The sequence below is a fragment of the Acidovorax sp. genome (assembly GCF_046314175.1).
Classification (GTDB): domain Bacteria; phylum Pseudomonadota; class Gammaproteobacteria; order Burkholderiales; family Burkholderiaceae_C; genus Acidovorax.
Genome location: NZ_JBKBXG010000024.1, coordinates 1 through 56335, shown reverse-complemented (window position 1 = coordinate 56335; position 56335 = coordinate 1). Strand labels below are relative to the sequence as shown.

Sequence of the window (56335 nt, the reverse complement as noted above, 5' to 3'; positions counted from 1 at the left end):
GGTCATCCCAGGTCATTGCCAGACGAGTGGGCAGCTTGCCCGCGTCGATGTGGGCCTGCACCTCGGCTATGTCCAGCGGATGTCGCCCGTACTTCACGACAGCCTTGGATTCGCCCGCGCTTTTCAGCTCGCATTCGCGATCAACGGTGAAACCAACGGGCGGCTCCTGCTCCTTGAGCCAGTGGGCCATCGCGGCTTGTGGGCTGGTCTGCGTGTTGATGAGAGAAACAGACAAGCCTTGCAGGGCCTCGACCAACAAGCTCACAACCTCATCGGCCCGGCCCTGGCTGGACGTGTCCAGCACCAGCGTAAGCGAGCGTGGGTCAACCCACACCCAGGTGCTCGCCTGCTTGGCGAACGCCATAGGCAACAGGTCAAGCATGGCCTCATCCTTGAGTTCCTTGCTCTCTTTTTTGCCGGGCTTGCGGCCAGTTTCCTTCTCGATGCGGTCGGCCTTTTCCTTCACCCGGCGCGCCAGGACGCTGCCAGGAACCGACTTGGTTTCTGTCATGAGGCGCAGCACCCACTGGCCGCCAACCGATTCCGCGAGCGCGCCGTTTTCTTCGCCTCGCGGCGGAACCCACCCAGATGACTTCGCCTGCGTGGCACCGCACTCCAAGAAGGGTGTCTTTGCAAGGGCTTCTTCCACATGGGTAATGTCCATGGACCACCCGGAGGCAATGCGATAGACGATGAGGTTCTTAAACATGCTCTGGCTCCTTCTTTTTGGCCGCGTCGATTGCGGCGCGAGGATCTTGGAAAAGACCGGGCTGCACCTTGCCGTCATCGGGCCAGAAGACCCAGTAGCCGGTGGTGGATTCATCGCCCACGAGGTCATCTTTCTTGCCGCGCGCCACCATGGCGCGCTGGTCGATGAGCCAGTCCAGGCGCTCGCGCTCTTCTGCGATGTCTGATGCCTTGGGCTTCTTGGGTCCGGCTTTGCTGGGCGTGAGCTTCTTTCCGCCCTGTGCCTTGACCTCGGCCAGTTGCTCGGCCAGGACTGCACCGGCCTGCTCGCCGTGCTTGCGCGCTGCAGCGGTGGCCACGGTGGCGGAGACTTCGCCCGACTTCACCATGGCCTGCACGTCGCTGTTCGCATCGCCCAGCTCCAGAAGCTGGCGCACGCGCTCAGGGGTGCGATTGATGCGCTTGGCGATGTCATCCAGCCCCCAGCCGAAGGCGCGCAACCGCTTGAGGATCGTGGCGGTTTGCAACGGGCTCAGGGTGCGGCCTTCTGCGGACGTGATGATCCGCAGGTGGCGGTCAGCGTCATTGCCAACAAAGGGTATGGTCAGCACGTAGACACGGCCATCCTTTGGGTCATGCACCGGAACGCCACGAGCCACAGCCCTGGCATAGGCTTCGCGCCGTGCGTGCCCATCGACAACAAATTTGCCCCCTTCGGCGCGGTCGCGCACCTCAAGCGGTGGCAGCGTGCCCCCACCAGCGAGGTGGGCCACGATCCCCTCAACGCGCGAGTCAAATTCCTCTGCGCTTTCCGGCGCATTGAAGTCAGGTTCAAGGTGAAGCTCTTCGAGCAGAACCTTTACAAGGTCGGCGCGCTTGGCTGTACCGGCCTCCAGCAGTTGGCGGTTTGATGACATAGGGTCTTTCAGGCGGCGCACAGCCGCATTTGTTTTTCATGTGCATCGGTTTCCATGAGGAACTGACGCACCAGGGTTTCGTGCTCCCGAATGGCCGCGTCGTCGCGCTCTACGTGCACGATCAGCAGGCGCATGTCAGGCGGGAATCGCGGGTCGAAGGAAACGAACTTGGCGAACTGCGCGCCTGTCACCCACAAGTTGTGCGTGATCTGCGGCACGTAGATGGTCGGCACCGTGCGGTCTTCGAGGTACAGCAGGTGGGTTTTGCTGTCGGGGCACTTGAGTTCAAGCACCCCAAGGCGGCGCGCGCTGATTTCGTCGCCGTGGATAAAGGCATCTACGCTGCACCCTGCCGCCAGCCGATTGAGCTTGCAGAACCCAGCCTCGCGGACCACGTAGCCCGTGCGGGCCTCGAAAGCCAGGCGGGCGCGGGGTTCGGTGGCATTGCCCCAGGCCATCGACGGGGAGCGAAAAGAGTTGTCCTTGGACGGCACCCCCAGGCGCTCCAGAACGATGCGGCGCATGTAGCCTGCGCGCGTCTTGGAGTCGCCGCGATCCGACTTTGCCTTGGCATAGAGCGCGGAGACTTCGGAGCCGGTCACAAGCCCCATACGCTCCTTGAACCACTCGGGTGAGCCCTGGGCATGGTGGCTGATGGTGAAGCGTGTCATGGTGCGCCCCCAAGCTCCTGCAGGCGCGCATCAAGCGCCAACTTGACCGTATTCCACCCGCGCACGTCGCCCGCATCGCTGAACGCAGTTGCGGCCTGCTTTCGCACCTCGGCCAGCGCTTCCGGGGTCTTCGCATCCCTGGCGTAGATGCACCAGCCCTGAACAACGGAATCATCAGCGGGCTTGGGCATGTCGGCGCCGCCACGGCCATCGTCGTCTGGACTGTCTTTGGGGGCGAACCCGAAGGCCATAAGCAGCGAGTAGCGCTGCAGAAATGTGCGTACCGATTGCTCGGACTGCGCCACTGTCAGGCTTGGGTCACGCTCTGCTGGGGCGTCGAGTCGGGTTGTTTCGATGTGCCCGCCACGATGCGCCAGCTCGCAAGATATTTCGATGTTGCCGTCTACAGGGCTGCGGCTTGGAACCCAGCGGTGTGAAAACCCGTGCGCGGCAGCGGCCTTGATGATCTGCTCGCACACGTTGCCAATGGTTGCGTAGTCGTAGGACTCAAACCCGCCGTCGCCATCTGGTTTGAATGCGGTCTTGTCCTTGAGGATTTCTGGCGGGTTCACCTTGAACGCAGCCATGTCGGCCACAAACGCTTTGCGGGCCTCGTCTTTTTCCCACGCGCTCTGCTCGATCTGCAGTGCTTTGACTTCGCTGATGTTGAGCCCGGCTTGCATGGCCAAAATGGCCGAAGCCATTGGGCCTGCCTGTGTTGTCGTGTTTTCGTTCATTGTCTTAAGCGGTGGTTGTGGTGGTTGCTTGTGCGATAACGTCGTGGGCGTTTTTGATCAGCCCACGGGTGCTTTCGGACACTTCGCCCGCAAGTTCTTCGCAGCCCAGCAGGCCGGTGACGGCGTCGAACAGTTGCTCTGCCACCTTGCGCTTTGCGTCGAGGGCTGCAGCCTGGGCGGCCAGCTCATCGGCTTTGCGGCGGGCGGCGGCTTCCTGCTCTTCTTTGATGCGGCGCTCAGCGGCGGCCTGCTCGGACTGGATGCGCTCGCGCTCGGTTGCGCTGGCGTGCATGACGGTCAGTGCTTGTCGTGATGTGCTGCGCGCTGCTTGCGCCTCGGCTGTGCGGTCATCAAAGTAGTCCCCGACGATCAACATGCCGTCCAGCGCCTGGAGTGCCGTCGCAATGGCGGCAGCGCTGCTATCAGCATGCGTTTCGGGGGATGAGCGGATAGCGTCGATGCGGCGCTGAATGTCTTTGGCACGCTGCTGGCGTTCGCGCTCGATGCGCTCTGCCTGCTCGCGTTGCTCGGCAGCCTTGCGCGCAATCTCGTCGGCCTGGGCCTGGGTTTCGCGCTGCATCTTCTCCAGTGCGGCACGCTGCTCTGCCATGCGTGCGTCGTGTTCGCGCTGCTGCTGTTCCATCTGCTCACGCTGCGTGCGTGCGGCTTCTTCCTGACGCTGGCGTTCTGCATCCAGTGCGGCGCGCTGTGCCGCCAGCTCCTGCTGCTCTTTCTCGTGTGCCTGGGCGGCCTGGAGCATTCCGTCCAGACGCTCCAGCGTGGCGGCCTTGACAGAATCAACACGGCCTGCTGCGTCGCCATAGAGTTCCAGCGACACAGGCACAGCATCAAGCGCTTCGATGGCCAGTGCAATGTGCTCAGACGACTTGCCTGCAACATCTGCAGGCTTTGCAAGGATGTCCGCGATGGCCGTCTCTACGCGCGCCGCAGCTTCGGCTTCCTCGCGCTCTTTTTGCGCCTTGATCGCGGCCTTGCGGTCTTCTTCACCCTTGATCTGGTCATGGATTGGGGTTTCCAGCTCCAGCAGCGCGGCCACGATGCGCTCTCCTTCGCTGTCCACTTTTTCGGCCACCTTCTTGATGGCAGCCTTTTGCTCTTTGACGATGTGAGGCACCTTGAAACGGCGATCCCGGATGTCCATGCGTGCCTTGCGTGCGGCATCCATGCCTTCGGCGGTGGCCACGTCGTAGGTCTTGTTGCGGTACTTTCTGCGCAGCGCCGCAATGCCTGCGTCTACTACGCTCAGCTCGGCAAGAGCGGCTTTCTCAAGGGTGGCAAGGGCGGTCTTGGAGGTGATTACTTCGGCGGCGCCAGCTTGCGGCGCCGCTTCAATGATTTGTTGATTCATGGCGTGAAGAACGGTTGAATGAGCCCGGAGCAAAGGCCTGTAGCGGCGGCGGTTGCCAGGGCAATGAAGGTGAAGTTGATTGCGCGCAGTGCTGCGCGTTGGAGCCTGCGTGCGCGCCTCACGGCCGCTCCCGGTGGCAGATCAGAACGTCGCCCTCCCACTCGAAGGGCTGGCCCTTGCAGACATGGCGCGCGGCGAAGTCCCGCGAGTGCTGAGCCTGCTCAATCTCGGAGGGCTCTGCAGCGGCCTCGGATTCGTGCCCGGCGATTGCGCCCAGCCCAAGGGCGAGCACGGCGGCGATAAGCCAAACGGCGTCTTTCATGAGGGGTCTCCTTGCTCGATAGATTCGGGGTCCAGCGTGGCGCCAATGGCCGACGCCTCGGGGGGGGCGGTGCACCGCACACGCTGCTGGCATGAGCGCAACGCGCCCTGGGCGATTGCCACGCAGTTATCCAGGGCCTTGCCCATCACCTCGGGGTCCGAGTTGCTGCAGGCCTCGGTCAAGGCGATCTGTCGTAGGGCGTTGAGCAGCGTGTCGCGCTCGCTGCGCAGGGCGTTCAGCTCTCGGGTTTGGGCCTGGGCTGCGATGGATGCAGCTAGGGCCACCGGAGCATCGCGTTCTGCACGGGTCTGGCACTCGTCGGCAAGACCTATGCGCTGCAGGTGCTGCATCACCACGTCTTCACCGGCTTGTCGCTGGGCGGTGCGGATTCGGTTGAGAAGTTCGCTCATGCGCTGTATTCCTGTTCTGCTATTTCGCACTGCAGGCCGCAGGCTGGGGGGGATAAATCGCGGCGCTCCTTGCCTGGCGGTATGTCACGCAGGCTGTAGCGTTCGCCAGTTGAGCGGTTTCGGAACAGGTAGGCGCCTGGTCCGATTGCTTCTTGCACTTGGCATAGCCTTTCAAACTCTTCCGGGAAGTCCTGCTGGATTGCCCTGAAATAGCCCTCGCCACCTTTGATACATCCGATGCAGTTGGCATTGCTGTAGCCCAATCGGTACATCGCGGGAAGCTCAATCCCAGCACGCTCAAGCATGGCGAGGCAATCTTTTTTGCCCAGGCCGCGCTCAATCAAAGGCGCCAGCACTTGCTTATCTGGGTTGCGGTCTTTGAAGTCTTCGTAGCGGTCTTCTTCTTCCGCTGTGTAGCCGAACACCATCACGTCGCCGGGCTGGCGCCACTGGTCTAGCAGCTTGCGCTTGAGCTTCGCTGTGCAGGGCGCGCCGAACCGGGACTTCATGAAGCGCTCGCGGCGGAACACCTCAATGACTGACGCCCCGTAGCGCTCATCGCGCAGCACAGTGATCGGTCGGTCAAACCACTTTTCACAGTCAAGCAAGAAGCGCCGGTTGTCCGGGTGCTCTTCCTTCACAAACGCATTGATGATCTGGACATCGTGCGTTGCACCGAACTTGGACAGCGTGAGCTTTGTAGCGACGGCAGAAGCCGCGCCGCAGGAGAATTGGCAGACGACTCGGCTCACGACAGCATCCCCAGGCTATGCAGGTGTTGCTGCTGGTCCTGCAGCGCACGGTGGTAGTGGTTGTCACTGGCCTCGATTGCCGCCACCTCTGCCCACGCCTGTTTGCGCAGGCGCTGCAGTTCTTGCTCGGTGATGGGGGGCGGTGCGCCGGGGACGCGCAGCAGAGGCTGTATGGTCGCGTGGACGTTGTGCATGGTCTCTCCAGAAAATGATTGAAATCAGTCAGGAGCGCTTTACAGATAAGCGCTTGCAGCTATAAATTTCGTAGTGAATTGACGAAAAAAATCCCGCATGGCGCGGGCTGGGGAAAAAAGAACCGCTGCCCTTGCGGGGCGTGCCGGGGGAACTGAGAAGTGAGGGAGGGAGGAGACTCCCCGGCGCGGTTGAAAAAGGGTGGGGCGGCGCGCTTCTAGGAAAGCACTGGAAACGCCATCGCTGATGTGTATGGTGGAAATAACGAGGAATGCCCGAACCCCGACCAACGCATGGCAACCGCAGTTGCCGCCCCGAAAAGTGGGCAGGGGTACTCTCCCTGCGCGCCAGCTCACCGCCGACTCTTTCTGCGCCTCCCGCCACTTCGACAGGGCTCCATGGGGGATCGCAGACTAGGTTTGCCAGACAGAGGATTTCCCTGCTCTTCACGGCCTGAGCTACTTCGACGAGCCCGAAGGCCCGTTTCGCCGTCTTACCCGTCGGCTCATCAGGAAGTTGGGCGAAAAAGAAGATGGAGTCGGGCTACCTGCACCGCGACGTACTGAAGCCACTCGCTAACGCATTCAAGAACCAGCCGTTGGCCTGTCTGCGGGGGGGTGGGCAACTTTCAACGGGTCGGGTTCTAGCCGACCAGATTCAGTCATGCGACACCATCACATCAGCAGGGTTCGCCTTGAGGCTTCTGGCAAGCCAGGCCCAGTCCCCGTAGCGGCCCTGCTGATGTGATGGCCCTCTTGCAAGGGCATCCCGGCATCTGGTAGCCGTGTCGCTGCATCAACATGCAGCACCGTTTCCGTGGTGTCAGCCCCGTGAGGGGTTCCCATCCCGTTTACCGCGCTTCGGCGGACTGGGAACCGCCTCGGATATCGGCGGCGCATAGCTTCGGCCCATGCCCGAAGGTGCTCTTTTGCCGGACAAATGCCCCGCAGGTGGGGCAAGCAACATCGGCGTGCAACTTGTGAAGGAGCCATGAGGCTCCGCGACGATCCGCTTGAGCCCACCGCTCCAACTGCCTGGCATTCCTGCCCACCCTTGCCTCTGCATCGTTTGGCTTCGGCCCGTGTCGCTTGGCCTGGGGTGTTTCGCGTTTGTTGGTGCGATGAGTGAATTGAACCACAGTTCAAGTTGGGTTGTCAACCTGGGTTCAATTTTGGCGGTGCAGTGCTCGGCTACGCCCGAGCCGGGGTGAAAAAAAGCCGCCTCGGTGGGCGGCCTTTTTCGGCATAACTGTTTGAAAAATTTACGCCTACTGGCGATACGCGCACATCTCCCCATGGAAGGAGGGCTTCTCGTACAAGCAATAGCAAGCAGCACTGATTGATGCAGCCGCCGCTCCGAAGGGAGTATTTGCGGCCTTCTTTCTCACGCAGGAATCTCGACCATCGAATCCAAAAAAACCTCGTCCAGATCCCTGTTTTGACGCCAAAAAGCCCTCTGGATGGTCAGCCAAACACGCGCGTATCACGGCTTGGTGAACGGCAAAATTCTGAGTCCCAGGCATCTTTTCGAGAATGCAATCCGCATAGTCTGCAGAAAGCGCCGCTGATGCAGTCAGCATTCCAAATGCTGCGGCAATCGCGCGACCTTTGCTACCCATCATCCCTCTCACTAAATCCGCTCACTTTGTTTGTGCACTATCTCGCCAATAAGTACACAATGCTCGTCGCAAATTTTTCTTGGGTATTTGCGCTGATCTGGGTTGTCTGAAGAGAGCCACCACTGGCCGCCATCGCGCAGAAGGCGCTTTATGACCAGCTCGCCTTCGTAGTTGACGGCAAAGACCACCCCATCCTTTGGCTCGACGGAATCGGTATTGACTACCACAGTGTCGCTGTCAAAAAGGCCTGGCTCCATGCTCCCATTGGAGACACCAACAGCAAACAGTTTTTCGGGCCGCAGGCCACGCCGCTCGTACCACTGACGTTGAAACACGATGGGTGCACCTTCATCGTCACGGTACTGAATGCCAAAACCTGAGGCGCCTGCTGACAACTTGAATTTCACTCTGCGAACTGCTGGGTACTCTGGATTGTTTTCTAGGTCGATTGGGCCTTGACTGCTTGCCAACTGGGTTCCATGCGCCACCTTCTCCCCATTGCCGTTTGCAAGCCATTCCGGGTTGAGCCCGAACAGACTGGCGGCCTTGAGGTTGTTCTTGGTGCCAAACGCCCCGCCGTCGCGGACCTTGGCGACAGCCTGGTAGCTGACGCCCAAGGCATCCGCGAGTTGCTGAACCCCCCATCCTCGGGCGTCTAGTTCAGGCTTTATTCGATCCCAGCAGTTTGCAACCATGGTTGTGATGGTAGCGGCTTTGATTTGAACCTAAGTTGACAAATAGAGGTGAACCGTGGTTCAATTCCGCCTATGCTCAAAGCCAAGGCCATTGAATTGCTCGGGGGAACCACATCCGCCGCTTCCGAAGCAATAGGCATTTCGTACCAGGCGGTAGACAAATGGCCAGATGTTCTGCCAAAGCGGATCGCAGAGCGCGTTCTTGGTGTGTATGCACGCAAGCACCTCCCCCCTGATGTCCTGGCTGATTTTGACGCCACTGAATCTGACGCATCGACATCGAAGGGGGTTGCATGACCTCCATCGAAGTGATCGACCGCGAGGCCAAGGAGGCCGCTGAGAGCGGCCAAACCCCAGAGCAAGCGTGTCGCTGGCCGTTGGCGCTGCCCGAGGGCGAGCGTTGGCTTGAAACCTACAACTCCGCATTGCTGGAGCTGGAGTCCGCGTGAGCGAAGCCCCGCACCCGTTGACGCCTTCTGACTGCGAGCTGCAAGACTTCGCTTTCATGCCGCTGGACGTTGCACGCTTGCGTGACAGCGATCTTGCTTCGGACGAGTCGCCAGAAGCGTGCTGGGCTGCTGTGCTGCTTTGGGCCGCATCGTGGCACCAGATACCCGCAGCCTCCATGCCTGACAACGAGGCATGGATTGCGAAGCATGCCGGGTACGCCCAGCGCGGGAAGATTTCCGAGGACTGGGCGGCGGTGCGCGCAGGCGCTATGCGCAACTGGGTGCTGTGCAGCGATGGGCGCTGGTATCACCCCGTGGTGGCAGACAAGGCGCGTGATGCCTGGGCGGCGAAGCTGCAGCAGCGCTGGCGCACGGAAACGAGCCGGATCAAAAAACACAACGACCGCCACCCAGGTGCGAATGTTCCGCGCCCCACGTTTGAGCAATGGATCGCTGCTGGCCGTCCTGCTGGACAGCCTCTGTTTGTCCCGGAGGACATGCCGCCTTGTCCCAAGGGACAACCCCCGTCTGTCCCCGGTGAAACGCCCTCCAAGGGAGAGAGAGAGGGACAGGGACAGGGACAGGGAGATTCTTTATTAATAAATACAGACGGATCTGCGCCCGTACCTCCCGCGCCGCCCGTCGCACCCATTGCGCCCAGGCCACGCAAGGTGTTGTCGCCCGAAGAGCAGGCGAAGTCGGAGCTGTGGAAGGCCGCCGTGTCCGTGTTGGAGCACGGCGGGTGCCCCGCATCGCAATGCCGCACCTTCATGGGCAAGTTGGTGACCGACTACGGCTTTCCCATCGTCAAGGATGCGATTGCCGCCGCCGTCAGTACGCAGCCCGCCGATGCGCGGGAATACCTCAAAGCCACATGCCAGCGCCTCAAGGGAGAGCGCCTGAACCGCCAGGAGGCGCTGGAGCAGCGCGGCCAGAGCGTGGTGGATGACTGGGCAACAGGAGGCAAGCCATGAATGAATCCGAGCGCCGAGACTTCGGCCAGTTGGTCAAGGACGTGATGGCGTACTACCGCCAAGACACGTCTGCATTCCTGCTAACGGTCTGGTGGAACGCCTGCAAGCCGTTTGAGCTGGAGCAGATCCAGCAGGCCATGCAGCGCCACATGACGGATGCCGAGCACGGCCAGTTTGCACCCAAGGTAGCCGACATGGCGCGGATGCTGGTGGGCACAGCCACTGATCGCGCATTGGTGGCCTGGGGCAAGGTTCACGAGGCCATGAGCGCCGTGGGCGCCTATCAGGACGTGGTGTTTGACGACCCGGCCATCCATGCCGTCATTGAAGACCTTGGCGGGTGGGTCAAGGTGTGCCGGACCGACCTGAAAGAGGTCGGCTACCTCCAGCACAAATTCTGCGAATCACACCGCGCATACACGCGCCTGCCGTCCTTCGACTACCCGCGCAAGCTGGGTGGCGCGGCCGATGGCTCTGCGCAGTACGCGCGCTTTGGATTGCCACCACCCAAGCCGGTTGTGGTCGGCGACATCGAGAAGGCCCGCCAGGTCATGCGCCTGGGCAGCTCTGGCGGCAAGACCGCCATCACCACGGAAATCACGGCGCTGCTTGCATCGCGCAGCGCGCAGCAGCGCCTTACGAATGACGAGAAATCACATGGCAAAGCAGACACTTCCGTTGCCTGAGTTTTCACTTGAATGGCTTTACGCCAGAGTGAAGGAGGATGAGGGTGGCTGCCTTATCTGGACCGGCTACACGTCGGCCGCTGGGCAGCCACAGGCGCGCATCAACCATCAGTTTTTTTTGGTGCGTCGATCCGTTTGGGCACAAACCCATGAGAAGGAGCCAGACGCCAAGCTGTGGATTGGCGCCCGCTGCAAGAAGCACGGATGCGTGCACCCTGATTGCATGTTCGGGCGGTCGCGCTCGAAGGCTCTAAAAGGCAACACGCTGCCCATCACAGTGCGCGCGAAGATTTCTGCATCGCGCTGCAAAAACTCCAAGGTGACGCCCGAGAGCGTGAAGGCCATGCGTGTTGAGCCCGGCACGCTGCATGAGATTGCGGCACGGCACGGAGTTGATCCGTCGTATGTGTCTCAGCTCAGGCGCAACAAGCTTCGCTTGGACTACAGCAATCCATTCGCAGGACTGGGGGCGCGCTGATGTGCACTGCATGCGATGAGGCGCGGCCAGCGCCAGCATTTTTCAGGTTCTTTGCCGAGGGCTGCGCATTCTGTGCGGCCCGGCGCATTCAGTACATCCAGCGCACGTTGAAGCTGTCACCCACCGACACGCGCGACCGCTGCCGCAAGGCGCTCGCCCAGGCGCTGGAGCTTGGGCTTGATGAAAAAGAAATTCGAGCGACTGCCAAGGCATCGGCGTGGGCGCTTGCACCAACTCAGGAGGGCAAAAAGCCATGAAGTCTGCATTCGAGAAGATGCGCGCCAACCGCGCTCAAAGAAGAGCAACCAGGGATGCCACTGACAAATTGCTGTGTGCAGAGAACAACCTGGCTCTGATTTTTGGGGCGGAGCCCAAATGCATGGACGCCAGTAACTACAAAGCTGCGCATGAGGCATGGGAAACGCTCGCAGCGCGCCGCGAAGCGAGGGCAGATGTTCATCGTGGTGATTGGAAGTCGCACAGATGGGTGGCCCCATGAGCGGGATAGTCCTTGGCATAGACCCAGGCCAACAAACTGGTATGGCCATCTATCGGCATGGAGCGCTCAACGGACTGCTCACGCTGGACCCGTGGGACATCACGGCCTTCATTGAGCACCAGCGTGGCGCCTGGGGCGTCAATCGCGTGATCTTTGAGGACTCGCGGCTGCAGTCGCACATTTTCAGCGCTCACAAGCCTGGCAAGCGTGTTCTGAGCCACCCCGAACAGCTCAAGGTAGCTCGCAACGTCGGCCAAATCGACGGCTGGTGCCACCTCATTTTCAACGTCTGCGCAGAGCGCGGCATCAACTGCCACGGCATCAGCCCAGCGAACAAAGGGGAGAAGCTGGACCACAAGCAATTTCAGAGCGTGACCGGCTGGGCGGCGAAGTCAAACCAGCATGAGCGCGACGCCGCAATGGTGGCCTGGAAATACCGGAGAGCTGTATGAGTCACGACCACGATACCCAAGAGCATGGCGGCGTGACCGACCCCAACAAGGCGGTCGATTTCATGATCCTGAATTCCAAGAGCTTCGCCCAGGCCAAAGCCCAGCGCGTGTATCTGGAGGAATTCCGCAAGTCCAAGAAGGCCCTGCTCATGAACCAGTGCACTGAGAAGGCATGGGCGGCCAAGGAGGCCTATGCCTATTCGCACCCGGAGTACCTGGAGCTGCTGGAGGGCATACGCGAGGCGGTGCGCTTTGAGGAAGCGCTGCGCTGGCGCCTGACAGGCTCCCAGCTCCGCGTGGAAGTGTGGCGCAGCCAGAACGCCAACAACCGAACCCAGGACAGGACGATGCGATGACAAAAACCCGACGCAAACACAACTCGACCGTGCCCAACGGGCGCTTCTTGAAGTCGGCGGATGTTGAGCGCTTGCTGTATGGCGAAGCTGTGCCGGATGCGCAGCGCCGAATAAACGCCAGCGCGGCAGCCCAGGAGGCACGGGGCTATATCGAACTGGGCAAGGCGGCATTGGCGCAGCAGGCTCAACGGGCGGAGAGGTAATCATGAAGGAATTTTTTGCCGTTTTGGCCATCGTTTTGATCGTTGCTGGGGGCGTCGTCTCATGCAACGACCAACTGAGTAGGTCAAGTGAGTGCCGCGCCGCTGGTGGTGTTTATCTGTCGCGTGATGCCGTGTGCATCGACGTGAAAACAATAGACCTGAGCAAGCAATGAAGCGGGCAAAACCACTCAATAGGTCGGCCTTCAAGCGCCCTACGCCGGCCGCCTGGATCAAGCCAGAGCGCACATACACCATGCCAACGGTGACAGATCCAACGGCTTTCCGCGTGCCCGTAGCCGTCACCACGGCTGCAGATGCCATCGTGAAGTCCGACCCCGTGCGCTGCAAGCCCTACCTCCGCGCTGTGGCTGGCTTGCGTTGCATCCACTGCGGCGTGCTGGGCTACAGCCAATGTGCTCACGCCAACACCGGCAAGGGGGCCAGCATCAAGGTCAGCGACCTTGACAGCTTTCCTTTGTGCACCGTTCACCCCGGCCCGGATGGGACGCTGGTGCAGGGATGCCATGAGCGTTTCGACCAGGGCGCGCTTTTCAGCAAGGCAGTTCGCCGAGAACTGGAACCCGCATGGGCCGCAGACACTCAGCGCCGCATCCTGGCCATGGGGTTGTGGCCGAAGAACTTGCCGCGTCCAGTTTTTTTAGAAGAAGAGACGACCATGACCGAACCAGATGAAGCCAAGAACGACATTGAGCGAAAGATGCTCCAAGGCCTGGGCACCGAGTTGAACCATCAAAGTCATGAGGTTCTTAATTTCCACATGACTGGGCAAGTAGGGGAAGACCCAACTGGCACGATTTGGACGGTCCCTGTGGCCAAGGGTGTAGTGGATGTCATCATCAAGGAGATACGCGCATGAGCCATGGACCCAAGGAAATCACGAGCACCCAGCTTGTATTGGACGCAGCCCGTGATTTGCATGCCATGGGCGAAGAAATTACGCGCGAAGGGCTTGTAGCTGCCACCGGCCTGAAACAGCACATCGTTGATGAGCGGTTGCGCGTGCTGGTTGGGGACGAGCGTATGAAGCGCGTTGGACGGGGCGCGTTCGCCCTGGGCGAGCAGTACCACGAGAGCAGGGCGATGAGCAAAACCCTGCTGCCCAGCGGCGAAGTGAAATACGAAGTGGGGGATCAGTTGCTAGAACTTACGTCCTACGAGGACAGTGTGTTGATGCTGCTGGCATGCGGCCCCATCCACCAGATGACGCTGGCCGATGCCAACAAGCAAGCGATGGTTGCGCACAAGATTTTCAGCCTGGCAGAGCCGCGAGCGATGAGCAAGACGCTGCTCCCCAATGGGCTGATGAAGTACGAGATTGGCGATGTCACTCTGCTCCTGTCCCCTGCCGAGGACCGCATGCTCTGCATTCTCGTGGCGGGCTCATCAGTCCACATCGCAACCATCGAAGCTACCCGGCAAGTTGGCATGGTGCAGGCGCTTTTTGCGCAGCGCTTGGCGCACCTCGAAAAGATCACGCGCGACCGGAACCGTAGAGCCGATGGCAAGGCTCTTTGATTGTGAAAAAAGTATTACAAAAAACACTTGACTGGTTAGATTTGCGTAATACATAATTCAATCACACCAACGCAAAGGAGTGATTGAAATGACCACCGCGAAAATTCTCAACAAGTCACAAGCCGAAGCCGTCTATAGCGCCATGTGCACGCTTAACAACCTGGGGGGGCGCTTGGATGCCTTTCTTGAGGGCTGCTTTCATGTGCGTTCGATGACGGATGGGCGCGTGATCGTGCATCGCGTGACTGGGTTCGCGCATCCGCCCGCCGCAGAGCCAGAGATTTACGCCGATCAAGCCGCCTTCGCCACCGCCTACGGTCTGCAGCAAGGGTGATCGCCATGAACCGCACCCAATACCGCAAAGCCCGGCGCTCCATCCGCGACAACGGACGTTTCGCACTGCGCTGGCTGGATGCCCAAACCAGGGCAGCCATGGAGCACCTGCTGTTCAACATTCAAGACAGCACTGACCCGCTCGCAGAGCGCGCCGACATCGTGAGGTACTGCCGCGCAAACGGGATCGCCTGCAACGTGCGCCAGACCCAAGCCCGCTGAAAGGACGCGCAGCCATGACCAACTGGGACAAGGCTGCAGTGCTTGCACTGCTGGCCGCTGAAAACTTCTGCTGGATCGCCACGCGCGCCCCGGCTTCCATCGAACCCCTGGCACTCGCCTGAAAGCCTTCCATGGACCGCAGCTATTTTTCCCCTCTGGTGAACAAGCCCATCGTTATCACCGGCCCAGGCACCTACCGCACCCGTGCGGGTGAGGTTGTGGAGGTGCACACCTCCAGCATGGAGCACGCCTACGCCTGTAAAGGCACCTACGCCAGCGGCGCCATGGATTCCTGGCATCGCAGCGGGCGCATTTACGCCCATGTTGAAAGCGCCGACGACATCGTTGCCGCAATCCCCAAAACCTACCGGCTGTACGGCATGGACTTCGCCATCGTTGCTGAGTACCCAGACACCGAGCAGGGCATGACCCAGGCAAACGCATTCATGGAGGCCAACCGCAACACGGGCCTGCTGGCGGCGGAAGGGGGCCGGATCATCCTGGCCGCGCTGGCAGACAAGGGTGTGAAGCCATGAGAGCCGTCGTTTCCAGAATTGAGCCCGCAGACTGCGCAGCCAGGCGCGAGGACGGCATCATTGCCCAGGCCCTGGCCATCCTGCACAGGCGCATCAAGCAAGGCCCGCTCATGGACAGCCCGAAGGCCGTGCGCGACTTCCTGGCGTGCCATGCAGCCAAGTCGCCTGACGCCGAAGTGTTCACTGTCATGTTTCTCGATAGCCAGCACCAGCTGATCGAGTGCCGGGACATGTTCAACGGCACCCTGAGCCAATGCAGCGTGTACCCGCGTGAGCTGGCCAGGACAGCGCTTGAGCTGAACGCATCGGCGGTGATCCTGAGCCACAACCACCCCAGCGGCAGTGCGGCCCCCAGCCGAGCGGACCAAGACCTCACGCGGAGAATCAAGCAGGTGCTGGAGCTTGTTGACGTTCGCACACTGGACCACATCATCACGGCGGGCGGAGAGAGCCAGTCCATGTCCGAGATTGGTCTGATGTAGTGGATGTCCCAAGGGACAATACAAGCATGTCCCCAGGGACACACCAGCGATGTCCCAAGGGACAATGCGGGGACAAGTGAAAATGGCTGTTCAGGCCACGCATCATCATGAGCAAAGCACCAACACCAGAACCCGCCAAGCGCCCACCCAACGACCGTGGACAGGGCCGCAAGCCCATTCCGCCCGAGGAGCGGGCCGTGAACAAGAGCATCCGCTTAAAGCCTGCCCACTGGGGCATGTACGATGAGCTGGGCGGATTGGATTGGCTGCGGCCAGCACTGGAGGCTGCCCACAAGAGGATGAAAAGGAGCGACCCATGACCCTATCTGCATCGGCTTCCTACGCCTTCCTGGCCGCGCTGGCGGCAGTCTTCGTGGCAGTCATGGTCTACATAACCCGCACCCATCTTCGCAACATGCGTGCGCTTGATGAGCGCGTTGCGCGGCTGGCAGCCGAGCGCGCAGAGTCGGAGAAGACCCTGCGGACCACCGTAAAGCTCATCGAACAGCATGCGCGAGGCGAATTTCAGCCCGTCGATCCTGTGGTTGGAATCGGCCCTGGGTATTACGTCACAAAAAACGCCGACTCGACCCAGACAGTCACCATTGTCGATTAGGGCGGCCAGCTCGCAATGGGATAGCGATTCCCACTGCATAGAGGCCGCGCCCCTCTAGTGTTCGACAGCCATGCCGGGAGCAAGAAGACTCCCGGCCCATGGCAACCACACCCCCCTCGCGCAAGAGGGCCGCGCCTAAGAAGGCCCCCAGCACCAGCAAGAGCAAGACGCCTGCAGCGCCCAAGAAGCCTGCAGGCGCTGCTGTGCCCGCATCCAAGGCATCCCCCATCAAGGGGAAGACAACTGCGCAGGCGAAGCCAGCACGCCCAGCACCAAAGACAAAACAGCTTGTCCCCAGGGACGCAGCAGGGACAACGCTGGATGTCCCAGGCGACAACACAACCGCGATTGAGCTGAGTCCACGGGTACAGAGGTTCGTTGATGAGTACCTGATCGACCTCAACGGCACACAGGCCGCCATTCGGGCCGGATACAGCGCTACAACCGCCCAGGAGCAGTCGAGCCGCCTGTTATCAAATGTTATGGTTCAGCAGGCGGTTTCAGCCGCACGCAAGGCCCAGCAGGAGCGCACGCAGGTAGAAGCGGACAAGGTTGTTCTCGAAGCGTGGAACATCATGACCGCCGACCCGCGCGAGCTTGTGCAGGTGAAAGTCGGATGCTGCCGCCATTGCTGGGGCGAAGGCCACCGTTATCAGCGCACCCTGGCCGAATACAACCACGACCGCGAGAAGTTCCGCGAAGGTGGCAAGCCGCCAGAGGACTGGGAAGAGCAGGGCGGCATTGGCTACTCGCCACTGCGCGAGGCACACCCGGCGTGCCCTGAGTGCCATGGCGATGGATGTCCCCGTGTTGTCCTCGGGGACACGCGCACTCTGTCCCCAGGGACACGAGCACTCTACGCAGGCGCCAAGGAAACCAAGTACGGCATCGAAGTGCAGATGCACGACAAGGGCGCGGCCATGGAGAAGCTGTTCAAGCACCTTGGCCTGTACGAGCGCGACAACCAGCAGAAGACCGATCCATTGGCATCCCTGTTGCACGCGATTGCGTCGGGCAATAGCAACGGGTTCGTGCCGCAGGCGGTGGACCCAGAACGGCCATTAGCTCAGGCCAAGCCAAGCGCGTTCATGCCGCGCCCAGATGACGGCGAGCGGGATTGACCGTGGCAAAGACCGTCACCATCACTGCGGACTTGCCGCTTGCGCCCCTGCCGAGCAATGCGGCGGAGCTGGAGCGCTGCATGGCTGATCCTGAATGGCGCCTGTTCAGCGGGTGCCTGTACAAGATCATGGTCAAGGGCGACGGCGAGGACGATGACGCCGATGAGGCGATGGTTCTGCCTTTCCGGCCAAACCGAGCGCAGCGCCGGTTCATCCTGCGGCTGTGGAACCGCAACCTGATCCTCAAGGCCCGGCAGCTTGGGTTTACCACCCTGATTGCGCTGCTGTGGCTGGATCACGCCTTGTTCAATGGCAATCAGCGGTGCGGGATCATCGCCCAGGACCGTGAGGCGGCCGAGGCCATCTTCCGCGACAAAGTGAAGTTCGCCTATGACAACCTGCCCGAAGAAATCCGGGTCCGGTTCCCACTGGCGCGAGACAGCGCGACCGAGCTGCTTTTCGCGCACAACAACAGCAGCGTGCGCGTGGCCACGTCGATGCGTTCGGGGACCATCCACCGGCTGCACATCAGCGAATTCGGCAAGATTTGCGCGAAGTTCCCCATCAAGGCCGCCGAGGTCATCACCGGCTCCATTCCTGCCGTCCCGCTGAACGGCATCTTGGTTATCGAGAGCACGGCAGAGGGGCGCGAGGGCGACTTTTACGACATCACGCAGCGCGCAAAGATGCTGCACTTCGACCCAACGCGCAAGCTGACGGAGCGCGACTACCGCTTTCACTTCTACGCCTGGTGGCAGGAGCCCAAATACACCATGGACCCCACCACGGTGGTGGTCTCAGGCGAGCAGCACGAGTATTTCGAGGGCGTTGAGCAGGAGATGGACTGCAAGATCGACGCTGGGCAGCGCGCGTGGTACGTGGCGACCATGAACGCCGACTTCTCAGGCGCCGAGGAAAAGATGTGGCAAGAGTACCCATCGACGCCGGATGAGGCCTTTCAGGTGTCCACGAAGGGCAACTACTACGCCAAGGATCTGGTCAAGCTGCGCAAGCGCGGCGGCATCACCAGCGTGCCGGTGCTCGACCTTCCCGTGTACACGTTCTGGGACATCGGCAACAAAGACGGGTGCGCGGTGTGGTTCATGCAGGAGCTGCGCGGCGAGGCGCGGTTCATCAACTACTACGAAGAGCATCTTGAGGATCTGCGGCACTACGTGGCCCACCTCCAAGACCTTGGCTACCTGTACGGCGCCCACTTCCTGCCCCACGACGCTGACCACAAGCGCCTGGGCGACTTCAACAAGTCCACAAAGCAGCAGTTGCAAGACCTGATGCCGGGCCAGACGTTCTGGATCGTTCCGCGCATCACAGAGCTGATGGCAGGCATCAATGCGACCCGCAAGCACCTGAAAAGCGCGTACTTCGACACCGAGGGGACGAAGCAAGGCATTGCACGGCTCCAGGGCTACCAGAAGAAATTCAGCCAGTCCGAGAACCGCTACCTCGACCAGCCCAACAAGCACAACGGCTGCAGTGAGGGCGCAGACGCCCTGCGCCAGTGGGCTCAGGCAAAGGACTGCGGCCTGCTGGACGGCATGACACAGACATCTGCCTACAAAGAGGCCAGGGCGGGCGACTGGCGAACCAATTGATGAGGACCACACCATGAGCACAAGCAACCTACGCAGCGCTGGCGGCGGGATGACCATTGAGGAACAAATGGAGGCAGATGGGCCGCTGACCCTCATTGAGTACACGCAGTACCTTGACGAGATTGAGCAGCAGCCAGCCTACCGAAAGCAGGCCGACCGCGAAATGGACTATGCGGACGGCAACCAGCTCGACTCTGAACTGCTCAAGGCCCAACAAGATCAGGGCATCCCACCCGCGAAAGATGACCGCATTGGACCCGCCATGCTTGCGCTGCAGGGCTATGAGGCCACGGTGCGGACAGACTGGCGGGTGACTCCCAACGGCCAGCCAGACGGCCAGGATGTGGCCGACGCCCTCAACTACAAATTGAATGAAGCCGAGCGCCATTCAAAAGCCGACATCGCGTGCACCGGAGCATTCCGAACGCAGGCCGGTGTGGGCATTGGCTGGGTGGAAGTGGCGCGCGAGAGCGACCCCTTCAAGTACCCCTACCGCTGCACCACCATTCATCGCAACGAGATTGCCTGGGACTTTGCCGCAGGCGATGACCTTAGCGATGCCCGCTACCTGCGCCGCACGCGCTGGCTGCACCCGTCGCGGCTTGCCAAGACGTTCCCGAAGCACAAGAAGCTGATTGCCGAGTGCGGGCGCAATGGTTCGAGCTGGTGGGGCCAGGACGGGCATAGCCTGCTTGACGGTGGCGCATCGACTGGGCTGGAGACGGGTAGCTGGGATGCTGCGCGCGGCTGGACCGTGGCAGAGAACCGCTGGTACAACTCAGTCAGCAAGGAGCTGTGCCTGGTGGAGATGTGGTATCGCCGCTGGGTGAATGTGATCGTGCTCAAGACGCCAGACGGGCGCGTAGTCGAATACGACAAGAACAACCCAGCGCACAACTACGCCCTAGCCACTGGCGTAAGCAAGCCTACCCAGGCCACGGTGTCGCGCGTGCGCCGCAGCTACTGGATTGGGCCGCACTGCTTGCACGATGGCCCTTCGCCCTACGCCCACAACCATTTCCCGTATGTCCCGTTCTTCGGGTTCCGCGAGGACGGCACGCGCGTGCCATATGGCTACATCCGGGGAATGATGTTCCAGCAGGACCGCCTGAACAGCGGCATTGCTATGGCCACATGGGGCATGACGGCATACCGCATTGAGAACACAAAGGGCGCGGTGGACATGACCGATGAGCAGTTGCGCCGCCAAGCTGGCCGACGCAACGCGCACATCGTTCTCAACGCTGCCGCGATGTCTCAGCCTGGAGCCCGGTTTGAAATCAAGCGCGACGTGCAATTGACGGACCAGCAGATCCAGATGATGAACGATGCTCGCGCGTCCATCGAGAGCGTCAGCGCTGCACCTAGCGCCTTCACCGGGCGGCAGGGCACGGCCACCAGCGGCAAGCAGGAGCAGACGCAGGTGGAGCAGGCCAACCAGTCGCTGGGGCTGATGATGAGCAACTTCCGGGCGGCTCGCTCTATGGTGGGAGAGCTGCTGCTGTCGATGATCGTGGAGGATCTGGGCGACAAGCCGCACACCGTGGTGATTGAGGGCGATGCCGTGACAGAAGACCGCACGGTGGTCATCAACAAGCCCGAGGTGGACCCAGAGAACGGATACACCTACCTGTCCAACGATCTGCAGCGCACGCGCCTGATGGTGGCGCTGGAGGATGTCCCAAGCTCTGCCAGCTATCGCGGCCAGCAGCTCAACGCAATGTCGGAGGCGGTCAAGTCGCTCCCCGCTCAGTACCAGGCGGCTGCCATGCCGTTCCTGGCCAGCCTCATGGATGTCCCATTCAAGCGCAAGCTGGTGGAGGCCCTGCGCGCAGCAGGAGAGCAGGAGTCCCCCGAGCAGATCGAGCAACGCATCGCCCAGGCGGTGCAGGACGCGCTGGCCAAGTCTGGCGTGGAAGTGAAGATGCGCGAGATAGCCCTCAAGGAAAAGAAGGGCGAGGCGGAAATCGAAATGATGATGCGCCAGGCGGTACAGATTGGCGTTCAAACCGCTTTTTCCGCCATGTCCACGGGCGTGCAGGTGGCCCAGATGCCAATGATCGCGCCGGTTGCCGACAAGGTGATGCAGGCAAACGGGTGGCGGCCTGCGCCTGGTGGCGTGGACCCAAACATACCGGTCGCAAGCACCACAGCGGCCATGAACATCAAGTCGCCGTACATCCAAGGCCAAGGCCCAGAACTGGCCGCCGAGGAAGCCGCTGGGGCGACCACCCAGGTGCGAGAGAACACCAGCCCGCAGTTTCCCCCCATCCCGCCGAGCGGTGCCAGCCCAATGACGGGCATCGAGACATCTGACACCGCCGACAACCTCCAAGGAGCATGAACATGCACGCCGACACCCGAGAGTTCCGCCTGAGCATCGACATCACCGTGACAGGGCACACGGATAGCGACATGGTTGCGCCCCTGGTCAACGACGCCATGCAGGAGCTGGTGAATCGCCGTGACTTTCGCGCCGGAACCATTGGCGCGGGACGGGCCATAGATCACCGGCACGACTTCGAGGCAGTTCGGATCACCGTCGATGTCAACAGGTTGAGTGTCAAGCCTCTGTAGCGCGCAGTTCTAGTGTTTCGTATTTCGTCTGTCATTTCCCACACTGCCGACCAAGCCTGACGCGCGAGCGTTGGGTGAGGTTCGCGGCCTTCGGGTCGCGGCATCGCAACTGGACCTTGCGGCCACGGCGACATGTGGCGGGACAGCATGACAACAACTACCGAGTTACCCCAGACCACCGACACGGATAGCGCTCTTGCGCAGTATCACGCCGCTATGAAAGCGGATTCGGGCGACACCAGCACCACGCTGGAAAAGGACGGCGCGCCCACGACCGTCAGTGATGCAGACAAGAAGCCTGCCGAGGAAGTGAAAACTGCCCTACCAGAGGATCAGCAAAACGCATCCAACAGCGTTGTTCTCGCGAAGGACGGCAAGCACACGATTGATTTCAGTGTGCTGGCCGACACCCGCGAGAAAGCGCAGCAGTTCCAAGACCAGGCGCAGCAGCTCCAGGCCAAGTACGAAGCCGCACAGCAAGAGTTGGACGCCCTCAAGGCAGCCGCTCAAGCCCGTGCGGACAACGGCGAGGCACCGACCGCAGCAGACACCATGGTGGCAGCAGCACAAGCCGCCATTGATGCCGGGGTTGACATCAAGTTGTTCGGTGACTTTTCGGAAGAGGCCATGGCGGCCGGCATCGACAAGCATGTGAACAACAGGGTGGCCGCCGAAGTGAAAGTCGAGGTCGCTGCTGCTGTGAAGGCCGCTGTGAATGAAGCGCTCGCACCCATTCGGGCGAAAGAGCAGGCTGACAGCGCAGATGCTCATGTGAGCGCGGTTCTCGCAGCTCACCCGGATGCTGGCTCCATCGCGCAAAGCGTGGAGCTGGACAACTGGATCAAGGCCCAACCCTCCTACCTGCAACCAGCCATGCGCCAGGTGCAGGAAGGCGGGACCACCGAGCAGGTCATCGAGCTGATCAGCAACTTCAAGGCAGCCACTGGGGCTACTCAAAAAGCCGCCGCGCCAAGCCACAAGCAGGCAGCGCAGGCGGCGCAGGAAGCCATTTCACGGGTCACGGCGCCCGTTCCCGCAAGCCTCTCGGACATTCCGGGCGGGCGGCCAGGGGATGTGACGCTGAACGACCGTATGGCATCCATGAGCGAGATAGACATGTTCAACGCGGTCAATTCGGGAGCTATCTCCCAGGCCCAACTGGACGCCTATCTCAACCGCAAATCGTGACGCATTGAGGCAACCACATGTCCAAAACCCAAATGTCGGCTGATGACAGCCAAAAACTCGTACAGCAAGCGGTCGGGGTGTTTATCGGCACCCAGAAGCGCAAGGGCAATATCAATCACCTGACCGGCAAGATGCCGACGATTGACCAGGCTGCCAGCTCCATCAGCAACCAGTCCAGCAAGACCATGCCCTTCGTGCAAACGATGGACCTGGGCAAGGGCAAGGGCGATGAGGTGAAGTTCAACTTCATCAACCCCATGGGTGGTATCCCCATCATGGGTGGTGAAATGGCCGAAGGTCGCGGTGAAGGCGTCTCCCTGTCGGAAGATCGCCTGCGCGTGAACCAGGCCCGCTTCCCCATTGACCTGGGTGGCGTGATGGATGAAATCCGCAGCCCTGTGGACATCCACAAGCTGGGTAAGCCACTACTGCAGCGCGCCATGAACGAATATGAGGACCAACTGTCCATCGTTCATGTTGCTGGTGCTCGCGGATACCACAACAACCTCACTTGGCGCATTCCGCTGGCCAGCGATTCGCGCTTCAACAAGGTGGTGACCAACAAGGTGAAGGCGCCTACGAAGAACCGTCACTTCGTGGTGGACAACGGCACCGTGACCCGGCTTGTCGATAACGCTGGCGAGCTGGACATCAGCTCTGGCGACGTGGTGAACATGAGCGTGATCGACTCGATGTCATCTTTCTTGGACCAGCTTGTATCGCCACCTCCGCCCGTGGAGTTCGAAGGCGACGAGGCCTCGGAAGATAGCCCATTCCGCGTGCTGCTCGCAGGTAGTGCTGTGTACAACATCTTTTCGGCTGATCCCAACTTTCGCACCTACCAGGCCAACTGCTTGGCCCGCGCGCGCTATGCAAAGGATCACCCGGTGTTTCGGAACCCTGACAACGCACTGTGGCGCAACACGCTGATCGTGAAGATGCCGGACAACCCGATCCGTTTCTACGCCGGGGATGACATCAAATACTGCGCGGCATTCGATTCCGATACCGAAAGCTCGTGCAAGGTGCCTGCCTCGTTCCAGGACAAGTTCGCGGTGGAGCGCAGCATTTTGCTGGGCGGGCAGTCGCTCGCGAAGGCCTATGCGAAGAGCCGCCACTCTGGCTGGCCCTACTTCTGGAAGGAAGCTCCAAGCGACTTCGACGACAAGCTGGAAGTGATGATCGGCGGCATTCTGGGCGCTTCCAAGATCCGCTTCGCGGTGAACGTTGGCGATGGTCGCGTTGAGTACACCGACCACGGCGCCACGGTGATTGATTCTGTCGTTCCCATCATCGGCGCACGTCAGTAATTCACCCAAGACGGGCAGCGCCACTAGCTGCCCGTCATCCTGAATCGAACCCCTCAAGGAGCCTCATCATGGCCACTCTCACTATCGACGGCGCAGGCAACTCGCGCTATGGCAATCGCCCCTCTGGCAATGACGCGGTGTACCGCTTCGTTGTCGAGACGGGCACCACCGGAATTCTGCTGCGCTCGCGCGAAGCCTTTGTACCGCTCGCAGTCAACGACGTGCTGAAAATCGGGCGCCTGCAGGCTGGCATGGTGCCCGACACCATGAAGGCCATCGTCTCCAACCACTTCGGTGCTGGTGTGACCGCCTCTTTCGGCTTCGCATACGCAGACGGTGTGGACAGCGCGGAACTGCCCCAGTCGGCCACCTACTTCGGCACGGGCATCGTCATGAGTGCTGCCGCTGAAGTCCCGATTCCCATCAAAGCCAAGCTCGCGGCATTGCCCAAGGACGCCTGGCTCACCATGACCATCACTGGCGCTGCCGTGGCCGAAGCTGGCTATGCAGATGTGGTGATTCGCGGCGAGCAGACAGGCGTCTAAAGGCAATAGCGGGGCGCCCTGACAACGCGCCCCGCCCAACAGGATTCTCCATGACCACACCAATCAAGTACATCGGCCGCAAGCCGTCCTACACGGACTTCGTGAACGGCTCCAAGCTGACGTTTACGCCTGGCCAGACGCGGGACATCCCGGATGACAGCTTGGCGGCCAAGTTTCTGCGCCAGATCGACATCTTCAAGCGCGGGGAGCCCGAGCAGGCCGAGCCGAAGCCCACGAAGACCGCCGTGGAGCCGAAAGACGACACCCAGGCCCTGCTCAAGAAGGCGAAGAAGGAGAAGGATGACATCCTTGAAAAGGACATGCAGCGCAACGATTTGGTGAACCAGATCCGCAGCATGGACAAGTCGCAGTTGGACATCCTGGCCAATGATCGCTGGGGCCAGAAGCTGCACAACAGGCTCTCGCTCGAAAACGCACGGGCGAAGGTTCTGCAGCTCGTTGACCAGTACGGCGCAGCATGACCCTCGCTGACTTGATCCGCCGCTTCCGTGTTCTTGCAGACGACAAGGCCACTGGCCATCTGTTTTCTGACGAAGACATCACCGATTGGCTGAACGACGCCCATGCTCAGGCCTGCGTGCGTGGGCGCCTGTTGCTTGAGGATGCGGACGCGGAGATGTGCACCATCCCCGTTACAGCCGGGGTACACAGCTACCCGCTGCATCATTTGGTGTACGAGATTGAGCGGATCGAGTTCAAAGCCACTGGCGAGAGTCGCAGCCAACACATCAAGATCAAGTCTCGCGGATGGCTGGATGACAACCATCCCGGCTGGCGCGATGACGGTCGGTGTGTTCGATTCGCCATCCAGGGCGAGACAAGCATTCGCCTTGTTGGCACTCCAACTGTGAATGGGGTACTGACCATAGAGGCGTACAGACTGCCGCGCGAGGCGATGGTTGCCGAGGATGACACGCCAGAGATTCATCAGGCGAGCCACGAGCATTTGATCCAGTGGGCGCTTTTCCGTGCGTTCAGCATTCCCGATAGCGAAACGCTTGACCCAAACCGTTCCAGGGCGGCCGAGGCGGAATTCACGGCGCGTTTTGGAGCGCTACCCGACTCCGATATGCGGCGCCGCACACGCGAAGACGCCGAACATGTAGTCGAGGTGCATCCATGAGCCAGTTCTACCCAGCATTCACCTGGGCCGCAGTCGGCGGGCGCGAGTCCTTCCCGCACATCGACCTGATATGCGCGCTAATGGAACCAGCGTTCACGTTCAACCCCGAGCACAAAACACTCGCGGATGTGCGCGACCACATCATTGCTGCGGTACCCATGGAGCACACGCTGGAAGGCGACGTGCTCGACGCAAAAGATACCGAGTTCAAGGGCGAGCTTCGCGGCGTGGTTGGATCGTTGGTGGTATTCGCGGCCATTGGCGCCCCGGCGGCCTCTCCGCTGTTGCTCTTCATAGACACCATGGTGCCGCTGCCACTCGTCCTGGATGGCATTTGCAATACCACGATTGCCTGGGACAACGGCCCGCAAAAAGTTTGCATATTGAGCGACATCGAATGAGCGCCACCAAATTTCATATCGAGCTGGCTGCTGGCCAGTCCATCACGGTGGGTGACACCACCGTGACGCTGCAGCACAAGTCGGGGCAGCGCGCGAGGCTACTGGTGCAGGCCCCCGCTGATACCCCCGTCACCCATCCGGGGCGCAATCCCGTTTCCAACCCGAGCGCGCAAGAGTGCGCTCCCTCGCCAAACCCGGCGAAGGAGCACACACATGGCCAACACCACATTTCCTAAAGGTTCCCAGCGGATTCTGAGCGCTGGCATCAACTTTCTCACCGACACCATCAAGGCCACGCTGCTGCCCGACACGTACACCTTCAGCACGGCTCACGAATTCGTTTCGGATTTGGGCGCGCGCATCGGCACCGATCAAACCTTGGCCAGCAAGTCGGTGACTGGCGGCGTTCTTGATGCCGAGGATCTGGACTTTGGAATACTGCCTCCCGGAAATACCGCGAAAGTGATCGCCATCTACAAAGAAACTGGCAACACTTCTACGGCGCCCGTGCTGTTCTATATCGATGTTGCGACAGGCCTGCCGTTTGCGACCAACGGCGGTGCGCTGACCATTCCTTGGGACAGCGGCGTCAAGAAAATTGCCCGCCTCTACCTTCCGTTCTTCCCCAAGGGCGCAGAAAAGACGCTTTCGGCAAGCATCAATTTCTCGACAGATGTGCTGAAGGCGGTCGCCCTGCCTGCGGACTATGCCTATGACGCGGGCCACGAGTTTCTGGACGACGTTGGCACGCTCATCGGCACGCCGGTGACATTGACCAACAAGTCCGTCACGGGCGGTGTGTTCGACGCGGATGACATTGATCTTGGCGCGCTTGCCGGAGGCTCTACGCTGGGGTCGGTGGCAATTTTCAAGGAAACAGGCAATGCGGCCACTTCCCCGCTGCTGCTGCGAATCACGGACATCACCGGATTCCCTCTGCTCACCGGTGGCAGCAACGTGACGGTACGGTGGTCGAATGGCGCAGCGAGGATCATCAGCTTGATTCCTGCGTAAGGGGTGAGAAATGCCCTACCTCTTCTCCAACAACGCCGAGGCCACCCTTGCGAACTCGCTTCCGAGCAGTTCGAGCGACCCCGACTACAACACCATCGTTATTACGGATGCAGACGAGGGGAACACATTTCTTTCTCCATCCGAGGTTCCTGACGGTGGCCAGCTAGCCACGTTGACGCATCCGTCACTGCCTGGCATCTATGAGGTGGTGCGCATCAGGCAGCACGCCTATGGCGCCACTGATTTCACCGTGGAGCGTGGATACGAACTGGGCGCTTGGGCCGTTCAGGAATGGCCTATTGGCACCAAGATGCAGGCTCGCATCACAGCCAAGATGCTGCGAGCCTTCCCGCAGCAGGACATCGGCGGCATGGTGGTGTTCACCGGCAGCCTGAGTGGCTCCGACGATTTTGCATATGGAACTCGCCCAGTGCTGCGTGACCAGCGGGGGCGTATCACCAACGGATCGCCGCCCACTTCGCAAGACACTCTGTTTGCCCCAGAGGTGGTTGGCGGGTCTTTTGCGATGGATCTTGGTGTCGCCGCAACCTGGGGCTCCACAACGCCCTATTACGGGCTGGCGGTTGTGCAGCCTGCCACACCTGATGGCTTTCAATACTTTCTTGATCTGCGGCTTGGTGAAAGCCGTTCGCAGACTAACGTGACCCCAGCCTTTGATGGCACCACTTCCCCGACTGTGGCCCATGATGGGAATACGCCCGGCAACAAGGACGTGGGGTTCTGGGTGCCCACCGCGCTGCCTATCGACGTGTCTGCGAGCTTCGATGGCAACAGCAAGTTGGTGGTCACGGAGGTGGGTTTTATGGCTCGCGAAGTGACGGCTGGCGACACGCCCAGCGTTTCCATCGGCACTAGCGGCAACCCCACCAAGTTCGTCAACAACCAGGCTTTGTCGCAGATCACAGGTAGCAACCAGGTGCACCGGTTTCCCATCACTGCTGGTGGAGAAATGATCTCGTCTCTTCGCTACGTTGTGAATACTGCGGCGACTGGTGGCGTTTTCCGTGGCCGCTTCTATTGGCGTGGGTTCTTCCTCAACGACCTTGAGTAACGCATGAGCTACCCACTCATCAACGGCGCAACCATCAATGGCTTTGAGGCAGGCCAGACCGAGGGCATTGAACTCGTCACGGCTGGCCTTGCTACGGCTTCTCACGATGTCTATCCTGCAGGTGCGCTCCCATTGGAAATGGGGGACATTGATGCAAGGTTTTCGATTGGTCCTGATGGAATAGACCTCGTTCAGACCGAAACCCATACCGCGATCTACAGCGGCATAGTTCTTCCTGCTGGCATCGAGTTGGTGACAGCAGGTGTGGCTACGGTGCATGTGGTGGTGGTTGCAGTTGGCGCACGCCCCTTGGAGATTGGCGCGCCTAGGGCGCGGAATGGGGTGGATGTGGAGGCTCGTCCTGCCGGCCTGGATCTGGTCCGCTCTGGCCTGCACAGCGCGTTCTTGGCCCAGCCAGCGCCCGCCATGACGGTGGAGGCTGCTGGCACACGCCCGTTGCAAATGGGCGTGCCTGGCGCGCATCTGGGGTCTGTCACGGTTGATGCGCCAGGCTATCACGCACTGGAAATGGGTGATCCGGCCACGGGTGTCGCGGCGCAGGCCGTAGGGCATGCAGCGATGGAGTTCGGCCAGCCGTCTACTGGAATTGTTGTCATTGGACGTGGGGGAGTTGCGCTTGATATGGGCGCTCCAGCTCTGCGCTTTCGCATCTCCGTCACGGGCTTCGATTTTGGAATCAGCGGCAAGCATTCTGCGTTGGTCGCGCCCACAGAGGTATTCGCCTCTGGCGCCCATCCGATGGAGTTTGGCAACCCGCTTGCGCCGACTGTCGTTGTGTTTGGGCGGCAGTCATTCCCAATGCAACTGGGCCAGCCCTCGCTTGACCGAGGTGCTACATGCTGACCTTTGAAGCTTTCACTGGCATCAACAATGTAATTCCGGCTCATCGACTGCAGGGCTCGGATTTGATCCAAGCCGCCAATGTGGACATTGGGCTCACCGGTGAAATCACTCGGCGTGGCGGAACTACGGAGATATCCGACCTCTGTCACAAGAATCTGTGGCAGGCCAAAGGGTTCATGCTGGCGACTGTAGGCAGTGAACTGGTGGCCATCCATCCTGGTGGTGGGCGCGTCGTTCTGCACACCGCCCTTGGGCCTGAGCGCGTCTGGTACTGCAATCTTCCGGATGGGCGCACCACCTACACGAACGGTTTGATCCATGGCATCACGGACGGCCTGGTGAGCCGTGATCGCAGCATTGAACCGCCCAGTAGCCTGGGGGCGCCAGATTTCGCCGTGGGGCAGCTTTTCCCAGGCCGCTACCGCTATCACTTGACACACCGGCGCATGGTTGACGGCGCGGAGAGCCCAGCCATTTTTTCCCAGCCCATCGACATCAGCCTTGGCGGCCTTCGCTTGGATGGCCTGCCTGTGGAGCTGGGCTACGAGACTCTGGTGTACCTGAGCAGCAAAGATGGTGAGGGCGCATATCTGATTGGTGCCGCGACTACCAGCAGCTTTGAGTGGGGCGGCAAGAATTCGGACCTGGCGCTGCCGTGCCGCACGACAGGTTTACAGGTGTTCCCCGTTGGCACCTACACCGCCTTCTGGCGTAGCCGCGTGTTGACAGCCGTTGGCAATGTGCTGTGGGCCAGCCGCCCCAACACACCGCACCTGTCGCACTGGCGTGAATTCAAGCAATTCACCGCAGGAATCACCGCCATCCTGCCGGTTAGCGATGGCATTTATGTGGGCACACAAGAGGCACTGATCTTCTTGGGCGGAACCACCTGGGAGCAGTTGGCCTACATCGACACAAAACGTGGCCCGGTGGTGCCTGGCTCAGGCGTTTTGGTGCCGGGCAAGAGGTTGAAGCTTGGTGACGGGGTAGGTGCTGGCGAGGCCATGGCGTGCATTGCTGGTGGCGAGGTTGTGGCGGGATTCAATGGCGGCCAGACCAGCAGCCTGACGGCCGACCGCTACAAAACCACCGCCACCGAGGTGTGTGCGACGTTCAGAGAAATTGACGGAATCCCTCAGTACATAGCTGTCCCGCAATGAGAATCTGGAACCCTTTCGCATTCACGCCTACGGGGCAACCCGTGGCGGCTGTGTCTCCACCGGCGCTGCGCGTTCTCGGGGGGACCGCCACAGCGCAGCAGTTCTTGTACGCCCAAGCGGCCTTCTATAAATTCAGCTTGCACGCGCGGCTGTCCGTTGTTCCGAACCCTACGGAGCAGGGATTTCTTCCAGATGGCTCGCGGTACACCATCGCAGTCGTGGGGCCGCAGACCACCATGACTCTGTGGGTGTCTGAGGGTGAAGGCCTGCGTAACAGTGGCATTGCTTTCGTCCTCTCGCATCTGGATGGCCAACCGATTCCAGAACATTCTGATGAAGACGGCATTCCTTTCACATACCTGCTGACTCCGAGGGAAAAGAAGGGCACCCGCGTCTCAAGCGGTAGGTGGGCGATACGCAAGCCAAAATTCGTCGCGGGCGGCAAAGCCGTGAACACGGATAGTTCCGGGCTCGCCTACTACACGGGGGTGGACGGGGCGCTTGACAGAGATGTTCCTTTCTATCGAGGCCAAGGCTACAGCCTCAACGGACAGGCGTATCTGCACGAGGAATACACGGAAAACGCTCCGCTCTTCCAATACTCCAAGAAGGTTGGGCAGTCAGTATCCAACACGACGCCCGTGCCGTTCATCTACAAAGGATCGGGGACGGAAGGCCGTCTGGCGATGCAACTCAACGTAGTTGTGGAGTTCGATCCGGTACGTGTTCAGTACATCGAGCTGCTGGTAGGCAAGTTTGGTGAAGAAACCAACGCGCCGGTAGGTCCAGTCGTGTCGCGTGAGGATTTGCCCTCGGATCTCTTCCTCAATTATCAGAGCATTACTTTCAGCGCAGACGGTCGAACGTCCAGGGCATTTGGCACGAAGGGCGGTTCGGGCCATGCCTTCATCGAAATAGATATCACGCCAATTGGGACAACCACCCGCGTTGTCTCAACGTCGCCGCTTTCTGGCGACCTTTCTGGAGTCGCTTACTACACGTCGTTCAAGACGGTTGTTACGGGCGAACCCGTAGAGCCTGGGTACACGACTGAAAGCTGGCAAATTTTTGGGGTTGATTCGGATGGCCCGGTTGAATATGGCAGCACAAGGCCAGTGACCAATGAAAATGGGGGCGGCGAGAGCGGGACAACCATCCTCACGCAGAACACACCATCCGGACACGCTTTCGACCGGCGCGGACGCCCCATAGATACCCCATCATCCCGGCGTGTCAGTCGCTTTGATGGCTATCGGGACAAGTACGAGAAGAGCGTGGTCGTGACGCTGCCTTCCGAAACCACCCCGCTACACGCCACCTACCTGCGCATCGACAACTTGCGGAGAAAACAAGTGGTGACCACGTCCACTGGGGCGCTCGTGGTTCTCGATGAAGAAGACTATTTTGAGTTGTTTCAGGAGCAAATCTCCAGTGAATTCACGCTCAATGTGAATGGCGGTGGGCACTGGCACAGGACGCATGGCGCTGGCACGGGACACATCATCCTCTTTGAGGACGACGAACTAGATTTCAGCGCAGGGTACGAAGTGGTCAACACACTGAGAGTTTCCTGGACCTATGTTCTTGACCCATCAACCGCTGCGGGGTGGCGCCGCGATTACTCGGAGGAGCAGAGCGTCAGCACGAAGCGCCTTGTGGTGCGGTGCAAAGGTTCTGTCCTGTTGTCGGAGAGCATCCCGGCAGACGCTGAATACCTGCATGTCGTGTTTATTGCAACCGACCCAATGACGGGCGCCATGGTCGTCAATCTCCAGCAAGTCAACCAATTCAACCGGGCCACACTGAAGAGCTGGATTTTTGTGGTGGATGACACCGGCGCCAGGTTCCTGCACGAGGTCATGAAGAGCGTGGCCCCCGGCACTCACATCAAGGTGCGTCGAAACGACGATCTCATTTCTGTATGAACGCCATTGTCTGCAACACCATTTCCGGCGCGGTGTCCGAGTACACGCGCCACGCCTTTCAATCCATCACGCCGACGCACGGAGGCTCTGCGACCGGGCTTTATGCGCTGGGCGGTGAAAGTGATGACGGGTTGCCCATCGTAGCCGAAATCAATCTCCCCGCCACATTGCGCGATGACACCCTGAAGGCCGCGATGGAGGCGGTTTACCTGTCAATGCATGGCGAGGGCAGTGCGGAGATGACGGTATTCGGGAAGGTTGAGAGCTGGACGTACCCGTTTGATTTGCGCGAAAGCGGTCAAACGCGATGCAAGGCGGGGCGCGGCATCAAAGAGAACTATTTGGGCTTTGGAATCCGAACCCCTGACGGGCAGGCCTTCCATCTTGACCGCGTCGAGGTGCGGTTTAACAAATCGAAAAACCGGAGGATTTGACCATGGATTTGGACTTTGACGGGCCAGCGGCCATCGTAGAGGATAAGTACAACCGCAGCATTGACCTTGCAAACGCTGCCACAAGCGCGGTCGATGGCTTTCAGAAGGCTCTAAACGAAAGCGTTTATCAGCCGCCGACAGTCAGTGTGCGCTGGGAGTCGCTGGCTGCGCCAGATCTGCCCCCCATCCCCGACGTGCCAACATTGCCGGTTGCTCACCTGGTAATCCCCGCCAATATGCCGGGTGCGCTGGATGCCTCGCTTGGGAGTGTGCAAATTGACGACTTCGATGTAACGCCGCCTGTACTGAACTTTCCGCCCACACCGGAAATACACATCGGCGCAGTGCCTACGTTGCCACAGTTGCGCGACGTTGAGGTGCCAGATGCTCCAACCGTGGAACTGCCCATCCCCCCGGCGTTCTTGCCACTGCAGACTCACAGCTTTGGCGGCATCAACCTGCACGAAAACAGGCTTGCAAAGCTGGACGAGATCCCAGAATTTTCGATGTTGCAGCCTGCTCCGTTCGCATTCTCTCCGGGTGCCAAATACGTCTCGCTGCTTATGGACAACCTCAAGGCCACGCTGAATGCTCGCATTCAGGGCGGCACCGGGCTGAATCCTGCGGTTGAGGCGGCGATTTGGGGTCGCGCACAGGACCGAGAAAACACCCTGGCGTTGGCCCGCGAGCAAGAGATTCAGCGAAGCGCCGAGGCGCTTGGCTTTCCATTGCCAACCGGTGTGATGGTGGGCCAGTTGTCAGATGCGCGGCGCGAGCTGCACGACAAGCTATCAGGCCTGTCGCGTGACATCGCCATTGAGCAGGCAAAGCTGGAGCAGACCAATCTGCAGCAGGCATCGACCCTGGCGCTCCAGTTGGAATCGACCCTGCTAGACGATGCCTACAAGCTGGAAGTGTTGGCGTTGGACGTGGCCAAGGCCATCGCGGACAACGCTATCGACATACACAACTCGGGCATCGAGCACTTCAAGGCGCTGCTTGCAGGGTACGACGCTTTCGCCAAGGCCTATGACACGCTCATCAGGGCCGAGATGAACAAGGTCGAGGTTTTCAAGGCGCTGCTGCAGGCCGAGGAAACCAAAGCCAACATCAACCGCATCATGGTCGAGCGCTACAAGGCCGAAATCGAAGGCGCGATGGCTGTCGTAACGGTGTTCCGCGAACGTGTAGGTGCAGCCAAGACTTTGGTGGAACTGGAGGGCTTGCGGATGCAGGCCGGTGCCGAGCACATCAAGGCGTTCGTCGCAACAACCAATGCGGAAACGTCCAAGGTAGAACTCCATAGGGCGGTCGTCAGCGCCGAAGGTGTGAAAGCCGGTGTGTTTGAAACGATGGTGCGCGCTCAATCGGCCAGGTCAGGCGCTCAGGCAGATCGCGCGCGTGTGGAAATTGCCAAGCTCGGCGCTAAGGTGCAGGCCAAGGCCTTGGAGTGGGATGGCTGGAAGGCCCGCCTGTCCGCGTCGAGCGCAGAGGTTGAGGCCGTTGCCCGCACCTCATCCATGACGCTGGATGCCTATCGCATTGGTGCACATGCCGCTGAGTCTCAAGCGGGGGCCGTGTCGCGCATCTGGGAGTCGAACATCAAGCAGTACGAAGCGAGCCAGACCATCACTCTGCAAGCCGCGAAGATCAATTCTGATGCCGTGATGCACACAGCCGACGCTCGCATGGAAGCGGCCAAGGTGGGTTTGACCACCTCGTCGCAACGTCTGGCGAGCGCCTGGAGCATGGTGGGAGCAAGCGCAACTATCCAAGGCAATTTGACGGCCACGCAAACGCTTTGATGCCTGGTTAGCAGCGCGCCCTTGTAGTGTTTTGCGCATTGGCCAGCACCACAAAGAATCCCGGAAGTGATTCACAAGGGGTAGAGCCATGCGGGGCATGAAATCGTTGGTGGCGCCGACCAAGCGGCAGAACTTTGCTGACGGCGGTGTGGTCGGGGCCATCAAGGGCATGTTTGGCATCAAGCCAGAAGACCCTGAACGGGCGCGCCGACTGGCGGAGTACCAAGCCAATGCAGCGCGCGAGAAGGAAGCTGCCAAGGCCGCCACAGCGCCCGCCCAGGCTCCTGCACCTGCAATAACCGACTATGCAGCGGGTAGTGCACTCAAACGCAGAGAGGCTGCTGCTGGCCTGAAAGACGGCGGCCCCGTGCGCGGCCCAGGCACTGGGACCTCTGACGATGTGCCGGACAACGTGCCAGAGGGCACCTACATCATGCCCGCCGATTCGACCCGAGCTATCGGGGAAAAGACGCTCGGCGGCCTGGGCATGCGAGGCATTGATGTCAACCTGAGCAACGGCGAGTTCAAGCTGCCGCCCAAGCAGGTGCATGCCATCGGCGTGCAGGCGCTCAACCAGATGAAGGATGCCACGCACACGCCATCGACCACCGAGGCGGCCAAGGGCATGAAGCCCGAACTGTTCTTCGAGGGCGGCGGCGTGGTGAAAAGGAAGCCTGAGCCTGGCATCTTTCCAAACAATCACCAAGACGCTGGTGCCAACATCTACGCCAATGTCGGTCTTCCCAGCTCGCCTCCTTCTGCGCCAGCTCCCGCCGTCAAAGATCCACTGGATGGCGGCGCGGCGTTCGGCGTCTTTCCGCAGTTGGCAGGCGGCAAGCGGACTACCTACGCCATGGATGAAAAGTTGCGCACTGGCGTGGAGGCGACCGGCCCGAGCACCTTTGTGCAGGCTACACCCCTGGAAAAAACCATCATCGGCGGTGGGAACGGCCAGCGCATGAATGCGACACAAGATCCACGGAGCCTGACGGCAACAGGGATGAATTCCATTGCAGGCGTGTCGGCGCCATCAGCGCCCCTTGGCAACGAGCGTCCAGACACCCCGGCGCAAGCGCCAAGCGGTGCGCCAGTGCCAGGCAGTGCGCAAGCACCTGACAGCAACCCCACTACAGGGAACGTCACCCGCGTTGGCAATAGCTACTCTGGCGCGAACGTGGCCGGTGACATTACGGTCAATGGCCAAGCTCCCAGGGGCGGGTTCATGAACACCGGGGACTCTGGCTCTGGCGCCACACGTTCACCTGTTGGGATGAGTGCCGAACAGGCGCAGCGCGAGGGTTTGATTGGTGAGCGAGTCGGATACAACCCTGCGTATGACAGCCGATTGACCGAAGCCAAAGGTGCGCCCAATGCGCAGAATATGGCCGCAGCCGATGCACTGGCTGGCCGTTCGCAACAAGAGTCTATGAACCGCGTGACGGCGCGCGGCATGGGATCGTTAGCACAAAGCGTGTCAGCTCCCACGGTGCCACACAGTGGAAACAGCTGGCAGGCGCGCAATGATTTGCGCAACGCCGAAGTCAGCGCCAAGTCCATCACGCAGACCGACAGGTGGGGGAAAGGCGGCGACCGCACGGCAACGCAGACATACCTTGCAGCCCTGCAGGCCGACGCAGCAGCACGCGGCGCCCAGCCTGGCCTTGATGCTGCAGCCATGCGCGAGAGTGCAGGCATTCAGCGCGAGGGTATGCAGCAGGACGGGGCCACGACCCGCACCGTCATACAGGAGCAGGGCTCCAATTCCCGCGCTGCTGTCAGCAGCGCATTGCAGCGCGACGAGTTCGGGCTCAAGAAGGAGGCTGCAGGATTCCGAGCCAGGACAGCAAAGCGCATCGAGGACTTGCAGAACAGCTACCAGGGAGCCAAGACTCAGGATGAGCGCAATGCTATCGCCAAGCAGATTCGAGAGCTGCAGGGTACCAGCACGCAGCAGGACGTGTGGGCGCATTCGCCGGGCGGCCAGGTGATTGACCCGAAAACCCAGCAACTGATTACACAGCCAGGCGTTATCTACAACCGCGCTACGGGCGAAACGCGCGCCGATAGCGCGTCCACCCGACTGCCGCCGCTTGCTGAGAACCCGGCTGTGCAGCAAATCATGACCAACACCGCTCTGTCGCGCGAAGAGCGCGCCAAGCAAATCCGCGCCCTCGGATACCAATAAGGAACAGCATGAGCGAAGTAGACAAGTTCCTCGACAGCTACGACAAGAAGGCCAATCAGGCCGCAGCCCCGGCGAGCGCAGTAGATGACCTGATGAAAACCGCCCCAGCCCAGGATAAAGGCATGGGCGGCTTGCTTCGTGATGCCGGGCTCTCCCTTGCAAAGGGTGTGGTGGCTGTGCCAGAGGCAGTCGTGGGCCTGGCCGACATCGCCACGGGCGGGCGCGTGGGCAAGGCGCTTGAAAACGAGGGTGGCGCCGTGGGCTTCCGGCCCAAGCAGGCCAAGGAGTTTCTTGGCGACTTGCACACCGAGAAGTACAAGGACCAGCAGCAGCAATTCCAAGAGGCTGACGGCATCCTTGAGAAGACGGGCGTGGCGCTGTCAAACCCCTCCATGATTGCCAATGCGGTGGTGGAGTCCGTGCCCGTGATGGGCATGGGTGGTGCCATGGGCCGTGCCGGGCTTGCCGCAGGCCGTGGCATGGGCGCCTTTGCCAACCCAACAACCGCTGCACAGGCAGCACGCCAGGCCGCCGTTGCTGGTGCTGCGGGCGAAGGTGTGAGCATGGCCGGATCGCAGGCCGAAGCCATCCGCCAGGAAACTGCTGATGGCCTGCTGACGCCGACGCAATCCGGTGCGGCTGCGCTGACCGGCTTGGTGGGCGGTGCTGTGGGCGCAGGCAGTGCGCGCCTGGCCCGCTACCTGGGCATTGGCGATGCAGACACCATGCTGGCGCAGGGCACAAGTGGTATGGCCAAGCAGTTTGCCGACGATGCGGCAACCGCTGCTGCCAACGCTGGCGCCAAGCCAACGATCAAGAGCATCCCGCGCAAGATGATCGAGGGGGCCATCACCGAAGGCTTCCTTGAAGAATTGCCCCAGTCCATGGCAGAAACCGTGCTGCAGAACCTTGCCCTGGGCAAGCCCTGGCACGAGAAACTGGACGAGGCCGCTGTCATGGGCGTGCTCACCGGTGGCGCGATGGGCGCAGGTGCTGCAGGGTTTCATGGCTTGAAGGAGCCTACCGCTGCACCCGGCGCTGGTGTGGCCGCCGTGGCTGGTGCGCCAGCAGAACCAGCGCCCGACAACAGCATGACCGCAGTGCGCGAGCAATGGCTTGCGCGTGCCCAGCAGTTGCGTGAGGCCGAGACGGGCGAGGCGCTGCCACCTCAGACCCCCGCGCCTGATGGCGCAGCCCTGCTGGCCGCCCAGCGCGCGCAACAGGAACAGGCCCGGCTGGCAGAGCAGGCGCAGAACCGCGCCATAGAAACCGCCGACGACGAGATTCACCAGTCCACGGGCTTTGCAGACCGCGCGCCCGTGCAGCGCCCCTCAGAAGCGATGGGCCTGGACCCCAATGCAGGCAGTATGTCTGCCGCAGCCGCGCTGGCTGTGGACAGTGGCGCCACCGACCAGTTGGCACAGATGGCCCAAGCCCAGGCGCAGGCCGAGCTGGACGCCAAGGGCGGGAAGAAATCCGCCGACAAGGGTGCACTCGAATCCGCCGCAACCCTGGCCGCACCCACCGTGGATGCCGATGGCGTGATTGCCGATGCTGGCCCCGCCGTGTACCCCACTTATGAGGACGCCCAGGCCTACGCGATGAACCAGCGCCGCAACGGCGCCACCGTCACCGGCCTGCCCGTACCAGCCGAGGGTGGTGGGTTCACCTTGGCCATGAAGGGGACGCCGCAATACCAACTTGGCGAAGCGCTGCGCGCCGAGCGCATGCAGGCAGAACGCCAGGCCAAAGCGAGCACAAATCAACAGGAAAAAGCACCGCTGGCGCAGGACACGCAAGCGCTACCAGCTACAAATATCGTAGCGCCATCCGCCAATCTCAAGAGCATCACGGCCAAGCAGATCCCCGCCATGACGGACGTGGAGCTGCAGCAGGCCATCGAGCACTACGGCCCTGAGCACAAGCGCACGGCCAAGTTGCAAAAGGAAGTGCAGCGCCGCGCTGCCGAAACACCAACCCCCACGACAGGAGCATTCGATGGCCCTCAAGCCGATCAAACCCAGCAAGCAAGCGCGCAACCAACGCAAGCAGCAGCAGCGCCAGATGCCGCAGCAGGGCTGACCGATGGCACCACCACGCCTCAGAACCTTGGAGCGCAAGCAGCGCCAGCGGGCGGCACGCAAGGCAATGCGCAAACGCCAGATCAGATAAGGCGAGCCCGCTTGGAGCGTGAGATTTCCACGGGCAAGACAAACAATGGTGGCGTCATCGCAAGCCTCCGACCATCAGCCATCGAGAAGCGCAAGCAGGAGCTTGACGCCATGGGAGAGCGCGGACGAATTTTGGACGCGCAAGGCAAGGCGCCGCGCGCAACGGCCGAGCAACTGACCGGCGCCCAGGAGCGCTGGCAGCGCATGACCACGGCCGAACGCCAGGCCGTTGCCGCCCGCACCGATGTCAAGCCGATTCTGCGCAAGAACCTGCACGGCGCGAAATGGGAGAACCTGAATGTGGACGTGCAGCGCAAGCTGCAGGCGGCGATGGAGCCGATAGAGGCCCAGCCCAGCGACCTGAAGGCGTTCAAGCCAGAAACTGGCACCTTGGGCGTGCCCCGCAGCGAAATGCCGCAGGTTCCAAGCCAGTCCCATGGCGGTTTGGTCAAGCACCTGAACTCCCAAGGCATTTCGCACGAAACCACCACCGTGGATGCCGGATCGCTCAAGCCCACCCAGGCCGAGTATTCGCCCGCCAAGGTGGAGGCCGCCAAGGGCGCCGAAGGCGGGCGGGCGGTGATCGTGTCGAAGGATGGCCACATCATTGACGGCCACCACCAGGCCATGGCGGCGGCCGAAGAGGGCAAGACCGTCAAGGCCATCGTGTTGGATGCGCCTGTGGAGCGGGCGCTGGAGGCGGTGAAAAATTCACCCAGTGCACAGGCACAGCCGACTGAGCCTGCAGCGCAGGCAAAGCCTGCGCAGGCTGTAAATCCCCGAGTCCCGCCAGAAAACCGCGCCTTGGAGATTCGTTCGGCCTCGGAGAAAGAGCCGTGGCAGATGACCGCTCTTGAATTCAGCCAGCAGGAGAAGGGTAATCCGCACTGGAACCAGAGCTATGAGGGAAAGGATGACGGAGCCTACCTTGCTGATACTGCCGCGACGCATCGCAGGCTTGTTCAGGAGGCAATTGCAGCCGCACCGCAGAAGGTGGCTGATGACTTCATCCCTGCCCCAGATGGAGGCCTGGACTACGGCGAGATCACGCCCGAGATGGGCAAGGCCATGCGGCGCCAGGCGGGGAAGATTCGACTGCAGCAGGGTGACGCATCGTTCGGCCTTCAGCATATTGAATTGCGCCATGGTGACGAAATCCGCAAGGCAGGTTTTGAGTCGATTGAGGCGTTTGTTTCCGGTGCGGTCGCGGATATTGAGTCAATCTGGAAGCCAGAGGCTACATCCCAACTTGTCGTTATTCAAGCGACAGAGCGCGGCAAGGTCGTTTTCATCCAGTTGCAGGCTGGGAAAGATGATGACGGGGATTTCTACACGGTAAAGACCGCGTTCCCATCAAGCAGGATGTACGCTGAGAAGCGCAAAGAATGGAAGCAACTCTGGAGCAGGGTTCCCGTTCCTGCTGCTGATACCGGCAAATCAGCCCCGTCTGCTGAACCTGGAAATGAAGCCGGTTCCAAGAGCACGATGGAGTCGGGCCAGAGTGACGCTGTAAGTGTACCCCCTACACCGGAAACACCGCAACCCATCACCAGAGCAGACGTTGCCGCAGCCCAGCAGCAGGCCGCAGCCATCATCACAGAGCGCATCGACGCCATGACGGCGGGCGAGGTGAACACGATTGCGAGGCGGTTCTTGCCCACCATGGGCGTGAGGCCCACCGTCAGCAAGGAGCGCAACAAGGCTGCAGTGGTCGATTTCACGAAGGTCAACCCGCTGGCCGCTGCCGACGAGTTCGGTGCAACGCTGCCAACGGATGTGCGGCGCGTGCTGCAGGCGGACATGGAAGGCCGGGTGGTGGAGGCGGTTCAGGCGCAGGAAGAGGGCGCCGTACCAGCCCAAGCACCACAGGAGTCTGGCCGCAACGCATTCACCTTGGAGCGACTGAACCGCGAAACAGGGGAAATGGAGCCGGTGACGTTTGTTCGCGGCGAGTACGTGCGTTACACGGTTGGCGGAAAAGACCAGTTCGGTGACATTGACGGTATCAGCCAGGCGCGCAGGGAGTTCAGCGTGGATGGCTTGTGGTATCCGTTCGGGTTCGCCTACAAGGCCGAACGCCCAGCCGCGCCCAAGGCCGATACGGTGCCGCTGTCCAGCGTCATCGACAAGGTAAACGCCAAAAACGGCCAAGGCCTGACCGATGCCGACCGCGTGCCCGGCGCAACTGACATTGGCTGGGACTCCATGAGTCAGGAGCAGCGCACCCAGATTCTGACAGCGCCAAGCGGATGGAGTACGGCGAAAGGTGGGCTCAATGTAATCGGCAAGAACATAGCGAAACGGGCTTGGGCCGACATTGCGCCCGCAACACGCGCAACCATTGAGCGGTTGGCACAGAAGTTGGAAACGACAGATGCTGCGCCTGCAAGCAAGACCCCCATGGTTGACCGCCACAACGCCACCATGGCCGCCGTGCGTGATGGCAAGGCCACGGCCGAAGAGTTCCGGACCAGCTTTGACCAGGTGGTGGGCGGCAAGGTGGCCATCGTGGCAGAGCTGGACACCATGACCAAGGCGCAGTTGCTGCGCGAGGGCGGAGCCTTCGTGCAGATGCGCTACGCCAACGAGAAAAAGGCCGATGTGGTGGACGCGGTGTACCGCGAGATGGTGGGCGAGTACGCGCTGGGCGAGACGGTGACCTACAGCATGGGCAAGGGGGCCTACGAGGCCGCAGTGCGCAAGATGGTCGAGGCGACGGATGCTGACAAGCTAGCCCGCTACGTGACCGAGCGCACAGCCGCCATCGAAGAAAACCAAGCGCGACGCGCAGCCAAGGCCGCCGCCATTGAAAACCCCCAGACGCTGGCCGACTTCCGCGAAGCGCTGAACGCCAAGATTCGCGATGGCATGACCCGCAAAGAGGCGTTTCTGGCGCTGACGCCCGAGCAGCGCACTCAGTACGACACCCTGGAAGCGGAGTCCACCCGCGAAGCGCGCGAGACACGCAAGCGCACCCAGAAAACTCTGGTGCGTGCTGCAGGCCAGACTACAGCAGGCGAGATTGTGGCCACCAAGCACACGCGGGACGGCTACGACCTGTTTGTGGTGAAGCTGGCCGACCGCCTGGGCGCCGACGACTACAAGACCGTGCTGGCCAGCGCCAAGAAGATGGGCGGCTGGTACAGCGCTTTCCGTGGCAATGGCGCGATCCCGGGTTTCCAGTTCAAGGACAAGACCAATGCCGAGGCGTTTCTGGCCCTGGCCGGTGGTGACACGACGGCGGCCCAGGAGCAGGTGGCCCAGCGCCGTGATGCCTTTGAGGACGACCGCAGCCAGACAGCTGTGGAGCGCCTGCGAACCATGGCTGACAAGTTGGAGGCGGGCGCGGCTGAGGCGGAAGGCCAGCAGCGCAAGACCAACACCGAGCGGCGAGCCCGGTTTGCCAGTGCTGCCCTTCAGGCCGCAGCGAACAGCAGAGCCAAGGCGCAGACCATGCGCAACATCGCGCAGTCCATTGAGGACGGTGAGGCCAAGTTTCTGGACGCCGTGCGCACCAAGTCCCAGGTGGACATGCTGACCGGCGTGGTGAACACCGCCAAGATGGCAGAGCTGCGCGCCAAGCACCCACGGTACGCAGACCAGGAAAGGCACAAGGGAGAGCCGCCAACGGCTGAGACGGCAGATTTTGCGGACTTCCCCAGCTACAGCGCGTTTCGGTCAGACCTAGCCACACTGGGCCGCCAGATGTTGGAGGTGGAAGGCACGAAGAAGCTGGGCCAGCAGCTGATGAAGATTGCCGACGATGTGACGGATGCCTACCTAGCCTTCGCCAAAGAACACCTCACGGACGTGCAGATGTACGTCATCAAGGGCGGTGAAGTTTCGACGTTCGGCACAGAGCGTGCTGCCGAGTTGGCAATTGTCAAAAGTGGATTTCGTGGCAAAGCGATTCCGCTGCAGATCAAGCGCGGGCAATACACCGTGATTTTGAGCCCATCGGAGGCCATGAATCGCGGCATCTGGAAGGGTGATGGTGACAAGCGGATTACGCTGACGGCTGACTCTGGACGCGAGCTTGTAGAGGCCATCGGCCGCCGTGGAAATAAGCAGAACCAGCTTTCGGTGCCGTGGCAGTTCCAGACCGCTTATGACCGCCTCAAGGCCTTGGCCAGCATCGGCATCGAAACACCCAGCGAGTTCCGCGCAGCGCTGCGCGAGTTCATCAGCCTGAAAGCGCAGGCCGTTGCCAACCGCACGCGCGAACTTGAGCTGCAGATGGTGGGCCGCAAGGCTGATGGGCTGGACTTTTTCCCCACGTCAGCCGAGGTGGCAGACCAGATGATCGAGGCAGCCGACCTGACGCCGGACATGGCGGTGCTGGAGCCCAGCGCAGGCATGGGGCACCTGGCCGACCGCATCCGCGAGGCGGGCGCAGAGCCGGACGTTATCGAGATTTCAAGCGACCGCCGTGAGCTGTTGGAGGAAAAGGGCTACACCACCCAGGCGGTCAATGACTTCCTCGATTTGAAGCCGCGCGAGTTCTTCACCTTTGGCGACACCTTCCGCGCACCTGACGGCGCCGAGGGCATCATGCGCGGCGCCAGCGCCAATCGTGTGCGCCTGGTGAATGATGCTGGCGATATGGTGGGTGCGGGCTACTACGACCGGGCCGACCTGACGGGCTTGGCCCACAACGGCACGGCGAGCGGGTATGACCGCATCATCATGAATCCGCCGTTCAGCAATCGGCGTGACGCCGAGCATGTGCGCCATGCGTTCGATTTGCTCAAGCCAGGTGGTCGGATCGTTGCCATCATGGGTGAGGGCGTTTTCTTTGGCCAGGACAAGAAAGCTCAGGATTTCCGCGAGTGGCTGGAGGCCGTAGGAGGGACCAGCGAAAAGCTGCCAGAAGGCAGTTTTATGGACCCGAGCTTGCCCGTGAATACCGGCGTCAATGCGCGCATGGTAGTGATCGACAAGCCTGTTGGCGATGCAGTGTTTTCAACTGTCACCCAAAAACCGGCCAAGGGTCTTACGGTGCAACGCACGCAAGACATTGCGGATCGCGTCACAAACCATCTGGGGATAGGTCCGGTAGCCGGGCTGCAGGTATTCGGGAAGCCTGGTGAGGCTGGTTTTGTGGTTCCTGCTTCCGTGGTTCCACAGGGTGCTACTCGCAACGGGAAGGTCTACCTTTTTGCGGCGAACATCAGCGATGAGGTCGAGGCATTCAAGGTTGTTGTCCATGAGCTTTTTCATTTAGGCCTCAGCAAGTCGGTTCCCCAAGGAGCATACATCCAGACCATGCTGGGCTACCTGACTGATCCCCAGGTGCGCCAGTATGCGAACCGCTGGAAGGAGACGGCAGATGGCGTTTCGCGCAAAGCCAGCATGCCCGTGAACAACTGGCACGCCCTGGCCGTGGAGGAAGCGCTAGCGGATCTGGCCGAGGAAATGCACGCGGATCGCCAGGGTGGCGGGACAAGGTTGCAGGGATGGGCGGCACGGATGGCAAGCCGCATGGCCACCCTTGCCGAGCGCATGGGCATGGCTGGCGTTGCTGGGCGCATACGATCTTTTACCCGCACAGAGGCCGAACAGTTCGTGCAGGAGATGTTGTCGCGGTCCAGTGCAGAAGTTGAACCGCTGCTGCGGGATGCCCGGTTTAGCGCAGCCACCATCGACCCGGCCGATGCGAGCGACGATGGCGCGCAGTTCGCTCGCGCAAAAATGCCCGCCGATGGCGGGGCTGGCACCACCGTAGACCGTGCTGTGATGAGTATGGTGCGCGAAGGCGAGGAAGCGCCGGACATCCTGCGCATGATCGCCAACACATCGGCATCCCGATTCAACCGGCAGATTGCACGCCTGCTCATCAAGACGGGTGCAAGCCCGGACGTATCCATGGGCGGTGACATGGGCAGTGGTGCCGGGTTCAAGTTTCTGGCCAAGTACAGCCGCGCGGGCCACAAGCTGGAAATGTCTGAGGGTGCGCTCTACAAGGCAGAGCAAATCTTCATGCACGAGATGATCCACGCGGCCACGCTGTTGAGCTTGGACAAGCCGGGCCTGCACTCCCTGCAGATGCGCCGCCTGTACGAGCATGTGAAGGCGCAGGGCGGGGCAGCTGGGCAGTACGGCATGAAGAACGTGGGCGAGTTCGTGGCCGAGGTGTTCACGAACCCCGAGTTCCAAAAGGCGCTCAAGGGTATGCGCGCGCCAGCCGGTAGCGCCTGGCAAAACGCCTGGGATGCCTTGGTGCGAATCATCCGCTCCATCGTGGGCCTGCCGGATAACTCCCAGGATGCACTTTCGGCTGCGCTGGATATTGGCGTGAACGTGATGCGCGAGAACATGCGCCTGCGCACCCGTGCGGAGATTGCGCGTGGTGGGGATGCCTATGCGGGCGCGGATCAGACGCAGACTGAGGTGCTGCGTGAGCTGGCCCGTGCTGCGCGTGCGGCGGGCAACGCGAACAGCACGGTGATGCTTGGCAAGCTGTCGCCCAAGGAGGCGGCTTTGCTGCAGCGCGAGGGTGTTGCTGTAGACGGCAATTTTTCGCACGCGGCGGATATGTTCGCGGTGCGCCATGCGCTCAACCGTCACAGCGATGCCAAAGTGGAGCGCAGCCGTGGGCAAATTGCCATTACAGATGATGACGTGGCGCGTATTGCAGATGCCGTCGCCGCGCCCACGGCCTATGTGCTGGGCGGCAAGACGCCGCGCAATCAGGATGTTGTGGGGATCATCAAGCGCCTGGAGGATGGGACGCTGCTGTATCTGGAAGAAGTACGCGATGGGCGCAAGACGCTGGCAATGACCAGCATGAGGAAGTACCCCGGTACGACGGATTTCGACACCATTGCGAATAGTGTCCTGCCGTCCAACGCCCGAAGCGATACCGGGGATGTACGTATTGTGTACCCAGACGACAACGACGGTCAAGAAGATGCCTATTTCGGGGCCGCCGACCTGGGCGAGCGCATGGGGGCGGCCATCAAGTCCGTCACCACCACAAACCTCAAGCAGCGCGCCGGGTTCAAGGCTGCCGATTACCTGGGCCTGGGCCTGCAGGCGCTTGGCCGCCGCCAGATCGTGGACATCTACGGCGACACACTGCCGCTGGCAGAGTACAACAAGCTGGTAGCGCAGATGGAGGCCGACAAGAACGATGGCGGGGCCGAAGCGGACAAGCTGGTGACGCGCTGGGCCAAGTTGGATGACGAAGCGAAGCTGGCCGACCTGATGCACGATGCCACGCTGGCGCAGATTGACCCTGCCAAGCCTTATGTGGAGGGTGATGACAAGGCCCGGCACATGATGCTGCAAGGCCGGTTCAATGCCCTGAGCGCAGAGGCTAAGCAGGTGTACACCGACACCCGCGATGCCTACCAGACGCACCACGCCAATGTGCGCAGCGCCATCAAGGAGCGCATCGAGCGCAGCGAGATGAAGGATGAGCGCAAGGCGGCGCTGCTCAAGCAGATGGATGGCGAGTTTTTCAAGGCGGTGAAGGGGGTGTACTTCCCGCTGGCCCGCTTCGGCCAGTACGCCGTGACGGTGAAGGGGCCGGATGGCAAGGTGCAGAGCGTGAGCCGCGCAGAAAGCAAGGCTGAGGCTGAGGCGCTGCGCAATGGCCTGTTGTCGGCCTTCCCGGCGGGCAAGGGCTTTACCGTGGGCCGGGTGATGTTGAGCAAGGACTTCGTTGCAGACCGCGATGCGGTGGGCCGGGGGTTCATGACCGAGCTGTACCAGGTGCTGGACAAGCAGGATATGGACGCCGTGCAGCGCGCAGAGCTGGAGGATACGTTGGGGCAGTTGTACCTGTCGAGCCTGCCCGACCTGAGCTGGGCCAAGCATGGCATTCACCGCAAGGGCACGCCGGGGTTCAGCCAGGACGCGCGCCGGGCGTTTGCGCAAAACATGTTCCACGGCTCGCGGTATCTGGCCAAGCTGCGCTACTCGGACTTGATGCAGGATGAGTTGGCGGCCATGCAAAAGCATGTGGACGACTGGCGCGATGTGGAGGACTTCGACCAGCCCCGAGCGCAGCGGGTGGTGGATGAAATGAACAAGCGCCATGAGTCGCTGATGAACCCCAAGGCCAATGCGCTGTCCACTGCGCTGACGAGTTTTGGTTTTGTCTTCCACCTGGGTTTGTCGCCTGCGTCGGCCATGGTGAACTTGAGCCAGACGGCGCTGGTGGCCTACCCGATCATGGGCGCGAAGTGGGGTTTTGGGAAAGCCAGCGCGGCGCTGCTCAAGGCCAGCAAGGAGGCAGCGCAGGGCAAGAACGACATCACGGGCTCGCTCAACGCAGACGAGCGGGCTGCCTACGATGAGGCGGTGCGCGCCGGTACGATTGATGTGACCATGGCGCATGACTTGGCGGGCATTGCACAGGGCGAGGATGCCGGGGTGATGTGGAAGCTGCGTCCGGTGATGAAGTGGGCGAGTTTTCTGTTCCACCACGCCGAGCGTTTCAACCGGCAGGTGACGTTTGTGGCGGCCTACCGACTGGCGCGTGAGGCTGGCGCGAACAGCAAGGTGGCTTTTGAGCAGGCGACCAAGGCGACCTATGACGGCCACTTTGACTATGGCGCAGCGAACCGACCCCGTGTGATGCAGGGCAACGCGGCCAAGGTGCTGTTGCTGTTCAAGCAGTATGGTCAGAACATGGTCTATACCCTGGCGCGCAATGCCCAGCAGTCGCTGAAAGGCGAGACTCCAGAAGTCCGTGCACAGGCGCGCAAGGCGCTGGGCGGGTTGCTGGCGATGCACGCTGCAGCAGCCGGTGTGCTGGGCCTGCCCATGGTGACTACGTTGCTGGCGGCGGCTTCGATGCTGGGCGGTGACGATGATGAGCCATGGGATGCCCAGGTGGCGCTGCAGAACATGCTGGCAGATATTTTTGGGCAGAAGACGGCGGAGGTGTTGGCGCACGGCTTGTCGCGCCTGACGCCTGGTGATATTTCCGGGCGCGTGGGTTTGGACCGGCTTATCTTCCCCGATGTGCAGGAGGGTTTGGAGGGGCAGCGCCTGGCGGAATCCGCTATGGCGGCGGCGCTGGGGCCGGTGGCTGGCATTGGTGTGAACCTGCTCAAAGGCGCCCAGATGATGGGCGAAGGTCGGTATGCCTTGGGCCTGGAGGCCATGCTGCCTTCTGCCCTGCGCGCGCCGGTCAAGGCGATCCGCTACGCCAGCGATGGCGTGCAGGACAAGTCGGGAATCAGCATCCTGGACGAGGTGAGCCCTGCAGCGATTGCTGCGCAGGCGCTGGGGTTTTCTCCATCAGAGGCGCGCAATGCCCAGGAAGGCAAGAGCGCTGTGATGGCACTCGACAGGGCTTTGAATGAGCGCCGCCAGGAGTTGTTGTCCAGGATTGCCAGAGCGACGATGGAACAAGACGATGACGGCAAAGCCGAGGCGCGCGAGGAAATCAAGCGATTCAACGAAAAGAACCCAGGCCGCCGTATCAATCCGAATCACATCATGGCCAGCGTGCGCAACCGGAACCAGCGCATCGAGCAGGCGCAGGATGGGGTGTACCTTCCAAGGAATCGGCGCGATGCGATGGAGGCCGGAAGGTTTGCGCTCGCAGATGCGGGAAATGGCGCGTGATGGAGGGTAGCGCGCTTCTCTAGTGTTCGCGCAGGAGTCCGATCCCCTGAATCATCCGGGGTCAAGGCGCTTCGAGCCCAGATAAAAAAGAGGTGGCAACGCGCCTTTGTAGTGTTGGACGGCTTCGGTTGCGGTGGGAAAAATCGCGGCAATCGAATTCCCACCCCAACACTCAAGAAGGCAACACCCATGACTGTCCAATGGCACACAACTGTACGAAACGCCATCGTCGCGGCATGGGAGGCGTCGATTGGTGTCTCTCCAACGGTTCAAATGCGAACGGGGGTAAAGGATGCCAACATTGAAGCACCCGAAGTTGGTACGCTGGTGGCCTCTTTCCCATTGGCTGCTGACTGGGCATCGGCGCCAGTGGATGGTACTGTCTCCTTGACAGGTCTTCCCGCAGTGGCGGCGGCTGTCGCTGACGGAACTATCGGCCACTACCGGGTCATGAATGCGACGGGCACCATTTGCCTTGAGCAAGGCACCGTGACGGCTACTGGCGGTGGCGGCGACCTCACGGTGGACAACCCCGCCGTGGTCAGCGGCCAATCCATTCAGATCACGAGCTGGACAAAAACAGCGCCGGGGCAGTAATGTCGAGTAACGTCACGTTGCCCGGCACAGGCGTTGTCGTCAAAACCGAGGAAGTCGGCGGCGCTCAGTACCAGGTGGTCAAGATCGCCCACGGCGAAGGCCTTGGCACGGCCATTGCCACGCCGAACCAGCCGTTCCCGGTGGGTGGACTTCGCCGCGACGAGGAAACGGCACTATACGGAAACGGAGAGCAGGCGCCTTTCCTGTTTAATTCTGGCGGGCGACTCAAGGTGTCGGCAATGCCTGCCGACATTCCGGAGGTGGTTGGCGTCTTCACCGCGTTGGGCCAGTCATTGCCCATCGACACCTCGCGCGCAAGCAACATCGTCATTACGTCAGTTGTGACGACGACGGCCACGGGGCACAACGCTACGTTTGAGTTCTCCAACGACAGCACTGACGGCGTTGACGGCGCCTGGAAAGTGATGCAGGTCGCCCGCACCAACGCCAACATCATCGAGACGGCCACTGGTGTGCTGACCAGCACCCCAGCATATGGATGGAAGGCGGCCGTCAACGGTTGCAAATGGTTCCGCGTGCGAACTACTGCACAGTCTGCAGGCTCTGTCACTTACACCTTGACGCCGGGCGCCTATGCCACCGAGCCGATTCCTGCGGCGCAGATCAGCGGCACACAGCCGGTGTCTGGCACCGTCACCACCACATTGGGTAGCCCGACCAACGCCAACATCCTGAACAGTGCAGCCAACACTAACGGGACGGTGGTGAAGGCCAGCGCAGGCAACCTGTACGGCATTGTCATCAGCAACAGCGGCGCCGCAGCCGTCTACGTGAAGCTGCACAACAGCGCCACAGTGACCGCAGGGACGACTGCTGTGGCCATTTGGCTCAAGGTAGCCGCAGGCGAGACGGCCAAGTTCGATTTCGGGCCGCTGGGCGCCAGGTTCAGTGCGGGCATTTGCCTATCCATCACTGGTGCGGTGGCCGACAACGATACGACTGCTGTTGCCGCAGGCCAGGTCAAAGTCATCACCAGTTTCATTTAAGGACAGCCATGGCCTCCCCAGTCGATACCTCAGTCAAAGTTTTCTACAGCACCATGACTGGTGCGCCCCAAGGTTTCCGTGGTGTCATCGGTTCCGCTTTGCCGATCATCAAGGCCTGTCTGGTTGACGGGTTTGACGAGGTGACGCTGGATTCGTTGGTTGTGTCTGGTGGCGTGGCAACCGCCACATTCCCAACGTCACACAGCGCTGTGCCTCACAGCGTTGTCTTGATCGTTGGAGCTACCGGCTCTGGCCTGACCGTGCTGAATGGTGAGCAGAAGGTTGTCACGCGCGTGGGCAACACCGCGACTTTCGACACTGATGCGCCGGATGGAGCTGCGGGCGGAACCATCACCATGAAGATGGCTCCCGCTGGGTGGTCCGAAGCCTTCACTGGTACGAACCTGCTGGCGCTGCGCCCGAACGATCCTGACGGCAACCGCCACTTCCTGCGCCTGCAGGACACGGCCACCACCACACTGCGCGCGTTGGGCTACGAGAACATGACGGCCATAGGCACCGGCACCGGGCAGTTCCCAACAACTGGGCAGCTCAGCGGCGGTGTGTACTGGCCAAAGTCTGACGTGGCCAACACCACGGATAACCCGTGGATGATCGTTGCTGACGGCAAGCGCTTCTACATGGGTGTTGCGACCGGATACGCATCTTCCACCTCTTACGTGGCGATGCACTTGGTTTGCTTTGGCGACTTCCATTCGTACCGCAAGGTGGCCGACCCTTACTCCACTGTACTGACAGTTGGCGGAACCACTTCTCTGTCTTGGGATGGGAATCTGTCGGCTGGTTCTGTCGCCAACGTGGGCTATGCGCCGCGCCCATATTCTGGTGTCGGCACATCCACCTCCTTGATCAGCTTAAATAGCGTGGGCCTGAATGCTCAGTCTGGAAACTCGACGCACTTCGGTGCGTACCCCGGAATGGCAGAGGGCATGTACCTGTCCAAGCTGTTGGTGTCTGCCGACATTTCAACGCTCGGTCCACGTGGCGAGTTCGCCGGTCTGTGGCAAGTCCCTCAGTACATTGCGCCAGGCACGTTCGCAGTCGGTGACACCATCCCAGGCGGCGGCGAAACAGCGGGTCGAACCCTCATGGTGATGCCGTGCGGAACGTCTTCTTCCACTGCCGCAGCGCCTGTTCTGTTTGATGTTACTGGACCATGGTAGATGACCTTCCACGCAATCACTGTCAGGTCGCTACCCATCAACCAGGCGCTGCAGGCGCGGCAGGTGGTGCAACATCTCGACCTGGCCATACAGTTCTCGCGGATCGTCAAGTCTGCCAATGCACTGCCTAGACCTTCCGTGACGCGCAACCCTATGCGTGCGTTACGTGTGCGCGGTACTGTGCTGATAGACCCGGACATCCCTGCTGCGCGCATGGTGTACCTGTACGACGAGAGCGACTACATGCTGACCGCGCGCGCCAGGTCGCACCCCATCACGGGTGCTTTTGAGTTCTTGGAGCTATTTGGCGGACGTACTTATCTCGCAGTGGCCAAGGACAACACGGGTGAATATCGCGCCGAAGCTCACGACGGTCTTGTGCCGGAGCCGATGGCGTGAGCCTCTTCCTGTTTTTCCCGCACGGGGTGCCAAACCCAGCGCCGACGCCTGAGCCTTTGGTAGTCGTCTTGCGCCGTGCGCCAGCCACCGGCTCGCCAACGGTGATCGTGTTCGGCGGTAGCGACGGGGCCAGCGCCAGGGCAGTTCAGGATATGCCGGCCTTTGGGCAGGCGGCGTCGGCTTCGGGCTTGGCGTCAGTGAGCGCTGCGCAGTCGTTGCCCCCATTTGCGCAAACCGCGATCACCCGCGCACTATCGTCGGTGGCGGGTGCCCAATCCCTCCCGGCATTTGGACAAAACGCTACCGCCGAGAAGATACCGACACCCGAATTGCTCGGAAGTCAGGTCGTACCAGCATTCACTCAGTCCGCGTCGGTCTTTGCCCTGGCAACCGCCGAGGCTGCAGCCACAATCCCACCCTTCACGCAGGGAGCTGCTGGAGCGGTAGGCGTGGTGGCCGTAGCTGCGCAAGTTGTGCCGGTGTTCGGCCAGGCTGCTACTGTCTCCGCACTGGCGAAGGCGAGCACGAATCAGCAGATCCCAGACTTTGCGCAGCTCGTGACCACAGGGTTGCCAAAGATTGTCGGCGCCCAGGATGTGCCTGCGTTCTCGCAAGCCGCTGCGGTCGAGGTCAAGGCCTTGGTGGCGTCGGCTCAGGCTATTGAGGCCTTCGGCCAGGCTGCTGGCGTCAGCACCCCAGCGGCTGCTGCTGCAGCTCAGGCCATCCCTGCCTTCGACCAAGCATCTTCGGCCGCAGCTCCAGCGCGAGCAGCGAAAGCCCAGGTAATCCCAGCGTTCGGCGCCACTGCCACCGCTACCGCCCAAGTTCGGGCGGTCGGCCCGCAGTTGATGGGGGACTTTGCTACCAGTGCAAGGGTTGCATCCACCGCGCGCATAGATGGCGACAACCATATCCCTGCGTTCGCGCAAATCGCCACCGCGCGGCGCCTGTTCGGCTTCATCCGCAGCGGGCGAACCTGGGTTGTCGCACCGCAAGAGCGTCGCATTTCCATTGGCGCCCAGGACCGCGTGTGCACTATCACCGCTGTTTCGCGCGTCCTTTCAGTTGAGCCAGAAAACCGGGTCTTCGCCGTATCGCCCGAGGACCGGGTTTACATCGCACCAATTGCCAATCGAACTGTAGAAATGGAGTGACCCATGGCCACTGAAAAATACACAGGGGGGCCTGACAAGCCCACCATCGACAAAGACCCAGACGCTTTGCTTGACTATTCGTTTGATCTGGGGCCATGGCTCCAGCACGTAGGCGACACGATAGAGAGCGCGACTTTTATTCTTGATGCCCCTTTGGTCGAGGAACAAGTTACCGTGGCATCGCCTACGGCGGTGGTGTGGATCAGTGGCGGGACGCCAGGACAGACCCACCGGGTTACCTGCCGTTTTGTCACGACGGGCGGCCGACGAGACGACCGCTCCATCTTCCTGAAGATCAAACAGCGGTAGCTTGAACTGGCGCCATCAGCGGTAAACACTTGCGCGCCCCTCTAGTGTTCGCCACGTTTGACTGATCCCGTAATGATCCGGGGCCATGAACAAACGCCTCACATCCCTGCTCGCTCTGCTGGGAATTCACCAGCACCTGAGCGCAGAGCAAAAACATGACTTGGTGTCAGCCGCCTACCAGTCTGCTCCTGGTGCTGCTGCTGCCGGGAGTGCGGGCGTATTTGGATTGCCCTTGAGCGACATGCTGGTGCTGGCCTCCATCGCATTTGTTGCGCTGCAAGCTGGCTACCTCGTATGGAAGTGGCGCCGCGATGCCCGCCGCGATCAGGAGCGGCAGGATGACCGCCGCCGTGGCCGCCCCGTCGAAACCGATCTGGGCGAGCTTGGAGCCGAAGAATGAGCGCGCAGGGCGAAGGCAAGGGCAAGGTGTGGGCCAGCCTGGGCGGCGCCGTACTGGCCATCGTTGCCGGGGTGTTCGCCGTTGAGCAAGGCTACAGCAATAACCCCGCAGACCCTGGCGGCGAGACAAACCACGGAATCACCATTGCCGTAGCGCGCCAGGATGGCTACACCGGCCCGATGCGCGATCTTCCCAAGGAGCGTGCCGAGGCCATCTACATTCAGGGCTACGTGGCCCGTCCTGGCTTCGAGCCCATCATCGCCATTTCTCCCGCCGTGGGGCAGAAGCTGGTGGATGCAGGCGTGAACGCTGGCACGTCGCGCGCCTCGCGCTGGTTTCAGGTTGCGCTCAACCATCTGAGCCGTGGAGGCCAGGACTATGCCCAGGTAGCCGTGGATGGCCAGATTGGCGCCCAGTCCATTGCCGCATACCGCGCTCTGGAGAACAAGCGCGGCCGGGTTAAAGCCTGTGAGCTGGCCGTGAAGCTCATCGACGCCCAGCAGGGCACCCACTACATGAGCCTGAACAAGCCCATGTTCATCGTGGGCTGGGCCGACCACCGGCTTGGCAACGTTCCGCTGGCGCGCTGCGCGGATTCGGTACAGGGCGAGTCGAAATGATTGGCGCCGCTATTGACACGCTGATCGTGATCGTCCTACCGGCCTCCGTGGGCATCTTGGGTGGGCTAGCCCTCTGCAAGTTACTGGGGCTGCTGCTGTGAACCTCACGCTTATCACCCACCTGGCCGCAGCACTGGTTGCCGCTGCGGGCGCATGGTTCTTTCAGGATGCCCGATGGGATGCCGAAGTGGCCGAGCGTCGGTACGAGGCATCAGAGGACAAGCGCAAGGCCGTCACCACCGCACGCAACGACGAGCGCGCGATCACCAAGACCTACCAAGGAGCCCTCAATGCCGCCCGCACTCGTGAAACGCTTTTGCGCACTGAAGTTGACCATCTGCGCCTTGTCTCTGACGGCCTGCGGGACCAATCCGCCGAAGCCGCCCGCCGACTCGCTGCAGCTCCCCCCGCCGCCGTCCTTGAGTACGCCACTGCCCTCGGAGACGTATTCCAAGACTGCCGCGCCGCGTATGGAGGGATGGTCGAAAAAGCTGATGGGCACGCAAGTGATGTCCGAACCCATCGGGAAGCCTGGCCAGTAATCCCGCCCCGGACGGATTCCGGGTCAACACACTGAGAAAACCATGGTCAATTCTGAATATCGTCAGCCGACCCACCGTGAAGAACTTGAGCGCGAACTGGTGCATGGCGCCTCTATCCAGATCGCGAACAACCCAGAAAATGCAGCCTCCATCGCCAAGGGCATCAAAACGGTGCTGGATGAACTGTCGCCGAAGATGGCATCTGGCATTGTGATCCCGCCGATTGGCGCGCCAAGTGCAGGTGCCACTGCCGCAAGCTTGCTGCTCCCCGTGGTGGACCCCGGCCCCGACGCACTGGAGCGCGAGATCCAGGCCGCTGGCGCCGACAAGGCACCGCGCGTGACACCTGCCGCGCTGAAAGATGAGATTGTCAGCGAGCACTATTTCACCGCAGCAGACGGCGCGCGGATGTCCCCGGACGGCAATTGGCCCATCCACAGTCTGAACACCGGCCGCCTTGGCTTGCTGACGTTCTGCGTGCTGGTCCTGCGCAACGGCTTCACAGTACACGGCGTGTCTGCCTGCGCCAGCCCGGAGAACTTCAACGCCAAGATTGGCCGCAGCATCGCCCGCGAGAACGCAGAGCGCGAAATCTGGCCGCTGCTGGGCTTCCGCCTGCGCGATGAACTGGCCCGCACCGTGCTGACCGAGGGCGATGTGGCCGCCGACGCATCTGGCACCTGCCGCCCTGACAACCACACCAGCGCTTGCACTGCCTGCAAGCAGGCCTGACGACAGTGGCCCCCTACGCCCGCCACACCGGGGCCGCCTGGTTCTTCCTGCCCACGCTTGGGTATGTGGAGTACGAGGACGGCGAGCGCGCTTTTGCGCTTGTCTGGTTACAGCTAGAAGTCGGTGTGCGCTGGCGTCCCTGATGGTTTGCCCGCTATGGCCAGGGCCACCTGCCGCGAGTCACGGCACCCACCAACCTACCGGAGTGTTCCCATGAAAAAGAGTCTTCTTTATGTCGCCATCGGCGCCTTCGTTGCGGCCAGCGCTCTCGCTGTTGCTGCGCGCGACTCGCTGACCTTTGCCGTCAGTGCCGTTCGCGAGCGCTGGCGAGAGGCATTCCCGGAGCCGCGTGTAACCGCCTCCCCCGCCCAGGCTGCTGCAGCCCCTGAGCCGCGCGTTTTGCTGGTGGTCAGCAAGGCGCTCATGGGCAAACTCATGCAGCGCACGCGGCCTACTGTGACCCCGCGCTGGCGCATGTGTCCATCGGCATGATTCACATGCGCCAATGAAAAAGCCCGCTTCGAGTGGGCTTTTTGTTGTCCCCGTATGTGGGCAGGGATGTGGGCACGGGTTGTTTGTGTGCCGTAAGTTATTGATTTTATTAGCAATCTGGCGGAGAGGGCGGGATTCGAACCCGCGGTGGGGATTAGCCCACACACGCTTTCCAGGCGTGCGACTTAAACCGCTCATCCACCTCTCCGAAGCCTTCGATTATAGCCATAGGAAAAGGGATATCTGGGCTGACAGTAGCCGTTGCCTCGAAAAAAGCTTTGCTTGCGCTCAGGCCGCTTTCTGTGAAGCTTGCACCATCTTCATCGCGGACCCGATGAGTGCAGACACCTCCGTCATGTTGCTCGGCACGATAAGTGTGGTGCTGGAGTCTGCTGCCACCTGGCTGTAGGCCTCCACGGCCTTCTCGGCCACCTTGAGCTGTACAGCCTGTTCGCCACCGGGTTGACGGATGGCCGAGGCCACACGCTCGATGGCCTGGGCGTTGGCTTCGGCCACGGCCTTGATCGATTCTGCCTCGCCTTGGGCCTTGTTGATGACGGCCTGCTTTTCGCCCTCGGATCGGGCGATGAAGGCCT

The 56335-nt window shown here is 61.3% G+C and carries 61 protein-coding genes and 1 tRNA gene (1 of these 62 cut by a window edge); 49 read left to right on the top strand and 13 right to left on the bottom strand.

Annotation, left to right across the window (positions count from 1 at the left end; all coding sequences use genetic code 11):
• The 10 genes from ACK4OE_RS09200 to ACK4OE_RS09155 form a co-directional block, all read right to left on the bottom strand.
• On the bottom strand, positions 1-709 hold the 5' portion of the coding sequence (locus tag ACK4OE_RS09200; protein WP_409884485.1) for a recombination-associated protein RdgC. 212 nt of this gene lie to the left of the window's left edge; only the first 709 of its 921 coding nucleotides appear in the window; it begins with the start codon at positions 707-709; its stop codon lies beyond the left edge, outside the window.
• Entirely contained in the window at positions 702-1604 is a 903-nt protein-coding gene (locus tag ACK4OE_RS09195) for a hypothetical protein (protein WP_409884483.1), read from the bottom strand. Before ACK4OE_RS09195 ends, ACK4OE_RS09200 begins: the two co-directional genes overlap by 8 nt.
• 8 nt (positions 1605-1612) lie before the next feature.
• Positions 1613-2275 carry a lambda exonuclease family protein gene (locus tag ACK4OE_RS09190; protein ID WP_409884481.1) on the bottom strand — a complete coding sequence of 221 codons (663 nt, stop codon included), beginning with the start codon at positions 2273-2275 and terminating at the stop codon, positions 1613-1615.
• A complete protein-coding gene (locus ACK4OE_RS09185; RefSeq protein WP_409884479.1) occupies positions 2272-2979 on the bottom strand; it encodes an ERF family protein in 708 nt (235 codons plus the stop codon). Before ACK4OE_RS09185 ends, ACK4OE_RS09190 begins: the two co-directional genes overlap by 4 nt.
• A gap of 37 nt (positions 2980-3016) precedes the next feature.
• A complete protein-coding gene (locus ACK4OE_RS09180) occupies positions 3017-4381 on the bottom strand; it encodes a hypothetical protein (RefSeq protein ID WP_409884477.1) in 1365 nt (454 codons plus the stop codon).
• A 118-nt stretch (positions 4382-4499) separates the two neighbouring features.
• The gene (locus ACK4OE_RS09175) at positions 4500-4703 is read right to left on the bottom strand and encodes a hypothetical protein (RefSeq protein ID WP_409884476.1); all 204 of its coding nucleotides are present in this window, start codon (positions 4701-4703) and stop codon (positions 4500-4502) included.
• Positions 4700-5113, bottom strand: coding sequence for a hypothetical protein (locus ACK4OE_RS09170; protein ID WP_409884473.1), 414 nt, complete (start codon positions 5111-5113; stop codon positions 4700-4702). The genes ACK4OE_RS09175 and ACK4OE_RS09170 overlap by 4 nt, the downstream gene beginning before the upstream one ends.
• Positions 5110-5865 carry a hypothetical protein gene (locus tag ACK4OE_RS09165; RefSeq protein ID WP_409884471.1) on the bottom strand — a complete coding sequence of 252 codons (756 nt, stop codon included), beginning with the start codon at positions 5863-5865 and terminating at the stop codon, positions 5110-5112. Before ACK4OE_RS09165 ends, ACK4OE_RS09170 begins: the two co-directional genes overlap by 4 nt.
• Complete coding sequence (locus ACK4OE_RS09160; protein ID WP_409884469.1) at positions 5862-6059, bottom strand: hypothetical protein; 198 nt, start codon at positions 6057-6059, stop codon at positions 5862-5864. The genes ACK4OE_RS09165 and ACK4OE_RS09160 overlap by 4 nt, the downstream gene beginning before the upstream one ends.
• A 1627-nt stretch (positions 6060-7686) precedes the next feature.
• Complete coding sequence (locus ACK4OE_RS09155; protein WP_409884468.1) at positions 7687-8370, bottom strand: helix-turn-helix transcriptional regulator; 684 nt, start codon at positions 8368-8370, stop codon at positions 7687-7689.
• 72 nt (positions 8371-8442) lie between these two features.
• Between ACK4OE_RS09155 and ACK4OE_RS09150 the strand changes: the two genes are divergently transcribed.
• The 47 genes from ACK4OE_RS09150 (at position 8443) to ACK4OE_RS08920 (ending at position 53973) form a co-directional block, all read left to right on the top strand.
• Positions 8443-8667, top strand: a complete 225-nt coding sequence (locus ACK4OE_RS09150) for a hypothetical protein (protein WP_409884467.1) — start codon at positions 8443-8445, stop codon at positions 8665-8667.
• Positions 8664-8819, top strand: a complete 156-nt coding sequence (locus ACK4OE_RS09145; RefSeq protein ID WP_409884466.1) for a hypothetical protein — start codon at positions 8664-8666, stop codon at positions 8817-8819. Before ACK4OE_RS09150 ends, ACK4OE_RS09145 begins: the two co-directional genes overlap by 4 nt.
• The gene (locus ACK4OE_RS09140) at positions 8816-9793 is read left to right on the top strand and encodes a DUF1376 domain-containing protein (protein WP_409884465.1); all 978 of its coding nucleotides are present in this window, start codon (positions 8816-8818) and stop codon (positions 9791-9793) included. The genes ACK4OE_RS09145 and ACK4OE_RS09140 overlap by 4 nt, the downstream gene beginning before the upstream one ends.
• On the top strand, positions 9790-10479 hold the full coding sequence (locus tag ACK4OE_RS09135) for a DUF6475 domain-containing protein (RefSeq protein WP_409884464.1): 690 nt from the start codon (positions 9790-9792) through the stop codon (positions 10477-10479). Before ACK4OE_RS09140 ends, ACK4OE_RS09135 begins: the two co-directional genes overlap by 4 nt.
• Positions 10451-10957, top strand: coding sequence for a hypothetical protein (locus ACK4OE_RS09130; RefSeq protein ID WP_409884463.1), 507 nt, complete (start codon positions 10451-10453; stop codon positions 10955-10957). The genes ACK4OE_RS09135 and ACK4OE_RS09130 overlap by 29 nt, the downstream gene beginning before the upstream one ends.
• A complete protein-coding gene (locus ACK4OE_RS09125) occupies positions 10957-11214 on the top strand; it encodes a hypothetical protein (protein WP_409884462.1) in 258 nt (85 codons plus the stop codon). Before ACK4OE_RS09130 ends, ACK4OE_RS09125 begins: the two co-directional genes overlap by 1 nt.
• Complete coding sequence (locus ACK4OE_RS09120; RefSeq protein WP_409884461.1) at positions 11211-11456, top strand: hypothetical protein; 246 nt, start codon at positions 11211-11213, stop codon at positions 11454-11456. The genes ACK4OE_RS09125 and ACK4OE_RS09120 overlap by 4 nt, the downstream gene beginning before the upstream one ends.
• Positions 11453-11908: a hypothetical protein gene (locus tag ACK4OE_RS09115; protein ID WP_409884460.1), complete on the top strand. Its 456-nt coding sequence runs from the start codon at positions 11453-11455 to the stop codon at positions 11906-11908. The genes ACK4OE_RS09120 and ACK4OE_RS09115 overlap by 4 nt, the downstream gene beginning before the upstream one ends.
• Positions 11905-12264 carry a hypothetical protein gene (locus ACK4OE_RS09110; RefSeq protein ID WP_409884458.1) on the top strand — a complete coding sequence of 120 codons (360 nt, stop codon included), beginning with the start codon at positions 11905-11907 and terminating at the stop codon, positions 12262-12264. Before ACK4OE_RS09115 ends, ACK4OE_RS09110 begins: the two co-directional genes overlap by 4 nt.
• The gene (locus ACK4OE_RS09105; RefSeq protein ID WP_409884457.1) at positions 12261-12467 is read left to right on the top strand and encodes a hypothetical protein; all 207 of its coding nucleotides are present in this window, start codon (positions 12261-12263) and stop codon (positions 12465-12467) included. The genes ACK4OE_RS09110 and ACK4OE_RS09105 overlap by 4 nt, the downstream gene beginning before the upstream one ends.
• A gap of 2 nt (positions 12468-12469) precedes the next feature.
• The gene (locus ACK4OE_RS09100; protein WP_409884456.1) at positions 12470-12640 is read left to right on the top strand and encodes a hypothetical protein; all 171 of its coding nucleotides are present in this window, start codon (positions 12470-12472) and stop codon (positions 12638-12640) included.
• 149 nt (positions 12641-12789) lie between these two features.
• The gene (locus tag ACK4OE_RS09095) at positions 12790-13344 is read left to right on the top strand and encodes a hypothetical protein (RefSeq protein WP_409884455.1); all 555 of its coding nucleotides are present in this window, start codon (positions 12790-12792) and stop codon (positions 13342-13344) included.
• Positions 13341-14003 (top strand): hypothetical protein, encoded by a 663-nt coding sequence (locus tag ACK4OE_RS09090; protein WP_409884454.1) that lies wholly within the window; start codon positions 13341-13343, stop codon positions 14001-14003. Before ACK4OE_RS09095 ends, ACK4OE_RS09090 begins: the two co-directional genes overlap by 4 nt.
• Before the next feature lie 88 nt (positions 14004-14091).
• Positions 14092-14337 (top strand): hypothetical protein, encoded by a 246-nt coding sequence (locus tag ACK4OE_RS09085; protein ID WP_409884452.1) that lies wholly within the window; start codon positions 14092-14094, stop codon positions 14335-14337.
• A gap of 5 nt (positions 14338-14342) precedes the next feature.
• Positions 14343-14558 carry a hypothetical protein gene (locus ACK4OE_RS09080; RefSeq protein ID WP_409884451.1) on the top strand — a complete coding sequence of 72 codons (216 nt, stop codon included), beginning with the start codon at positions 14343-14345 and terminating at the stop codon, positions 14556-14558.
• A gap of 131 nt (positions 14559-14689) precedes the next feature.
• A complete protein-coding gene (locus ACK4OE_RS09075; protein ID WP_409884450.1) occupies positions 14690-15094 on the top strand; it encodes a hypothetical protein in 405 nt (134 codons plus the stop codon).
• Positions 15091-15576, top strand: coding sequence for a JAB domain-containing protein (locus ACK4OE_RS09070; protein ID WP_409884448.1), 486 nt, complete (start codon positions 15091-15093; stop codon positions 15574-15576). The genes ACK4OE_RS09075 and ACK4OE_RS09070 overlap by 4 nt, the downstream gene beginning before the upstream one ends.
• A 107-nt stretch (positions 15577-15683) precedes the next feature.
• Positions 15684-15896 (top strand): hypothetical protein, encoded by a 213-nt coding sequence (locus ACK4OE_RS09065; RefSeq protein WP_409884446.1) that lies wholly within the window; start codon positions 15684-15686, stop codon positions 15894-15896.
• Positions 15893-16192 (top strand): hypothetical protein, encoded by a 300-nt coding sequence (locus ACK4OE_RS09060; protein WP_409884445.1) that lies wholly within the window; start codon positions 15893-15895, stop codon positions 16190-16192. Before ACK4OE_RS09065 ends, ACK4OE_RS09060 begins: the two co-directional genes overlap by 4 nt.
• 98 nt (positions 16193-16290) lie before the next feature.
• The gene (locus ACK4OE_RS09055; protein WP_409884444.1) at positions 16291-17313 is read left to right on the top strand and encodes a terminase small subunit; all 1023 of its coding nucleotides are present in this window, start codon (positions 16291-16293) and stop codon (positions 17311-17313) included.
• A 2-nt stretch (positions 17314-17315) separates the two neighbouring features.
• On the top strand, positions 17316-18926 hold the full coding sequence (locus ACK4OE_RS09050) for a terminase (protein ID WP_409884443.1): 1611 nt from the start codon (positions 17316-17318) through the stop codon (positions 18924-18926).
• A 13-nt stretch (positions 18927-18939) separates the two neighbouring features.
• The gene (locus ACK4OE_RS09045) at positions 18940-21270 is read left to right on the top strand and encodes a hypothetical protein (RefSeq protein WP_409884442.1); all 2331 of its coding nucleotides are present in this window, start codon (positions 18940-18942) and stop codon (positions 21268-21270) included.
• Positions 21271-21272: 2 nt separating this feature from the next.
• Positions 21273-21503 (top strand): hypothetical protein, encoded by a 231-nt coding sequence (locus ACK4OE_RS09040; RefSeq protein WP_409884441.1) that lies wholly within the window; start codon positions 21273-21275, stop codon positions 21501-21503.
• Between the two features lie 147 nt (positions 21504-21650).
• Positions 21651-22691 carry a hypothetical protein gene (locus tag ACK4OE_RS09035; protein WP_409884440.1) on the top strand — a complete coding sequence of 347 codons (1041 nt, stop codon included), beginning with the start codon at positions 21651-21653 and terminating at the stop codon, positions 22689-22691.
• Between the two features lie 17 nt (positions 22692-22708).
• On the top strand, positions 22709-24001 hold the full coding sequence (locus ACK4OE_RS09030) for a DUF4043 family protein (protein ID WP_409884438.1): 1293 nt from the start codon (positions 22709-22711) through the stop codon (positions 23999-24001).
• 68 nt (positions 24002-24069) lie between these two features.
• The gene (locus tag ACK4OE_RS09025) at positions 24070-24546 is read left to right on the top strand and encodes a hypothetical protein (protein ID WP_409884436.1); all 477 of its coding nucleotides are present in this window, start codon (positions 24070-24072) and stop codon (positions 24544-24546) included.
• Positions 24547-24596: 50 nt separating this feature from the next.
• A complete protein-coding gene (locus ACK4OE_RS09020; protein ID WP_409884435.1) occupies positions 24597-25028 on the top strand; it encodes a hypothetical protein in 432 nt (143 codons plus the stop codon).
• On the top strand, positions 25025-25690 hold the full coding sequence (locus ACK4OE_RS09015; protein WP_409884433.1) for a DUF6682 family protein: 666 nt from the start codon (positions 25025-25027) through the stop codon (positions 25688-25690). The genes ACK4OE_RS09020 and ACK4OE_RS09015 overlap by 4 nt, the downstream gene beginning before the upstream one ends.
• A complete protein-coding gene (locus ACK4OE_RS09010; RefSeq protein ID WP_409884432.1) occupies positions 25687-26091 on the top strand; it encodes a hypothetical protein in 405 nt (134 codons plus the stop codon). Before ACK4OE_RS09015 ends, ACK4OE_RS09010 begins: the two co-directional genes overlap by 4 nt.
• Positions 26088-26327 carry a hypothetical protein gene (locus tag ACK4OE_RS09005; protein WP_409884431.1) on the top strand — a complete coding sequence of 80 codons (240 nt, stop codon included), beginning with the start codon at positions 26088-26090 and terminating at the stop codon, positions 26325-26327. The genes ACK4OE_RS09010 and ACK4OE_RS09005 overlap by 4 nt, the downstream gene beginning before the upstream one ends.
• The gene (locus ACK4OE_RS09000; protein ID WP_409884430.1) at positions 26305-27105 is read left to right on the top strand and encodes a hypothetical protein; all 801 of its coding nucleotides are present in this window, start codon (positions 26305-26307) and stop codon (positions 27103-27105) included. The genes ACK4OE_RS09005 and ACK4OE_RS09000 overlap by 23 nt, the downstream gene beginning before the upstream one ends.
• A gap of 10 nt (positions 27106-27115) precedes the next feature.
• Positions 27116-28177 (top strand): hypothetical protein, encoded by a 1062-nt coding sequence (locus ACK4OE_RS08995; RefSeq protein ID WP_409884429.1) that lies wholly within the window; start codon positions 27116-27118, stop codon positions 28175-28177.
• 3 nt (positions 28178-28180) lie between these two features.
• A complete protein-coding gene (locus ACK4OE_RS08990) occupies positions 28181-29041 on the top strand; it encodes a hypothetical protein (RefSeq protein WP_409884428.1) in 861 nt (286 codons plus the stop codon).
• Positions 29035-30201 (top strand): hypothetical protein, encoded by a 1167-nt coding sequence (locus ACK4OE_RS08985; RefSeq protein ID WP_409884427.1) that lies wholly within the window; start codon positions 29035-29037, stop codon positions 30199-30201. The genes ACK4OE_RS08990 and ACK4OE_RS08985 overlap by 7 nt, the downstream gene beginning before the upstream one ends.
• Positions 30202-30305: 104 nt before the next feature.
• Positions 30306-32126 (top strand): hypothetical protein, encoded by a 1821-nt coding sequence (locus tag ACK4OE_RS08980; RefSeq protein WP_409884426.1) that lies wholly within the window; start codon positions 30306-30308, stop codon positions 32124-32126.
• Entirely contained in the window at positions 32123-32560 is a 438-nt protein-coding gene (locus tag ACK4OE_RS08975) for a hypothetical protein (RefSeq protein WP_409884424.1), read from the top strand. Before ACK4OE_RS08980 ends, ACK4OE_RS08975 begins: the two co-directional genes overlap by 4 nt.
• Positions 32561-32562: 2 nt before the next feature.
• Positions 32563-34365: a hypothetical protein gene (locus tag ACK4OE_RS08970; RefSeq protein ID WP_409884423.1), complete on the top strand. Its 1803-nt coding sequence runs from the start codon at positions 32563-32565 to the stop codon at positions 34363-34365.
• Positions 34366-34453: 88 nt separating this feature from the next.
• Positions 34454-36550: a hypothetical protein gene (locus tag ACK4OE_RS08965; protein ID WP_409884422.1), complete on the top strand. Its 2097-nt coding sequence runs from the start codon at positions 34454-34456 to the stop codon at positions 36548-36550.
• Between the two features lie 8 nt (positions 36551-36558).
• Entirely contained in the window at positions 36559-48303 is an 11745-nt protein-coding gene (locus tag ACK4OE_RS08960) for a PLxRFG domain-containing protein (RefSeq protein ID WP_409884421.1), read from the top strand.
• A gap of 387 nt (positions 48304-48690) precedes the next feature.
• Positions 48691-48900, top strand: a complete 210-nt coding sequence (locus ACK4OE_RS08955; RefSeq protein WP_409884420.1) for a hypothetical protein — start codon at positions 48691-48693, stop codon at positions 48898-48900.
• Positions 48900-49907: a hypothetical protein gene (locus tag ACK4OE_RS08950; protein WP_409884419.1), complete on the top strand. Its 1008-nt coding sequence runs from the start codon at positions 48900-48902 to the stop codon at positions 49905-49907. The genes ACK4OE_RS08955 and ACK4OE_RS08950 overlap by 1 nt, the downstream gene beginning before the upstream one ends.
• An 8-nt stretch (positions 49908-49915) precedes the next feature.
• The gene (locus ACK4OE_RS08945) at positions 49916-51091 is read left to right on the top strand and encodes a hypothetical protein (RefSeq protein ID WP_409884417.1); all 1176 of its coding nucleotides are present in this window, start codon (positions 49916-49918) and stop codon (positions 51089-51091) included.
• Positions 51092-51490: a hypothetical protein gene (locus ACK4OE_RS08940; RefSeq protein ID WP_409884415.1), complete on the top strand. Its 399-nt coding sequence runs from the start codon at positions 51092-51094 to the stop codon at positions 51488-51490.
• Positions 51491-51963: 473 nt separating this feature from the next.
• Positions 51964-52644, top strand: a complete 681-nt coding sequence (locus ACK4OE_RS08935; protein WP_409884414.1) for a hypothetical protein — start codon at positions 51964-51966, stop codon at positions 52642-52644.
• A 3-nt stretch (positions 52645-52647) separates the two neighbouring features.
• The gene (locus tag ACK4OE_RS08930) at positions 52648-52953 is read left to right on the top strand and encodes a hypothetical protein (protein ID WP_409884413.1); all 306 of its coding nucleotides are present in this window, start codon (positions 52648-52650) and stop codon (positions 52951-52953) included.
• 85 nt (positions 52954-53038) lie between these two features.
• Positions 53039-53353 (top strand): hypothetical protein, encoded by a 315-nt coding sequence (locus ACK4OE_RS08925; RefSeq protein ID WP_409884412.1) that lies wholly within the window; start codon positions 53039-53041, stop codon positions 53351-53353.
• The gene (locus ACK4OE_RS08920; protein WP_409884411.1) at positions 53350-53973 is read left to right on the top strand and encodes a glycoside hydrolase family 108 protein; all 624 of its coding nucleotides are present in this window, start codon (positions 53350-53352) and stop codon (positions 53971-53973) included. Before ACK4OE_RS08925 ends, ACK4OE_RS08920 begins: the two co-directional genes overlap by 4 nt.
• 211 nt (positions 53974-54184) lie before the next feature.
• Here ACK4OE_RS08920 and ACK4OE_RS08915 read toward each other — a convergent pair whose 3' ends face one another.
• Positions 54185-54496 (bottom strand): hypothetical protein, encoded by a 312-nt coding sequence (locus ACK4OE_RS08915; protein WP_409884410.1) that lies wholly within the window; start codon positions 54494-54496, stop codon positions 54185-54187.
• Between the two features lie 61 nt (positions 54497-54557).
• On the opposite strand from ACK4OE_RS08915, the gene ACK4OE_RS08910 reads away from it, so the two are divergent.
• Positions 54558-55247, top strand: coding sequence for a Gp49 family protein (locus tag ACK4OE_RS08910; RefSeq protein WP_409884409.1), 690 nt, complete (start codon positions 54558-54560; stop codon positions 55245-55247).
• Between the two features lie 213 nt (positions 55248-55460).
• Positions 55461-55739 (top strand): hypothetical protein, encoded by a 279-nt coding sequence (locus tag ACK4OE_RS08905; protein WP_409884408.1) that lies wholly within the window; start codon positions 55461-55463, stop codon positions 55737-55739.
• A 118-nt stretch (positions 55740-55857) separates the two neighbouring features.
• Here the strand turns inward: ACK4OE_RS08905 and ACK4OE_RS08900 are convergent.
• Positions 55858-55947 (bottom strand) — tRNA-Ser (locus tag ACK4OE_RS08900).
• A gap of 80 nt (positions 55948-56027) precedes the next feature.
• Positions 56028-56335, bottom strand: a 308-nt coding sequence (locus ACK4OE_RS08895) for a band-7 C-terminal domain-containing protein (RefSeq protein ID WP_409884407.1), incomplete at its 5' end; no start/stop codon positions are given.

Coding starts and splice junctions, on each gene's coding strand:
- ACK4OE_RS09195 (WP_409884483.1), bottom strand. CDS start 1,604: ATGTCATCAAACCGCCAACTGCTGGAGGCCGGTACAGCCAAGCGCGCC.
- ACK4OE_RS09190 (WP_409884481.1), bottom strand. CDS start 2,275: ATGACACGCTTCACCATCAGCCACCATGCCCAGGGCTCACCCGAGTGG.
- ACK4OE_RS09185 (WP_409884479.1), bottom strand. CDS start 2,979: ATGGCTTCGGCCATTTTGGCCATGCAAGCCGGGCTCAACATCAGCGAA.
- ACK4OE_RS09180 (WP_409884477.1), bottom strand. CDS start 4,381: ATGAATCAACAAATCATTGAAGCGGCGCCGCAAGCTGGCGCCGCCGAA.
- ACK4OE_RS09175 (WP_409884476.1), bottom strand. CDS start 4,703: ATGAAAGACGCCGTTTGGCTTATCGCCGCCGTGCTCGCCCTTGGGCTG.
- ACK4OE_RS09170 (WP_409884473.1), bottom strand. CDS start 5,113: ATGAGCGAACTTCTCAACCGAATCCGCACCGCCCAGCGACAAGCCGGT.
- ACK4OE_RS09160 (WP_409884469.1), bottom strand. CDS start 6,059: ATGCACAACGTCCACGCGACCATACAGCCTCTGCTGCGCGTCCCCGGC.
- ACK4OE_RS09155 (WP_409884468.1), bottom strand. CDS start 8,370: ATGGTTGCAAACTGCTGGGATCGAATAAAGCCTGAACTAGACGCCCGA.
- ACK4OE_RS09150 (WP_409884467.1), top strand. CDS start 8,443: ATGCTCAAAGCCAAGGCCATTGAATTGCTCGGGGGAACCACATCCGCC.
- ACK4OE_RS09145 (WP_409884466.1), top strand. CDS start 8,664: ATGACCTCCATCGAAGTGATCGACCGCGAGGCCAAGGAGGCCGCTGAG.
- ACK4OE_RS09135 (WP_409884464.1), top strand. CDS start 9,790: ATGAATGAATCCGAGCGCCGAGACTTCGGCCAGTTGGTCAAGGACGTG.
- ACK4OE_RS09130 (WP_409884463.1), top strand. CDS start 10,451: ATGGCAAAGCAGACACTTCCGTTGCCTGAGTTTTCACTTGAATGGCTT.
- ACK4OE_RS09125 (WP_409884462.1), top strand. CDS start 10,957: ATGTGCACTGCATGCGATGAGGCGCGGCCAGCGCCAGCATTTTTCAGG.
- ACK4OE_RS09120 (WP_409884461.1), top strand. CDS start 11,211: ATGAAGTCTGCATTCGAGAAGATGCGCGCCAACCGCGCTCAAAGAAGA.
- ACK4OE_RS09115 (WP_409884460.1), top strand. CDS start 11,453: ATGAGCGGGATAGTCCTTGGCATAGACCCAGGCCAACAAACTGGTATG.
- ACK4OE_RS09110 (WP_409884458.1), top strand. CDS start 11,905: ATGAGTCACGACCACGATACCCAAGAGCATGGCGGCGTGACCGACCCC.
- ACK4OE_RS09105 (WP_409884457.1), top strand. CDS start 12,261: ATGACAAAAACCCGACGCAAACACAACTCGACCGTGCCCAACGGGCGC.
- ACK4OE_RS09100 (WP_409884456.1), top strand. CDS start 12,470: ATGAAGGAATTTTTTGCCGTTTTGGCCATCGTTTTGATCGTTGCTGGG.
- ACK4OE_RS09090 (WP_409884454.1), top strand. CDS start 13,341: ATGAGCCATGGACCCAAGGAAATCACGAGCACCCAGCTTGTATTGGAC.
- ACK4OE_RS09085 (WP_409884452.1), top strand. CDS start 14,092: ATGACCACCGCGAAAATTCTCAACAAGTCACAAGCCGAAGCCGTCTAT.
- ACK4OE_RS09080 (WP_409884451.1), top strand. CDS start 14,343: ATGAACCGCACCCAATACCGCAAAGCCCGGCGCTCCATCCGCGACAAC.
- ACK4OE_RS09075 (WP_409884450.1), top strand. CDS start 14,690: ATGGACCGCAGCTATTTTTCCCCTCTGGTGAACAAGCCCATCGTTATC.
- ACK4OE_RS09070 (WP_409884448.1), top strand. CDS start 15,091: ATGAGAGCCGTCGTTTCCAGAATTGAGCCCGCAGACTGCGCAGCCAGG.
- ACK4OE_RS09065 (WP_409884446.1), top strand. CDS start 15,684: ATGAGCAAAGCACCAACACCAGAACCCGCCAAGCGCCCACCCAACGAC.
- ACK4OE_RS09060 (WP_409884445.1), top strand. CDS start 15,893: ATGACCCTATCTGCATCGGCTTCCTACGCCTTCCTGGCCGCGCTGGCG.
- ACK4OE_RS09055 (WP_409884444.1), top strand. CDS start 16,291: ATGGCAACCACACCCCCCTCGCGCAAGAGGGCCGCGCCTAAGAAGGCC.
- ACK4OE_RS09045 (WP_409884442.1), top strand. CDS start 18,940: ATGAGCACAAGCAACCTACGCAGCGCTGGCGGCGGGATGACCATTGAG.
- ACK4OE_RS09040 (WP_409884441.1), top strand. CDS start 21,273: ATGCACGCCGACACCCGAGAGTTCCGCCTGAGCATCGACATCACCGTG.
- ACK4OE_RS09035 (WP_409884440.1), top strand. CDS start 21,651: ATGACAACAACTACCGAGTTACCCCAGACCACCGACACGGATAGCGCT.
- ACK4OE_RS09030 (WP_409884438.1), top strand. CDS start 22,709: ATGTCCAAAACCCAAATGTCGGCTGATGACAGCCAAAAACTCGTACAG.
- ACK4OE_RS09025 (WP_409884436.1), top strand. CDS start 24,070: ATGGCCACTCTCACTATCGACGGCGCAGGCAACTCGCGCTATGGCAAT.
- ACK4OE_RS09020 (WP_409884435.1), top strand. CDS start 24,597: ATGACCACACCAATCAAGTACATCGGCCGCAAGCCGTCCTACACGGAC.
- ACK4OE_RS09015 (WP_409884433.1), top strand. CDS start 25,025: ATGACCCTCGCTGACTTGATCCGCCGCTTCCGTGTTCTTGCAGACGAC.
- ACK4OE_RS09010 (WP_409884432.1), top strand. CDS start 25,687: ATGAGCCAGTTCTACCCAGCATTCACCTGGGCCGCAGTCGGCGGGCGC.
- ACK4OE_RS09005 (WP_409884431.1), top strand. CDS start 26,088: ATGAGCGCCACCAAATTTCATATCGAGCTGGCTGCTGGCCAGTCCATC.
- ACK4OE_RS09000 (WP_409884430.1), top strand. CDS start 26,305: ATGGCCAACACCACATTTCCTAAAGGTTCCCAGCGGATTCTGAGCGCT.
- ACK4OE_RS08995 (WP_409884429.1), top strand. CDS start 27,116: ATGCCCTACCTCTTCTCCAACAACGCCGAGGCCACCCTTGCGAACTCG.
- ACK4OE_RS08990 (WP_409884428.1), top strand. CDS start 28,181: ATGAGCTACCCACTCATCAACGGCGCAACCATCAATGGCTTTGAGGCA.
- ACK4OE_RS08985 (WP_409884427.1), top strand. CDS start 29,035: ATGCTGACCTTTGAAGCTTTCACTGGCATCAACAATGTAATTCCGGCT.
- ACK4OE_RS08975 (WP_409884424.1), top strand. CDS start 32,123: ATGAACGCCATTGTCTGCAACACCATTTCCGGCGCGGTGTCCGAGTAC.
- ACK4OE_RS08970 (WP_409884423.1), top strand. CDS start 32,563: ATGGATTTGGACTTTGACGGGCCAGCGGCCATCGTAGAGGATAAGTAC.
- ACK4OE_RS08965 (WP_409884422.1), top strand. CDS start 34,454: ATGCGGGGCATGAAATCGTTGGTGGCGCCGACCAAGCGGCAGAACTTT.
- ACK4OE_RS08960 (WP_409884421.1), top strand. CDS start 36,559: ATGAGCGAAGTAGACAAGTTCCTCGACAGCTACGACAAGAAGGCCAAT.
- ACK4OE_RS08950 (WP_409884419.1), top strand. CDS start 48,900: ATGTCGAGTAACGTCACGTTGCCCGGCACAGGCGTTGTCGTCAAAACC.
- ACK4OE_RS08945 (WP_409884417.1), top strand. CDS start 49,916: ATGGCCTCCCCAGTCGATACCTCAGTCAAAGTTTTCTACAGCACCATG.
- ACK4OE_RS08940 (WP_409884415.1), top strand. CDS start 51,092: ATGACCTTCCACGCAATCACTGTCAGGTCGCTACCCATCAACCAGGCG.
- ACK4OE_RS08930 (WP_409884413.1), top strand. CDS start 52,648: ATGGCCACTGAAAAATACACAGGGGGGCCTGACAAGCCCACCATCGAC.
- ACK4OE_RS08925 (WP_409884412.1), top strand. CDS start 53,039: ATGAACAAACGCCTCACATCCCTGCTCGCTCTGCTGGGAATTCACCAG.
- ACK4OE_RS08920 (WP_409884411.1), top strand. CDS start 53,350: ATGAGCGCGCAGGGCGAAGGCAAGGGCAAGGTGTGGGCCAGCCTGGGC.
- ACK4OE_RS08915 (WP_409884410.1), bottom strand. CDS start 54,496: ATGGGTTCGGACATCACTTGCGTGCCCATCAGCTTTTTCGACCATCCC.
- ACK4OE_RS08910 (WP_409884409.1), top strand. CDS start 54,558: ATGGTCAATTCTGAATATCGTCAGCCGACCCACCGTGAAGAACTTGAG.
- ACK4OE_RS08905 (WP_409884408.1), top strand. CDS start 55,461: ATGAAAAAGAGTCTTCTTTATGTCGCCATCGGCGCCTTCGTTGCGGCC.